This window comes from Pseudomonas sp. NY15372 (assembly GCF_048068215.1).
In the GTDB taxonomy this organism is placed as follows: Bacteria; Pseudomonadota; Gammaproteobacteria; order Pseudomonadales; family Pseudomonadaceae; genus Aquipseudomonas; species Aquipseudomonas guariconensis_A.
In genome coordinates this window covers 1-42,123 of record NZ_JBLUPY010000038.1, presented here as the reverse complement: position 1 = coordinate 42,123, position 42,123 = coordinate 1, and the positions used below count along the sequence as shown (strand labels likewise).

39 protein-coding genes are annotated in these 42,123 nt (G+C 65.8%); 29 read left to right on the top strand and 10 right to left on the bottom strand.

Going from position 1 to position 42,123, the window contains the following annotated elements; translation table 11 throughout:
- From ACNFG0_RS19590 to ACNFG0_RS19570, 5 genes are all read left to right on the top strand, one after another.
- The coding region (locus ACNFG0_RS19590) for an RHS repeat-associated core domain-containing protein (protein WP_416766078.1) at window positions 1–943 on the top strand (943 nt) is incomplete at its 5' end.
- Window positions 944–1,046: 103 nt separating this feature from the next.
- A complete protein-coding gene (locus tag ACNFG0_RS19585) occupies window positions 1,047–2,156 on the top strand; it encodes a DUF1214 domain-containing protein (RefSeq protein WP_416766077.1) in 1,110 nt (369 codons plus the stop codon).
- Window positions 2,156–3,328, top strand: a complete 1,173-nt coding sequence (locus ACNFG0_RS19580) for a sulfotransferase family protein (protein WP_416766076.1) — start codon at window positions 2,156–2,158, stop codon at window positions 3,326–3,328. Before ACNFG0_RS19585 ends, ACNFG0_RS19580 begins: the two co-directional genes overlap by 1 nt.
- Before the next feature lie 28 nt (window positions 3,329–3,356).
- Window positions 3,357–4,145, top strand: a complete 789-nt coding sequence (locus ACNFG0_RS19575) for an SDR family oxidoreductase (RefSeq protein ID WP_196143516.1) — start codon at window positions 3,357–3,359, stop codon at window positions 4,143–4,145.
- Window positions 4,146–4,155: 10 nt separating this feature from the next.
- The gene (locus ACNFG0_RS19570) at window positions 4,156–5,121 is read left to right on the top strand and encodes an acetyltransferase (RefSeq protein ID WP_196143517.1); all 966 of its coding nucleotides are present in this window, start codon (window positions 4,156–4,158) and stop codon (window positions 5,119–5,121) included.
- 205 nt (window positions 5,122–5,326) lie between these two features.
- Here the strand turns inward: ACNFG0_RS19570 and ACNFG0_RS19565 are convergent, their stop codons facing one another.
- Complete coding sequence (locus ACNFG0_RS19565) at window positions 5,327–6,709, bottom strand: DUF1329 domain-containing protein (protein WP_416766074.1); 1,383 nt, start codon at window positions 6,707–6,709, stop codon at window positions 5,327–5,329.
- A 24-nt stretch (window positions 6,710–6,733) separates the two neighbouring features.
- Window positions 6,734–8,269: a DUF1302 domain-containing protein gene (locus ACNFG0_RS19560; RefSeq protein ID WP_328305035.1), complete on the bottom strand. Its 1,536-nt coding sequence runs from the start codon at window positions 8,267–8,269 to the stop codon at window positions 6,734–6,736.
- Window positions 8,270–8,555: 286 nt separating this feature from the next.
- Here ACNFG0_RS19560 and ACNFG0_RS19555 point away from each other — a divergent pair, with 286 nt between their 5' ends.
- Both ACNFG0_RS19555 and ACNFG0_RS19550 read left to right on the top strand, forming a co-directional pair.
- Window positions 8,556–10,289, top strand: a complete 1,734-nt coding sequence (locus ACNFG0_RS19555; RefSeq protein ID WP_416766073.1) for an FAD-binding protein — start codon at window positions 8,556–8,558, stop codon at window positions 10,287–10,289.
- Window positions 10,290–10,291: 2 nt separating this feature from the next.
- Window positions 10,292–11,170, top strand: coding sequence for an SDR family NAD(P)-dependent oxidoreductase (locus ACNFG0_RS19550; RefSeq protein WP_196154223.1), 879 nt, complete (start codon window positions 10,292–10,294; stop codon window positions 11,168–11,170).
- 135 nt (window positions 11,171–11,305) lie between these two features.
- On the opposite strand, the gene ACNFG0_RS19545 is transcribed toward ACNFG0_RS19550, so the two are convergent.
- The 6 genes from ACNFG0_RS19545 to ACNFG0_RS19520 all read right to left on the bottom strand — a co-directional run bounded on the left by ACNFG0_RS19545 (window position 11,306) and on the right by ACNFG0_RS19520 (window position 17,941).
- On the bottom strand, window positions 11,306–12,877 hold the full coding sequence (locus ACNFG0_RS19545; RefSeq protein ID WP_416766072.1) for a FadD3 family acyl-CoA ligase: 1,572 nt from the start codon (window positions 12,875–12,877) through the stop codon (window positions 11,306–11,308).
- Between the two features lie 67 nt (window positions 12,878–12,944).
- Window positions 12,945–13,691, bottom strand: coding sequence for an SDR family NAD(P)-dependent oxidoreductase (locus ACNFG0_RS19540; protein WP_416766071.1), 747 nt, complete (start codon window positions 13,689–13,691; stop codon window positions 12,945–12,947).
- A 212-nt stretch (window positions 13,692–13,903) separates the two neighbouring features.
- On the bottom strand, window positions 13,904–14,989 hold the full coding sequence (locus ACNFG0_RS19535; RefSeq protein WP_416766069.1) for a 2Fe-2S iron-sulfur cluster-binding protein: 1,086 nt from the start codon (window positions 14,987–14,989) through the stop codon (window positions 13,904–13,906).
- Window position 14,990: 1 nt separating this feature from the next.
- Entirely contained in the window at window positions 14,991–15,746 is a 756-nt protein-coding gene (locus tag ACNFG0_RS19530) for a glucose 1-dehydrogenase (RefSeq protein WP_196143525.1), read from the bottom strand.
- Entirely contained in the window at window positions 15,734–17,413 is a 1,680-nt protein-coding gene (locus ACNFG0_RS19525) for an FAD-binding protein (protein WP_416766068.1), read from the bottom strand. The genes ACNFG0_RS19530 and ACNFG0_RS19525 overlap by 13 nt, the downstream gene beginning before the upstream one ends.
- Before the next feature lie 9 nt (window positions 17,414–17,422).
- Window positions 17,423–17,941 carry a flavin reductase family protein gene (locus ACNFG0_RS19520; RefSeq protein ID WP_196143527.1) on the bottom strand — a complete coding sequence of 173 codons (519 nt, stop codon included), beginning with the start codon at window positions 17,939–17,941 and terminating at the stop codon, window positions 17,423–17,425.
- A 211-nt stretch (window positions 17,942–18,152) separates the two neighbouring features.
- Here ACNFG0_RS19520 and ACNFG0_RS19515 point away from each other — a divergent pair, with 211 nt between their 5' ends.
- The 18 genes from ACNFG0_RS19515 (at window position 18,153) to ACNFG0_RS19430 (ending at window position 36,032) form a co-directional block, all read left to right on the top strand.
- Window positions 18,153–19,334: an acyl-CoA dehydrogenase family protein gene (locus ACNFG0_RS19515; RefSeq protein WP_196143528.1), complete on the top strand. Its 1,182-nt coding sequence runs from the start codon at window positions 18,153–18,155 to the stop codon at window positions 19,332–19,334.
- 124 nt (window positions 19,335–19,458) lie between these two features.
- Window positions 19,459–20,583 carry an LLM class flavin-dependent oxidoreductase gene (locus ACNFG0_RS19510; protein WP_196143529.1) on the top strand — a complete coding sequence of 375 codons (1,125 nt, stop codon included), beginning with the start codon at window positions 19,459–19,461 and terminating at the stop codon, window positions 20,581–20,583.
- Window positions 20,584–20,819: 236 nt separating this feature from the next.
- Window positions 20,820–21,716, top strand: coding sequence for a VOC family protein (locus ACNFG0_RS19505; protein ID WP_416766066.1), 897 nt, complete (start codon window positions 20,820–20,822; stop codon window positions 21,714–21,716).
- Between the two features lie 11 nt (window positions 21,717–21,727).
- Window positions 21,728–22,609, top strand: a complete 882-nt coding sequence (locus tag ACNFG0_RS19500; protein ID WP_196143531.1) for a CoA transferase subunit A — start codon at window positions 21,728–21,730, stop codon at window positions 22,607–22,609.
- 12 nt (window positions 22,610–22,621) lie between these two features.
- Entirely contained in the window at window positions 22,622–23,425 is an 804-nt protein-coding gene (locus tag ACNFG0_RS19495; protein WP_196143532.1) for a CoA-transferase subunit beta, read from the top strand.
- A 38-nt stretch (window positions 23,426–23,463) separates the two neighbouring features.
- The gene (locus tag ACNFG0_RS19490) at window positions 23,464–24,336 is read left to right on the top strand and encodes an enoyl-CoA hydratase (RefSeq protein ID WP_196143533.1); all 873 of its coding nucleotides are present in this window, start codon (window positions 23,464–23,466) and stop codon (window positions 24,334–24,336) included.
- A 2-nt stretch (window positions 24,337–24,338) separates the two neighbouring features.
- Window positions 24,339–25,406 carry an NAD(P)H-dependent flavin oxidoreductase gene (locus ACNFG0_RS19485; RefSeq protein ID WP_416766064.1) on the top strand — a complete coding sequence of 356 codons (1,068 nt, stop codon included), beginning with the start codon at window positions 24,339–24,341 and terminating at the stop codon, window positions 25,404–25,406.
- 12 nt (window positions 25,407–25,418) lie between these two features.
- Window positions 25,419–26,174: an enoyl-CoA hydratase family protein gene (locus ACNFG0_RS19480; protein ID WP_196154217.1), complete on the top strand. Its 756-nt coding sequence runs from the start codon at window positions 25,419–25,421 to the stop codon at window positions 26,172–26,174.
- 11 nt (window positions 26,175–26,185) lie between these two features.
- A complete protein-coding gene (locus ACNFG0_RS19475; RefSeq protein WP_416766062.1) occupies window positions 26,186–27,352 on the top strand; it encodes an acyl-CoA dehydrogenase family protein in 1,167 nt (388 codons plus the stop codon).
- Between the two features lie 10 nt (window positions 27,353–27,362).
- Window positions 27,363–28,418: an acyl-CoA dehydrogenase family protein gene (locus tag ACNFG0_RS19470; RefSeq protein WP_196143537.1), complete on the top strand. Its 1,056-nt coding sequence runs from the start codon at window positions 27,363–27,365 to the stop codon at window positions 28,416–28,418.
- A 140-nt stretch (window positions 28,419–28,558) separates the two neighbouring features.
- Window positions 28,559–29,707, top strand: a complete 1,149-nt coding sequence (locus ACNFG0_RS19465; RefSeq protein ID WP_196143538.1) for an acetyl-CoA C-acetyltransferase — start codon at window positions 28,559–28,561, stop codon at window positions 29,705–29,707.
- 16 nt (window positions 29,708–29,723) lie between these two features.
- A complete protein-coding gene (locus ACNFG0_RS19460; RefSeq protein WP_416766061.1) occupies window positions 29,724–30,599 on the top strand; it encodes an SDR family oxidoreductase in 876 nt (291 codons plus the stop codon).
- Window positions 30,600–30,803: 204 nt separating this feature from the next.
- A complete protein-coding gene (locus tag ACNFG0_RS19455; protein ID WP_416766060.1) occupies window positions 30,804–31,976 on the top strand; it encodes an acyl-CoA dehydrogenase family protein in 1,173 nt (390 codons plus the stop codon).
- Window positions 31,973–33,163 (top strand): acyl-CoA dehydrogenase family protein, encoded by a 1,191-nt coding sequence (locus tag ACNFG0_RS19450; protein WP_416766059.1) that lies wholly within the window; start codon window positions 31,973–31,975, stop codon window positions 33,161–33,163. Before ACNFG0_RS19455 ends, ACNFG0_RS19450 begins: the two co-directional genes overlap by 4 nt.
- A gap of 15 nt (window positions 33,164–33,178) precedes the next feature.
- Window positions 33,179–33,961: an SDR family oxidoreductase gene (locus tag ACNFG0_RS19445; RefSeq protein ID WP_416766058.1), complete on the top strand. Its 783-nt coding sequence runs from the start codon at window positions 33,179–33,181 to the stop codon at window positions 33,959–33,961.
- Between the two features lie 2 nt (window positions 33,962–33,963).
- Entirely contained in the window at window positions 33,964–34,422 is a 459-nt protein-coding gene (locus ACNFG0_RS19440; RefSeq protein ID WP_196143543.1) for a MaoC family dehydratase, read from the top strand.
- A gap of 19 nt (window positions 34,423–34,441) precedes the next feature.
- A complete protein-coding gene (locus ACNFG0_RS19435) occupies window positions 34,442–35,644 on the top strand; it encodes an acetyl-CoA C-acyltransferase (RefSeq protein ID WP_416766057.1) in 1,203 nt (400 codons plus the stop codon).
- A 1-nt stretch (window position 35,645) separates the two neighbouring features.
- On the top strand, window positions 35,646–36,032 hold the full coding sequence (locus ACNFG0_RS19430; protein ID WP_416766056.1) for a steroid Delta-isomerase: 387 nt from the start codon (window positions 35,646–35,648) through the stop codon (window positions 36,030–36,032).
- 77 nt (window positions 36,033–36,109) lie between these two features.
- Here ACNFG0_RS19430 and ACNFG0_RS19425 read toward each other — a convergent pair whose 3' ends face one another.
- Window positions 36,110–37,177 carry a hypothetical protein gene (locus ACNFG0_RS19425; protein ID WP_416766055.1) on the bottom strand — a complete coding sequence of 356 codons (1,068 nt, stop codon included), beginning with the start codon at window positions 37,175–37,177 and terminating at the stop codon, window positions 36,110–36,112.
- A gap of 165 nt (window positions 37,178–37,342) precedes the next feature.
- Entirely contained in the window at window positions 37,343–38,131 is a 789-nt protein-coding gene (locus tag ACNFG0_RS19420) for an SDR family oxidoreductase (protein WP_416766054.1), read from the bottom strand.
- 163 nt (window positions 38,132–38,294) lie between these two features.
- Between ACNFG0_RS19420 and ACNFG0_RS19415 the strand changes: the two genes are divergently transcribed.
- The 4 genes from ACNFG0_RS19415 to dmpG are packed head-to-tail and all read left to right on the top strand — an operon-like array spanning window position 38,295 to window position 41,875.
- On the top strand, window positions 38,295–39,122 hold the full coding sequence (locus tag ACNFG0_RS19415) for an alpha/beta fold hydrolase (protein ID WP_196154209.1): 828 nt from the start codon (window positions 38,295–38,297) through the stop codon (window positions 39,120–39,122).
- A complete protein-coding gene (locus tag ACNFG0_RS19410; RefSeq protein ID WP_196154208.1) occupies window positions 39,119–39,910 on the top strand; it encodes a fumarylacetoacetate hydrolase family protein in 792 nt (263 codons plus the stop codon). Before ACNFG0_RS19415 ends, ACNFG0_RS19410 begins: the two co-directional genes overlap by 4 nt.
- Before the next feature lie 16 nt (window positions 39,911–39,926).
- The gene (locus tag ACNFG0_RS19405) at window positions 39,927–40,835 is read left to right on the top strand and encodes an acetaldehyde dehydrogenase (acetylating) (protein ID WP_196143549.1); all 909 of its coding nucleotides are present in this window, start codon (window positions 39,927–39,929) and stop codon (window positions 40,833–40,835) included.
- A gap of 11 nt (window positions 40,836–40,846) precedes the next feature.
- Window positions 40,847–41,875 (top strand): 4-hydroxy-2-oxovalerate aldolase, encoded by a 1,029-nt coding sequence (dmpG, locus tag ACNFG0_RS19400; protein WP_196154207.1) that lies wholly within the window; start codon window positions 40,847–40,849, stop codon window positions 41,873–41,875.
- Window positions 41,876–42,123 lie beyond the last annotated feature (248 nt).

Genomic DNA, 42,123 nt, shown 5'->3' with positions numbered 1-42,123 from the left:
CAGCCAGGAAGAGTATTACCCCTTTGGCGGCACCGCAGTATGGGCTGCGCGCAATGAGGTCGAGGCCCGCTTCAAGACCGTGCGCTATTCCGGCAAAGAGCGCGATGCCACGGGGCTGTATTACTACGGGTATCGATACTACCAACCCTGGATAGGTCGATGGCTGAGCACGGATCCGGCCGGTACAGTGGACGGGCTGAATCTGTACAGAATGGTAAAAAACAATCCGGTAACGCGCCTCGACGAACAAGGGTTGATGGAAAGCAATGCCAATGAAGACGTAGGTAGTGTCGGATATAACACAGTCACGAGGAAACGACAGAAAAACAAGCAGCCCGTTGCAGAGCGCTTAATAGAGAGGCCAAGTTATGCACTGAAAGACGATGCCTCAGAGAGTCTGAAACGCTGGGTCAAGTCCAGAAATGCCCTTGCTGAAGACGCGAACACCGAGGCATATGGTAAAAGGCAGGTAAAAAAACCTGGAAGTAAAACGGAGTGGAAACCTGTATTCTTGCTCACCGGTTGGGCCGGTAAGGCAGGGGACAAATCGAAAGGCGAAGGATGGAAGCATATTAGAGAAAACCATAGTGACGATTTTAAAGAGGTGGGTGTTAGATCAGATAGAGATATGAAGGAACTCGTTATCAAAGCGGTTACCCTAGGCGAGTTGGTCGGCGAGCAAGGCAAGGCACACGGGCGTGATTCCGCCCGCCCGATCTATAAGGTCGGCTTCAAGACTCGGACACATTATATTGCCGTCAGTACCAGCCCGGATGGGAGCATCATTGGTGCCAACCCGAATGATGAAAAATACATAGAGGCAGGCCTGCTAGAGGATGTGCTTCCTTCTACGCGCCGCTTTTATAACCGAATGGGGAAGGATGGCCCACAGCGGATGGCCAATTTCATCAGCGCCGCCAAGCAAAAAAGAACATCATATTGATTCTTCCGGCCGTGCATTTTAGTCCGCTCGGACGTAGTGCCCGATGGCCGCTGTTCCTATGGTCTCCCCACTGGCGGCACCCCGCCCCCCCACGGAGACCATCATGGCCAACGACCCCACCGAGCAGGTATGCAGCGGCGAAACCTGGACCCAGTTCTGCGAGCAGTTAAGACGCAGCGGCGAGCAAATAATGCGCGCCGAGGCGCCTGCCGATGCGCAAACCCGCGCCGAAGGCTTTCGCTACCTCACGCGCCTGCTGCGCATCGCCCTGGAGATGCACTTGGAGTTCGCCGACCCGGACTTCCCAGGCTTCATCACCCCCTCCCATGAAACCGCCAAGATCGGCGCCGACAACCCCGATAACCTGTACCGCTATGCCCGCCTGAACGGTGCCCAGCGCTACCGGGTCAGCGGCCAGCGCGGCAGCGTCGCCTATTTGAGTTTCGGCACCCAGAAAGGCGGCTACGAAACCAACGGCAAGATGATCCAGACCGGCTTCATCGATGCCAACCAGTTGCAGCTGGACGCAGGCGGCAACTTCGAGATCATCCTCAGCCAACACCCACAGGCCACCGGCAATTGGTTGCGCCTGGAGCCGGAAAGCAACGCCCTGATCGTGCGCCAGACGTTCCTGAACCGCGCCACCGAGCAACCGGCTCAGCTGCGTATCGAGCGCCTGGATGGCGACCAGGTTCCCCCGCCACTTGACCCGGCCTTCCTGCAGCAAGGCCTGCAACGTGCCGCCTCGTTCGTCGAGAACACCGCGCGCCTGTTCGCCGACTGGGCCCAGGGCTACCAAGCCCATGCCAACCAGCTGCCGCCGGCCGACCAGCCGCTGTGCCAGTCGGTAGGGGGCGACCCGAACATCTTCTACTACCACTCCTACTGGGCCCTGGCCGACGACGAAGCCTTGCTGATCGAGGTGGAGCAAGTGCCTGAGTGCGATTTCTGGAACCTGCAGATCAATAACTATTGGATGGAGTCGCTGGACTACCGCTACCACCGCATCTGCCTGAACAAGCATTCGGCGCAACTGGACGCCAACGGCGGCCTGCGCATGGTGCTCAGCGCCCGGGACCCGGGCCTTGCGAATTGGCTGCAAACCGCCGACCACCCCCACGGCACCCTGTGCCTGCGCTGGGTTGGCGCGAAAACCCCGGTACACCCCACTACCCGCGTCGTGAGGCTGCACGCGCTGAAGGAGCTTGCCTGATGATCAATGAATTCGCCCCCGAACGGCTGATGGCCGAAGCCAGTGCCCGTGCCGCAGGCCTGCAGGACTTCGGCCCGGGCAACTTCCGCGAAGGCCTGGCGGTGCTGGCCGAGGCGCTGGAGCATGAGGCTCGGTTGTCCGTGGCCGGGCGCGCGATGCTGCGCGAAAAGCTGCTGGCGCAACTGGTCAACCGCCTGGTGGTGGAGGACCATTGCACGCGCTACCCGCAGATCCTCGAACAGCCCATCGACGACCCATTGGTGATCGTCGGCCTGCCGCGTACCGGCACCACCTTGTTGCAACGTACCCTGGCGGTCGACCCGCAGTTCAGCAAAGCCTTGTGGTGGGAGACACGCTACCCGGCGCCCCTTCCCGGCGAGGACCCCGCCTGCCCCGAGGCACGCATCCTGAAGGCGCGTGCCGAAGTCGCATCGATGGTCGAGTTCCTGCCGCAATTGCTGGCCATCCACCCGCTGGACGCCGAGCAGGCCGATGAAGAGTTCATGCTGATGGAGCACAGCTTCCTTTGTGCCATGGACTCCTATGTCAACGTGCCCAGCTACACCGCCTGGCTCGACCGCCAGGACCAGACCCAGGTCTACCAGTACCTCAAGCGCTGCCTGCAGTTCCTGCAGTGGCAGCAGGGGCTGCGGGGTGTCGCCCCAGGCCGGCGCTGGCTGCTCAAGAGCCCGCAGCATCTGCATACCCTGGAGCTCCTGTTCAAGGTATTCCCGGGCGCCCAGGTCATCCTCACCCACCGCGAGCCGGCCAGCACCATCCCATCGCTGGCCAGCTTCATCCATACCCTGTGGCAACTGTACAGCGATCATGCCGACGCCGAGGCCGTGGGTGAGCAGTGGAACCGCCGCATGGCGCGCGCCATGCGCCATGCCATGGCCGTGCGGGAAACCCTGCCCGAAGGGCGGGTACTGGATATCCATTTCGAGGACACCGTGGGCCAGCCGTTGGCTGTGGTCGAGCGCATCTACCAGTTCGCCGGCCTGCAGCTGAGCGCCACGGCACGTGACGCGATCGTTCGCTGGCTGGCCGACAATGGCCGCGAGAAGCGCGCCAGCCACCAGTACAGCCCCGAACGCTTTGGCCTGAGCGAGGCCATCCTGCAGCGCGACTATGCCGAGTACCGTTCCCGTCACCTGCGGGCCAACGCCTGACACCACAACAACAAGAAGGAAAACCACCATGCTATTGAAAGACAAGGTCGTGATGATCTCCGGGATAGGCCCGGGCCTGGGTATCAAGCTGGCCCTGGAGGCTGCGCACCAAGGCGCTCGCGCCCTGGCCATCTGCGCCCGCAGCGCCGAGCGGCTGGAGCAGGCGCGTACCCGCATTCTCGCCCTGGGCCATGAATGCCAGGTGCTGTGCGTGCCGACCGATATCACCGACACCACTGCCTGTGCGCATTTCGCCAAGGCCACCTTGGAGGCATTCGGACGCATCGACGCGCTGGTCAACAGTGCGTTCTCCCACGGCGGCTTCCAGGCCGTGGACGAGGCCGACAACGCGCCACTGCGCGAGGCCCTGGAGGTCAACCTGCTGGGGTCGCTGAACATGTCGCGGGCGGTGTTGCCGGCCATGCGCGAACAGGGCGAGGGCGCCATTGTCATGATCAACACCCTGGGCGTGCGCAAGCCCTACCAGGGCGGCGCGGCCTATTCGGCGTCCAAGGCTGCGCTCACCGCCAGCGTGCGCTACCTGGCCAGCGAACAGGCGGTGCACGGCATCCGCGTCAATGCCCTGGCGTGTGGCTGGATGTGGGGCGAGCCGGTGCAGGCAGTGGTACGCCAGAGCGCCGAAGCCCGGGGCATCAGCGAGGCGCAGGCCAAGGCCGAATTCAGCGCCAGCATCCCTGGCGGGCGCATGCGCACCGACGACGAGTGTGCCCGTGCAGCGCTGTTCCTGGCATCGGATTACGCCAGCGCGATCAACGGTGCGCAGCTCGATGCCAATGGCGGCGAACTGATGAGCTGAGGGCACCGCCATGATCGATCATTGTGCTTTCAATGGCGACGCCGATGGCCTGTGCGCCCTGCAGCAACTGCGCCTGGCCGGCGAGCTCGACCCGGCGGTGCGCCTGGTCAGCGGGGTCAAGCGCGACATCACGCTGCTGCGACGGGTGCAGGCAGGGCCCGGCGAACGGGTGACCGTGCTCGACATCGCCCACGAACAAAATCGCGAAGACGTCCAGCGCCTGCTCGCCGATGGCGTCCAGGTGCGCTATTTCGACCATCACTTCCCAGGCGAACTGCCCGAGCACCCGGCCTTCGAGGCGCATATCGATACCGCCGCCCACGTGTGCACCAGCTTGCTGGTCGATGCCTGGTTGCAGGGTAGGGCGCACCGTTGGGCGGTGGTCGCGGCCTTTGGCGATGGCATGCCGGGGCCGGCCAGGGCACTGGCCGAGCGCCATGGGTTGCTCGAGGCGGATGTAGCGGCCCTGGCGGAGTTGGGCCAGTTGCTCAACTACAACGCCTATGGCGACAGTCTGGCCGACCTGCATTTCGAACCGCTGGCCCTGGCCGAGCAACTGCGGCCCTATGCCGACCCGTTGGACTTCATGCGCGATAGCGAGACTTTCGCGGTGCTGCGCGCGGGGTACGCAGCCGACATGGCCGCCGCCGAGGGGTTGACGCCCTGGCGCGAGGGGGCGGGCATGCGCCTGTTCCGTCTGCCGGCGCAGGCGTGGGCCCGTCGGGTCAGCGGCGTGCTGGCCAACAGCCTTGCCGCGGCCGCGCCAGGGCGCGCGCTGGGGTTGTTGAGTGCCAAGCCCGATGGTGACTGGATGTTCAGCCTGCGGGTGCCGGAGGGTGCGGTATGGTCTGCCGATGCATTTTGCAGGCAATTCCCCAGTGGCGGTGGACGCGTTCGTGCGGCTGGCATCAATCGGCTGGGCGTAGAGCAACTGCCTGAGCTTGCGGATCGGTTGGTGGCTTGTTACCCCGGTTGAGCCAAACCCAGGGCATGAAGCCCTCGAGACAAGAACGCCCCGGGCCGGCCAGCCTGGGGCGTTCTTGTTCCAGGTTGGAAATTGCCGGGGGCCCCTTTCGCAGCTGAGCGGCCTTGCGCCGCGAAAGGGCTGCAACGCAGCCCCACGATCCCCAGGCAAAAGAAAACCCCCGGCCTTTCGGGCCGGGGGCTTAGGCTGGAGAGGTTTAGCGCGTACCCAGCTTGCGCAGGTTGCCTGGGGTGAATTCGTCAGGCCCGAAGTTGCTAGCGTTGAGCTTGGCCGGCTTCTGGTCGTCGAGCAAGCGGTCGACCATGTACGACCCAGCGATCAGGTCGTGATACAGCCCCAGGCGCGCATGGAAGCGCTGGATGTCATAGGCATACACCGAAGTCTGCATGTTGGTGCGCCACAGCTGCCCACGGGAATCGTAGTTGTCCGCCAGGGTCGCGGCCCAGCTGTCCTCGTCGATGTAGAACGTACGCTTGGCATAGATATGCCGGGCGCTCGGCTTGAGGGTCGCCTGCAGCACCCAGACACGGTGCTTCTCGTAGCGCATCAGGTCCGGGTTGATGTGGCCGGCGGCATTGATGATGTCGGCCTGGGTCACGTCCGGGCTGTCGATCTTGTAGTTGTTGTAGGGGATGTAGACTTCTTTCTTGCCGACGATCTTCCAGTCGTAGCGGTCGGTCGCACCGTTGAACAGGCGGTCTTCGTCATAGACACGGAAACCACCTGCCCCAGTCGGGGAGTCATAGCCAACCGTCGGTGCACGGCGCACACGGCGCTGGCCAGGGGTGTATTGCCAGGCCTGGCGCGGCTGGGCGGCCGCGCTGATGAACTCATGGCCGACCACGATCTCGCCTTTCTTGCGCACCGGCTCCAGCGTCGTGAGCAGGAAGTCGGTGAATACGCCATTGGTGCTCTGCGCGTTCTGCTTGGGGTCCGACCACAGCGAATAGATCTTGTAGTTGACCTTCTCCAGCACGCGGTTGTTGTCGGCGTATACCACCACCTGGTTGTAGTTGGCCTCCTCGGTGACCGCACGGGCCTGCATGGTGTGGTTGAGGATCAGCTCGTTGCCGTTCTTGGGCACCGGGAACGGCGAGGCGCCGAAGGCATCCAGGGCATCGTTGCCGTCACTGCTGAGCTTGGCGGTCTGGGCGTTGCGGGCGATTGCCGCCTCGGTCTGCGGGTCGACGCGGAAATCCCGGTGGCTGGGGTAGACCGGCATCTTGAAGGAATTCGGGTAGCGCTTGAACAGCGCCTTCTGGCCGTCGGTGAGGTTGGCGGCGTACTGGTCCATGTTCTGCGCGGTGATGACGAACAGCGGTTTTTCGTTGGCGTACGGGTCTGGGTAGGGCGTGCCGGGGCCGGCGAACTTCACTTGGGGCGGCGTGCCGCGCCATTTACCGGTCCAGGCCGGGATGCTGCCGTCGGCGTTGCCAGCGCGCTCGGCGCCCATCGGGGTCAGGTCCGGGCCCAAGGTCGTGGCGTCAGTGCCACTGACATTGGCCTGCAAAGCCAGGCTGCTGCCGAGCAGGGCGATCGCGAGCGTGGTACGCAACCAGGGGTGCTTGAGATCAGACATTTCGGTGATCCTCCGTCAGGGCTTTTAGAAGCGGTACTTGAAGTTGAGCGCGATGTTGTCGCGGTCGGCCCAGGGCGAATTGTTGGCGTTGCCCAGGTACGCGCTGTACAGCGCCTCGACCGTGAAGTTGCCGAGGTAGCGCCAGGTGGTGCCGATGCTGGCACGGTCGTCGCCCTGGCCGTAGTTGATCGAGCCGGTCAAGGCGCTGTCGTGCTGGGCGGCAGTGCTGAAGTTGATCGGCACCGACATGTCCCAGCCACTGAACACGTCGTTGTAGTCAAGGTTGACCTGCACCGTGTAGCCCCAGGCGTCACGGTCGCCCACCAGCGAATCGGTGCCGGGCAGGGAGAAGCCAGGCGCCAGGGTCAGCGGATCGGAGGTGTCGTTGTCGAGCACGGTGTTGTAGATCAGTTCGCCGGTCAGGGTGGTGTTGTCGGCAAAGGCGCTGGGGCCGAACACATGGATCGCCGAAACCTGCGCCTGCAAGGTCTTGGCCCTGACGGCGCTGGAGAAGCCGTTGTCGACCATCACCGGCTGGCCGTCGCGGTAGCTCACTTCACCGGCCAGGCTGGTGTCGCCCAGCACGGTGGCGAAGCTTGCGCCGTACAGGTCGATGTTGTCGAAGTATCGGGCGCGGTAGAAGCCCAGGTCGCTCTGGAAGTCCAGGGTCGGGGTCTTGTCGTGGTAGCGCACGTAGTACAGGCCGAACTCGGTGTTGTTCAGCGAGGCCGCGCTATAGCGCAGCGCCAGGCCATACTGGCCGCTGTCGCTGGGCTCGTCGTCCTTCAGGCGCTTGACGAAGCCGCTGGCATCGCTGTAACCACCGCGGTCGATGTAGTCGGTGGTGGAGAAGTAGCTGCCCACGCCGAACAGGTCGGTCTTCTCCCACTTGTACTGGTAGTAGGCTTCTACATCCAGCTCGTCGGTGAGGCTCAACTGGCCGAAAACCTGGCCCACCGGCAGCAGCACTTCCTTGACCTCGACGCCCGGGGTGGTCGCCTTGGTCGCGTCCACCGGGCTCTGGGCCCCGGAGACGCCGGGGTAGAACAGGCTTTCACCCCAGCTCACCACCTGGTCGCCCACGCGCAGGTTCAGGTTGTGCCCGGCCATGTCCCAGGTGCCGTAGGCATAGGCATCGAGCAGGCGCAGGTCGTCGCGGTGTTGGTCGATGGTGTCCTTGGAGAAGCGGTCGGGGCGGCTGCACACGCCGCTGGCGAAGCAGTTGGAGGTACCGGTGTCGTTGTCGTTGCCACGGTCATAGACGCGGTCATAGAAACCCGATGCCCGCATGAACAGGCCGTAGTTCTCGCGCCAGTGCAGGTTGGCTTCGGTGAGGAAGCCCACCCGGTCGGTGATCAGGCTGCCTCGGTCGAATGCGTTGTCGCCATCGTTGCCGTCGGCGTTGGCCACCAGCTTGTGGTCGCGCTTCTCGGTACGCCAGGCAAGGCTGTAGCTCAGGGTCGTGTCCCAATCAACGCTCAGGTCGTCGCTGGGCTGGAAGGACAAGGCACTGGCCTGCTGGCTGAGGCCGCCGGCCAACAGCAACAGGGAAAGACGCACGTACGTGTTAACAGGGTGGGGGGCGATTGTTGTTTTTATCATTGTCGTCCTCATGCGCGGGCATTGCCTGCCCGACCGACGTTCCGGTTTTGGGAGGTGGAGCAGGGCCGACTATGGGACGCAGCCTTGGCAGCAACATCGTCCAAGTGGACTACGCGTAGCAGCCCGTGACCCGGTAGTCCCATTGGACGATGCCGGGTCACAGGGGGCGCCGGACAATCCTTCAGGCGCCCCGGCCGCCTTCTTCGGCGTGGGCCGTGGTTCTGTCTGCCCCGAGGAGGTCCGCATGATCAGGTGGGACGAATGTTGCGATGTGCTGGTGATCGGGTCGGGGGCCGGCGGCATGACCGCAGCCCTGCGTGCCCATGACCTGGGCCTCGATACGCTGGTGATCGAGAAGAGCGAGCAGTACGGCGGCACCTCGGCCGTGTCCGGCGGCGGTATCTGGATCCCCGACAACCACCGCATTCGCGCGCTGGGAGGCGAAGACAGCCGGGCCGAGGCGGTGGCCTACCTCAAGGCGGTGACCCACGGCGAGGTCGACGATGGGCGTATCGAGGCCTATGTCGAGCATGCCAGGGCCATGGTCGAATACCTCGAACGCGACACCCGCGTGCGCTTCGAAGCCCAGGCCCAGTACACCGACTATTACCCCCATATGCCCGGCGGCAAGCCCGGCTATCGCTCCATGGACCCGCTGCCCTTCGACGCCGCGGCCCTGGGCGAGGAATTCCTGCGCATGCGCGCGCCATCGCCTGGCACCTTGATGATGGGCCGCATGGCCATGACCATGAAGGAAGCCCGGGTGCTGCTGTGCCGCGGCAAGGGCTGGCTGGGCCTGACCGCCAAGGTGCTGTGGCGCTACTGGCGTGACCGCGAGGGGCGCAAGCTGTCGCGGCGTGACCGCTTCCTGACCCTGGGCAATGCCCTGGTCGGTGCGCTGCGTTGCTCCTTGCTCGACCGTGGCGTGCCGCTGTGGCTGAACTGCCAGCTCGAGCGACTGCTGATCGTCGGTGAACGCATCGGCGGTGCCCGCGTGTTGCGTGACGGGCAATGGCTGAACATCAAGGCGCGTCACGGCGTGATCATCGCGGCCGGTGGGTTCGAGCGTAACCAGGCGATGCGTACGCAGCACCACCCGCAACCTTCACAGGCCCAGTGGAGCGCGACCCCGCCGTGCAACACCGGCGATGGCATCCGTGCAGCCCAGGCCGTGGGCGCCAGTACGGCGCTGATGGCACACAGTTGGTGGGCACCCACGGTGCAGGTGCCGGGCGAGGAAAAACAGCGTGCGCTATTCATCGAGCGCAACCTGCCCGGTTGCATCCTGGTCGACTCTGCGGGCGAGCGTTTCGTCAACGAAGGCGCGCCCTACAGCGACATCGTCTACGCCATGTACCGGCACAACCGCGAAGGCGCCACCAGCGTGCCGTGCTGGCTGGTGTTCGATGCCGACTACCGGCGCAAATACCCCTGCGGGCCGTTGCTGCCAGGCTATGCCCAGCCCGACTGGCGCTTGCCCGAACACCTGCGCAAGGTGCTGCACAAGGCCGACGACCTCGGCGCCCTGGCGGCGCTGATCGGGGTCGACGGCGCGGGCCTTGGCCGCACCGTGGCGCGCTTCAACGCCATGGCGGTGTGCGGGCGTGACGATGACTTCGGCAAGGGCGAGTCGCTGTTCGACCGCTACTACGGCGACCCCGGCGTGCAGCCCAACCCGTGCCTGGCCCCGCTGCACAAGGCGCCGTTCTATGCGGTGCGGGTGGATGCCGGCGACATCGGCACCAAGGGCGGCCTGCTCACCACCGCTCATGCCCAGGTGCTGCACCAGGACGGTAAGCCGATCCAGGGCCTGTATGCCATCGGCAACAGCGCCGCCTCGATGATGGGCCGGACCTACCCCGGTGCCGGCGCCACCCTGGGCCCTGCCATGACCTTTGGTTACCTGGCGGCCGAGCATATCCGTGCCGACAGCCAACAACGTCAAGGTCCGTCGACCTTGGCCCTCACCGGGAGGTAAGCATGCAGACAGATATGCCACAGATCGCATTGGTAACCGGCGCCAGCCGAGGGGTCGGGCGCGGTATTGCCTTGGCCCTGGGCGAGGCTGGCATGACCGTGTACGTCACCGGCAGGCAGCAGGGGCAGGGCGGTTCGACGCTCTACGGCCAGGCCTTGGAGGGCGACCTGCAGGGTACGGCGGCGGCCATCGATGCGGCCGGGGGGCGCGGTATCGCCGTGGCCTGCGATCATGGTGACGATGAGCAGATCCGCGCGCTGTTCGAGCGCATCGACCGTGAATGCGGGAAGCTGGACCTGCTGGTGAACAACGTCGCCCATATCCACGACCAGTTGATCGAGCCGGGCCCGTTCTGGGAAAAGCCTCTGTCGCTGGTGCGCATCCTCGATGTCGGCCTGCGCTCGGCGTATGTCGCCAGCTACCATGCAGCGCCTTTGTTGCTGCGCAGCGGGCGCGCGCTGGTGTGCTTCACCTCGTCCTTCGGTGCCGGCTGCTACATGCACGGCCCGGCCTATGGGGCGCAGAAGGCCGGTAGCGACAAGCTGGCGGCGGACATGGCCATCGATTTCGAAGGGCGAGGGGTCGCCGCGGTGTCGTTGTGGCTGGGCCCGCAATTGACCGAACGTACACGCATCGCCGGGGAGCAGCATGGCGAGCAGTACCGGGCGTTCCTGGAAAATGCCGAGACGCCGCAGTTCAACGGGCGCTTGATCCATGCCTTACTCAATGACCCGCAGTTGGCCGACTACAGTGGGCAGACGCTGATCAGCGCCGAAATCGCGCCGCGTTATGGCATCACCGAGGCGGGCGGGCGCCAGCCGCCGTCACACCGCGCCATGCTGGGTGAGCCACGCCAGCAGCATCCGGCTCGAGTCATCTGACCGGGCCTTGCGGCCCTATCGCCGGCAAGCCGGCTCCCACAGTCTGAAACAGCGCAGGACAGGTGGGAGCCGGCTTGCCGGCGATAGGGCCAGTACAGACAACACCAGATCGGGGCGCCATAGCGCCCCCGTCATTCACGCCCACTCGCGCAATACCTGCTTGGCCACCTTCCCGGTGGCATTGAGCGGCATGCTGTCGAGCACCCGAACCCGCCGCGGCACCTTGTAGTTGGCCATTTGCTCGCGGCACCAGGCCAGGAAAACCGCCTCGTCGATACGCTGCCCCGGTACCGGCAACAGGAACGCCATGGCCACCTCGCCCAGGCGCTCGTCGGCAATACCGATCACCGCCGCCTGAGCGACACCTGGGTAACGCACCAGTGTCTGCTCGATCTCCGCCGGGTAGACGTTGAACCCGCCGGTGATGAACATGTCCTTCAACCGATCGGTGATGCGCAGGTAGCCGTGTTCATCGAGCACGCCCACGTCCCCGGTATGCAACCACCCCCGGGCGTCGATCGCCTCGGCGGTGGCCTTCGGGTCGTCCAGGTAGCCGCGCATCAGGTTGTAGCCGCGCACCAGCACCTCGCCCGGTTGGTTGGCCGGCACCGGCTGCCCCTGCGGGTCGACGCAGCGCACTTCCACGTCCGGCATTGCTCGCCCGCAGGTGGTGGCGACCCGTTCGGCGCTGTCGCCGGCACGGCAGATGGTGACGAAGCCGCAGGCCTCGGTCAGGCCGTAGGCGGTGACGATGGTGGCAAAGCCCAACTCGCTGCCCATGCGCCGGATCATCTCCACCGGGATCGACGCCGCGCCGGTCACGGCGATGCGCAACGAGCCCAGGTCGTACTCGGCCCGTTGCGGGTGGGCCAGCAGTGACTGGTACAAGGTAGGCGGGCCGGGCAACACGTTGATGCCCTCGCGCTGGATGCAGTCGAGCAGGGCCTGGGTGTCGAACACCTGCTGCGGCAACAGGGTGCAACCGCGCATCAGGGCCGCCACCCAGCCGGCCTTGTAGCCAAAGGAGTGGAAGAACGGGTTGACGATCAGGTAGCGGTCCCCCGCCTGCAGCCCGACGATCGCGCTCCAGTCGCGCACCACCCGCAGGTTCTGGCCATGGCTGCTCATCACGCCCTTGGGTTTGCCCGAGGTGCCGGAGGTGAACAGCAGGTCCGACAGGGTGTCGCCGTTCACCCGCTGTTCACGTTCAGCCAGCTGAGCCTCGCTCACCTGGCCCGCCAGGGCGAGGAAGTCGTCCCAGGCCAGGCCGTCGGCCACCTCGCCCTGGGGGCGCAGGTGAATGACCTGGCGCAGCGCGGGCAGCGTCTGGTCGGCGAGCATGGCTGGGTAGTCGGTGTCGAGGAAGCGGCTGATGCAGAACAGTACGCAGGTGTCGCTGTCGCGCAGCACTTGGGCCGCTTCGGCACCTTTCATGCGGGTATTGAGCGGCACCAGGGTGGCGCCGACGCTGTGCAGGGCACCGGCGGCGACGATCCATTCCCAGAGGTTGGGCGCCCACACCGCCACCCGCGCCGCCACCGGCACATCCAGGGCCAGCAGGGCGCGCGCCGCCTGGCGGCGCAACTGGTCCAGGCGCTGGTAGCTGATGGGTTGGCCGGTGTCTTCGATGGCTGGGCGTTCGCCATAGGTCTGGGCGGCCAGGGCGAACAGTTGCGGGAAGGTCTGGGCGTTTTCCACGGACGGCATGTGGCCTCCTCAGGCAGAGGATCGATGAACGAAGGGGAGGGCCGGGCACCGGGCCCGGCCGAATGGATCAGACGCTGGGCGGGGCGAAGCGGCGGCCGGCGGAGAAGCCGCCATCCACAGCGATCATCTGCCCGCTGACGAAGGACGCTTCGTCCGAGGCGAGGAACAGCGCGACATTGGCCACTTCCTCCGGCTGGCCGGAGCGGCTGAGCATGTGCTGCGAAGCGAAGAAGTCATGGAACGCCTGCTGTTCGCGGACCATGCTGGTCATCGGCGTTTCGATCAGGCCTGGGCACAGGCCGTTGACGCGGATGTTGGCGTGGCCGTAGTCGATGGCCATGCTGCGGGTCAGCTGGTTGATCCCGCCCTTGGAGACGTTGTAGGCGACGTTGCCGTCGCAGCCCTGCAGGCCGAAGATCGAGCCGATGTTGATGATCGAGCCGCTGCGCTGGGCCTGCATCTGCCCCAGCACGTATTTGCTGGTGAGCATGCTGCCGGTCAGGTTGATGTCCAAGACCCGCTGCCAGTCGGCGGTGCTGGCGCTGGTGACGCTGCCTTGGCTGGCGACGCCGGCGGCGTTGACCAGCACGTCGAGGCGGCCGAAGCGCTGGATGACTTCGGCCATCACCTGTTGCACCTGCTGTTCGTTGCGTACATCCAGATTCATGAACAGGCCGGGGAAGTCCGCAGGTGCCTGGCCGACATCCAGCCCGACCACCTGGGCGCCTTCGGCGCTGAAACGACGCACGCAGGCCAGGCCGATGCCCGACGCACCGCCGGTGACCACCGCGACCTTGTTTTGCAAACGAGCCATATTCGAACCTCTGTCCTTTTATTGTTGTGGAGCTGCTGCTGTGGCGAGTCTACCTGCAATGGTGGTGGGCTGGATCGTCTGTAGGGACTATGCCAGTCCGCGAGGGCCCAATCGCGGGACAAGCCCGGGACAAGCCCGCTCCAGGTATGTCTGCAAGCCCTGAGGCAGCGGGGTACCTGTAGGCGCGGGCTGCAACGCAACCCCGCTCGATCTCAAACCGGAAACTTCAATCGCACCCGCGCCCCTTGCGGGTGCCCTTGGCATGCCAAAGTCCACCCGGCCTCGAGCTCCGCCTTGCTGAGCACATCGTTGCGCGCCAGCTGCGCCTGGCCTTCCTCCACGGTGCACATGCACGCCCCACAGAACCCTTCCTCGCAGGAAAACGGCACATCCAGCCCGGCCGCCTTGCAGCTTTGCAGCAAGGTATCCCCTGGGCGCGGCACGATCTCGTGGGTCACGCCATCGAGTTCCACCATGAGCAGCTCGCACCCTGCACCTTCGACCTGTACCGGCACGGCCGCTTGGCTGTCCGGGTCGGGTGGCGAGACGAAGCGCTCCACATGGATGGCATCACGTGCTTCGCCCAAGGCCAGCAGGGTTCCTTCCACGGTGTCCATGAACGGCCCCGGCCCGCAGATGAAGTAGTCCGCGCCGCGCCAATGGCGTACCAGCTGACGCACCTGCGCGGCATCGACGAAGCCCTGCACCGAGTCCAGCACATGCACCACCTGCAACTGCTCTGGGTGCGCCTTGGCGAGGGCGCGCAGCTCGTCGCGGAAGATCACCGAGGCTTCGTCGCGGTTGGCATATACCAGCAACACCGGGCGTTGGCCGCTGTGCAACACGGCCTTGAGCAGGGAAAACACCGGCGTGATACCGGAGCCACCGCCGAACAGCACCAGGGGCCGGCTGGCGTCGGCAGCCTGGCGCGGGTCGATGCAGAAATGCCCGGCTGGTGGCAGTACCTCGAGCCAGTCGCCGACCTGCACGTGCTGGTTCATCCAGTTGGATACCCGGCCACCCTCGACCCGCTTGATGGTCACCTTGGGCCGGGCGTCGGTCCAGGGTGAGCTGGACATCGAGTAGCAGCGGGTCAGGCGTTTGCCGTCCACCGTCACCCGAAAGCTCAGGAACTGCCCCGGTTTGTAGGCGAAGCGCCCACGCAGCGCCTCGGGCACGTCGAATACCAGCGAGCGTGCATCGGCGGTCTCGTCGATCACCGCGCACACCTGCAGGCGCAAGTCGCTGGCAGGGGATGCGCTGGCCCGGGCCTGGTCTGCAGCAGCCTGGATGCTCATGTCAGATGCCACTGATCAGTTGCGCATTGTCCACCCGCAGTTCTGCGCCGTTGACGAAGCGGGACTCGTCGCTGGCCAGGAACAGCACCACATTGGCAATGTCGCGCGGGGCGCACATGCGGTTCATCGGGTCCTGGTCGAGCAGCTCCTGGGGAATCGGCTGGCCGCCGGCCAGGGCCTGGGTCATCGGTGTGTTGACGCCATCCGGGTGCACGCTGTTGCAGCGGATGCGGTAGCCCTGCTGCTTGCAGTGCAGGGCGATGGAGCGGGTCATGGCCGCCACCGCGCCCTTGGAGGCGGAGTAGGCGCAGAACATCGGCATGGCGCCGAGGGCTGCGACCGACGACATGTTGATGATCGAGCCGCCGCCGGTCTTCTTCATGGCCTCGATGGCGTACTTACACCCCAGGAAGTAGCCATCGCCGTTGATCTTCTGCACCTTCTGCCACAGCTCAAGGCTGGTGTCCTCGATGGTGCCGGTGGCCAGGATGGCGGCATTGTTGACCAGCACATCGAGGCGGCCGAAGTGTTCCAGGGTGGTGGCGATCACCCGCTGCCAGTCGCTTTCGCTGGCGATGTCGTGGCGGATGAACAGCGCGTTCTCGCCGATCTCGGCAGCGGCCTGGCGGCCGGCTTCCTCGTTCAGGTCGGTGAGCACCACCCGGGCGCCCTCGCGGGCCAGCAGCAGGGCATCTTCGCGGCCGATGCCGCTGGCGGCGCCGGTGACCAGGCAGACCTTGCCTTCTACACGTTGCATGGTTGTTCTCCTTGTGGGGCTCGGTGGCTGGCGGCCACGCCAGCCACATGGGCTGCGGCGCGCCGGCCGGAAAAGACGCAATCGGCCAGGGACAGGCCGGAAACGTAGAGGTTGGAGGCCACGCCCACGGCGCAGCGGCCGGCCGCGTACAAACCATCGATGGTCTGGCCTTGCGGGTCGAGTACCTGGCCGCTTTGTTCGCACACCCGCAGCCCGCCCAGGGTCAGGGTTGGGCAGGGGTACAGGCGGCTGTCGTAGGACAGGTCCAGGCAGTACCAGGGGCCTTGGCCCAGGTCATGGAGCATGGATGCGGACTTGCCGTGCGGGTCGGCGAGCTCGCCGTGAGCGGCGCGGTTGTAGGCGTCGATGCTGCGGCGCAAGGCCTCGACGGGCAGCCGGCAGCGCTGGGCCAGCTGCTCGAGGGTGTTGCCACGGCGGCAGTTGAACAGCAGGTTGAGCAGCACTGGCAGGCGCTGGAACGACCACACCTTGCCCGGCCCGACCTGCTGCAATGCCTGGTTGCGCAAGCTGCGGTCGAGAATCAGCAAGGCGCGACCGTCCTGCTCCTCGACCATGGCATGGCCCAGGGTGGCGCCGTACAGCTCTTCATTGCAGTAGCGCTCGCCCCGGGCGTTGACGATCATGCCTTTGGCCCAGGCCATCGGCGGGTTGATGAAGCGCCAGGCACTGACCTTGTCCATACGCCCCAGGCTGGCGCCTACGCTGCGGCCCAGTTCGATGCCGCTGCCGTCGCAGCCGCTGCTGCCCAGGGGCAGGCCGGCGAGGTAGCGCGGGGCATGCTCGCCGAGCAATCGGCGGTTGAACACGAAGCCGCCGCTGGCCAACAGCACGCCGTGATCGGCACGCACCAGCAGGGGTAGGGCGTGTTGTTGTTCGATGCGGTGCATGCGTGCGCGCAGCCGCGCGGAAACCGCTGGGGCGTACATGTGCACCGCCGCTGCCCAGCGCGTCAGGCGCGCATGTTGGCGCGCGGCGCGGCTGCCTGCGGGCAGTTGCCAGGCTTCGACGCCCAGTACCTGGCCTTCTCGGTCGACCACCAGGCGTCGTACCTGGCACTGGGTACGCACGCGTACGCCGCGGCGCCGGGCGCTGTCGGCCAAGGCACGGAACAGGGCCGAGCCGGACATGCCGGTGCCCTTGGTCCGATGGCCACGAGGGGCCGGAGCGGCATCCACGGCGTAGGCCGGCACCGCCTCGTTGCCTGAGTAGTACAGGTAGTAGCTGTCGCTGGGGTAGGAAGTCTTGTGCGGCGCCATGCTGCCTTCGAACACCGCACCCTGGCGCTCCAGCCAGGCCAACTGCTCCAGGCTGGCATCGCAGAAGGTGCGCAGGGTCTGTTCGCTCACTGCGTCGCCGACCTCCTTGCGCAGGTACTCGAACATCGCCTCGCTGCTGTCCGTATAACCGGCCTGCAGCTGTTGCGGCGTGCCACCGCCGGCATACACCACGCCGCCGCTCAGGGCCGTGGCGCCGCCGCCAGCGAAGCGCTCCAAGGCCAGTACCGAAAGGCCACGGCTGGCGGCCTCGATGGCGGCGCAGGCCCCGGCCCCGCCGAAGCCCACCACCACCAGGTCGGCGCGCTGCTGCCATTGCAATTGCTCGGCACTGTCGACGCGAAGCGGTGCCTGCACCGCTTGCAAGGTCATGGCTGCGCCTCAGCTGACGCTGGCCGCAAGGGGCACAGGTTTGGCAGTGGTGGTGTAGTGCCCGTCCAGGTACACCAGCGGGGTGATGGTCGGGGTAGTGTGAATGCGCAGGATACGGCCGATGAAGACGGTGTGGGTGCCGTAGGCGAACTGGCCGTCCTGGCGACAGAGGATCGACGACTGGGCATCGGCCAGGTAAGGGATGCCTTCGTCGCTGGTCAGCCACTGACCCTGGCCGAAGCGCGCTTCGCCCTTGATGCTGCCGCTGCACAGGTGTGCCAGGTGCTGCTGCTCCAGGCCCAGGATGTTCACGCAGAAGCTTGCGCCGGCGGCCAGCGCCGCGTGCGGTGAAGCGCTCTGGTTGACGCAGATCAGCAGCGATGGCGGCTCGGTGCTCAGCGAGTCCACCGCGGTGGCGGCCATGGCGAAACGCTGGCTGCCGTCGCTGGTGCTGATGATGGTCACCGACTTGGCCAGGCGGCGCATGGCCTGGAGCATGTCGGCTTTCAAATTATTGTTGTCGTTCATCGCACGCCCTCGGTTTGGCTGTTTCAGTGCGATGGATTCTTGCAACGCTGACAAGCCCCAACATCGTCCAACGGGACTAGTCAATGCGCACCCGACATGGTCCGTTTGAGGGATGCCGCGCCCGATTCACCTTGTTGCAATGCCTACGGTGGAGGCATGGCGCCTCTCTCGCACGCCCCGGGGAACGGGGCGACCAGAGGAGAACAACAAGATGAATCAAGACCTCATGCGTCAACAGTTGCGCCAGCGCGCCCGTGAGCTGGTGCCCGTGCTGCGCGAGCGCGCAGAACAAGCCGCGCAGATGGGCCGCCTGCCGGAGCAGACCATCGCCGACTTCCACGAGGCGGGCTTCTTCCGCATCCTCCAGCCGGCCCGTTGGCAGGGGCTGGAGCTCGAGCCGAAGGACTTCTTCGAGGTGCAGATGATCCTCGCCGAAGGCTGCATGTCCTCGGCCTGGGTGCTGGGTGTGGTGGCCATCCACAACTGGCAGCTGGCGCTGTTCGACGATCGCGCCGCGCAGGACGTGTGGGGCCAGGACAGCAGCGTGCTGATCTCCTCTTCCTACATGCCGGTGGGGAAAGTCGAGCGGGTCGAGGGCGGTTTCCGCCTGAGCGGGCGCTGGGGCTTCTCCTCGGGCAGCAAGCATTGCCAGTGGGCCTTCCTCGGCGCCATGGTGCCGCCGGCCGAGCCGGGCGGTGCACCGGACTACCGCACCTTCCTGGTGCCGCGCGCCGACTATCAGATCATCGACAACTGGAACGTGATGGGCCTGGAGGGCACCGGCTCCCACGATGTGCTGGTCGAAGGCGCCTTCGTTCCGGAATACCGCACTCACCGCGCCGCCGATGGCTTCATGCAGCAGAGCCCGGGCAACGCGGTCAACACCTCGGCGCTGTACCGCCTGCCGTTCGGGCAGATCTTCGTGCGCGCGGTGTCGTCCTCGGCCATCGGCGCCCTGCAGGGGGCGGTGGACCACTTCATCGCCCACAACAAGGCGCGGGTGGCAGTCAACGATGGCCGCAAGATGCTCCAGGACCCGGCCGCGCAAAGCGCCCTGGCCAACGCCATGGTCTGTGTCGACGAATGCCGCACCGTGCTGCTGCGCAACTTCGAGCTGATGCTCGACAACGCCCGCAGCGGCACGCCGCTGGACATGCAGCTGCGGGTGAAGATGCGCTACGACTCGGCGCTGGTGGCAGACCGCTGCGCCAAGGCGGTAGCCGAACTGATGTTCAACAGCGGTGCCTCGACCATCTTCCGTGACCACCCGATCAACCGGGCGTTCCGCGATATCCATACCGGCCGTGCCCATGTGGCCAACAGCCCGGCCAAGTACGCCTGGAACCTCGGTGGCGTGAGCATGGGGCAGGACACCACGGACTTCTTCCTCTAGGCCATGGCGTGCTCACCGAAACCGGCTAGTCCGTTTTAGGGATTCGAGCCCGTCGCCGATGCCAGAGGATGTGACCAAGGCCGGCACCTGCCGGCCAACGTCCACAGAACAACAAGGAACGCACATGAAATTCTCGCTGATTTACGAAGCCCAGACGATCGATGCCAGCCGCGAGGGTGACCGCAAGATCTTCGATGACACCGTGGAGCAGGCGGTACTGGCCGACAAGTTGGGCTTCGACACCTTCTGGTGCGTCGAGCACACCGCGTTGACCAACTATTCGCACATGTCCGCGCCGGAGACCATGCTGGCCTTCGTCGCCGGCAAGACCGAGCGCATCGGCATCGGCCATGGCGTGGTGTGCCTGCCGCCGGCGATGAACCACCCGGTCAAGGTGGCCGAGCGCATCGCTACCCTCGACCTGTTGTCCAAGGGCCGTGTGCACTTCGGCGTCGGCAAGGGCGGTACCCAGCAGGAAGCCGGTACTTTCGGCTACGACCTGGCGACCCTGCAGCCGCAGATCGACGAGGCCATGTACCTGATTCCGAAGATGTTCGTGCAGGACGAGATCGAGCACCACGGCGACTTCGTCAAGATCCCTAAGCGGCCGATCCATCCCAAGCCGTACCAGGACCCACACCCGCCGATGTACCTGGCTTGTACCAACACCGAGTCGTTGAAGAACGCCGGTGGCCGTGGCATGGGCGCGCTGGTGCTGGGCTTCGGTGGCCCGGAGGAGATCGCCAAGAAGGTCGAGGTGTACCACCAGGCCTTCGACAACCGCGAGGCACGCAACCAGGTGGGCTTCCGTCCGAACCGCCACATCGCCGCACTGTGCCCGGCCATCGTGCTGGACGACAACGAGACCGCGCGCCGCATCGGCATTCGTGGCCAGCGTTACTTCATGGAGTCATTGGGTTACTGGTACGGCGGTGGCGAGCGCCCGGACCCGGAGAAGTGGAAAGACGACACCTACGTCGATGGTAACGGCCAGGCGGTGATCAAGTCGCGCTTCGCCTCCGAGGAAGTGCAGGTCGACTTCTCTGACCCGACCATGGCGATGATGAACCCCAACCACGCCTACGGTACCGTCGAGGACTGCATCGGCTACGTACAGCGGCTGATCGATGCCGGCGCCGACGAAATCCTGTTCATCTGCCAGATGGGGACCGTGCCGCAGTGGGCCCAGCTGGAGACCTTGCGCAACATCGGCGAGAAAGTCATTCCGCATTTCCGCAACAAGCAGTAAATCCACCAGGGGGCGCTTTGCGCCCCAATCGCGGGACAAGCCCGCTCCCACAGGTACGGTGTCGCCAATGGCTTGCACGGAACCTGTGGGAGCGGGCTTGTCCCGCGATTGGGCTGCGCAGCAGCCCCTCCGTCGGTAGTCCTATTGGACGATGACGCTCCACCGCCAACTGGCTTGAATACGACCATCCAAGAGCCCAAGCGGCTCGTGACAAGAACAACATGAGGAGATCGTGCATGGATATCCGCGGCCTGGGTTACGTCACCGTACGTTCCACCGACCTCGCGCAATGGCGCCACTACGCAAGCCAAGTGCTGGGCATGATGGTGGTCGAGGACGAAAGCGGCGAGCGCCTGTTCCTGAAGATGGACGAACGCCCATACCGCATCCTGGTGCAGCACAGCGCCCAGGACGGTTTTGGCGCCTGCGGCTGGGAAGTGGCCGGCCAGGCCGCCTTCGACCAGGCCGTGGCCGAACTGCACGCCGCCGGTGTGGCCGTGGAGCAGGGCAGTGCCGAGCAGGCAGCGCTGCGCCAGGTCCAGGCGCTGGCCCTGTTCGCCGACCCCGACGGCAACCGCCACGAGCTGTACTGGGGCCCACGCCAGGACTTCGCCCGCTTCGTCTCGCCAGTGGGCGTGCGCGGTTTCGTCAGCGATGCCCTGGGCATGGGCCATGTGGTGCTGCCGGCACCGACCTTCGAACGCTGCCGCGACTTCTACGAACAGGTGATGGGCTTCGGCCTGTCGGACCTCATGAAGATCCGCTTCACCCCCGACCCGGCCGAGCCGGAAAAGCGTATCCACTTCATGCACTGCAACAATGGCCGCCACCACTCCCTGGCGATCTTCGAATGCCCGGTGCCCAGCGGCTGCGTGCACATGATGGTCGAGGTCGATGGCCTGGACGAAGTCGGCCGCGCCCTGGACCGCATGCACGCCAACGGCGTGAAGCTCTCGGCCACCTTGGGTCAGCACACCAACGACCAGATGATTTCCTTCTACATGAAGACCCCTTCCGGGTTCGACCTGGAGTACGGCTGCGACGGCCTGGTGGTGGACTGGAGCCGCCACACCCCGTTCGAAAGCACGGTGGTCAGCCAGTGGGGCCATGACTTCAGCGTCGGCCGCCAATGAGGACAGCACCCATGGATAAACAAATGACCACGGCCCAGATGGTCGCCCAGCTGCGCGACGGCATGACCATCGGTATCGGTGGCTGGGGCCCACGTCGCAAGCCCATGGCGCTGGTACGCGAGATCCTGCGCTCGGACCTCAAGGACCTGACCGTCGTCGCCTACGGCGGCGCCGACGTCGGCCTGCTGTGCGCCGCTGGCAAGGTGAAGAAACTGATCTTCGCTTTCGTCTCCCTCGACTTCATCCCCCTCGAACCATACTTTCGCAAGGCGCGCCAGGAAGGCGCCATCGAGGTGATGGAGATCGACGAAGGCATGCTGCTGCTGGGCCTGCGCGCCGCCGCCATGAACGTGCCGTTCATCCCCACAGCGGTAGGCCTGGGCACCGACGTGCTGCGCCACAACCCCGAGATTAAGCTGATCGCCTCGCCCTACGCCGATGGCCGCGACTGGGTCGCGATGCCTGCGCTCAAGCTCGATGCTGCCCTGGTGCACGTCGACCGCGCCGATGCACGCGGCATCTGCCAGATCGCCGGCCCCGACCATTACATGGACGACCTGTTCGTGCGCGCTGCGGCACGCACCTTCGTCACCTGCGACGAGCTGGTCGACAGCGCGTGGTTCCATGCCGACCCGGCCCGGGCCCACCAGGTGTTCTGGGAGCGCAACCTGACCACCGCCGTGGCCAACGTGCCTGGGGGCGCGCACCCGTCTTCCTGCGCGCCGCTGTACGGCTTCGACGTACCGCACTTCAAGGCCTACGTGGCCTCGGCGCAGAGCGAAGAGGGCTGGCAGGCCTATGTCGAGCAGTACGTGGCCTGTTCCCACTCCCAGTACCTGGAACGTTGCGGGGGCCTTGAGGCCATCCGTCGACTGCCCCTGCCGGTTTTCTAAGCGAGGAACGCCATGACCCCTGCAACCTCCTACAGCCTCGCCGAACTGATGATCTGCGCCGCCGCCCAGGCCTGGCGCGACGACGGCGAAGTCCTGGCCACCGGTATTGGCGTGATCCCACGCCTGGCTGCCTCCTTGAGCATGCTCGACAACAACCCGCAGCTGATGATGACCGACTCGGAAGCCTACATGGTCGCCGAGCCGGTGCCGGTCGGCCCACGCAATGGCTATGAGCCCAAGCGTGACAGCTGGATGGGCTTCTCGCGCATCTTCGACAACGTCTGGAGCGGCAAGCGCCACGCCATGATCGGCCCGATCCAGGTCGACCGCTTCGGCCAGGCCAACATTTCCTGCATCGGCGGCGACTACCACAAGCCCAAGGCGCAGATGCTCGGCGTGCGTGGCCTGCCGGGTAACTCCATCAGCCATGCCAACTCGTTCTACGTGCCCAGCCACAACCGCCGGGTGTTCGTCGAAGGCGAGTGCGACGTGGTCGCCTCGGTGGGCTACAACCCCGAGCGGCTGGCCCGCGGCTGGTCGCTGGAGGATATCGATATCCGCCTGATCGTCACCGACCTGTGCGTACTCGACTTCCTCGGGCCGCAGCACCAGGTGCGAGTGCGTTCCTTGCACCCGGGCGTGAGCCTGGACGAGGTGCGCGACAACACAGGCTTCGCCCTGCACGTACCCGAGCATTGCCCGGTGACCACCGCGCCCACCGAGGCGCAGCTGCAGCTGATCCAGCAGTTGGACCCGCACAACCTGCGCGCCAGCCAGCTCAAGGACAACCCTCCGGGCCAGCGCCAGGCGCGCTGACAGCCCGTACCCGCCAACCGCCTTGCCGGAGTGCAGTAATGAGCGAGCAAAACAACAAAGAGGCCGATGAGGTGGTGCTGTACGAAGTGCGTGGCGCGGTGGCCTTGGTCACCATGAACCGCCCGCAGTACCACAACGCCCAGAACTCGCGGATGACCTATGCCCTGGACGCCGCCTTCGCCCGCGCCTGCGCCGATGACGAGGTCAAGGTCATCGTCCTGCGCGGCGCTGGCAAACACTTTTCCGCCGGGCACGACATCGGTACGCCGGGGCGTGACGTGGACCAGAGCTTCGAGCGCGTGAGCCTGTGGTACGACCATGTCGGCAAGCCGGGCGGCGAGTTCCTCTACGCCCGCGAGCAGGAGGTGTACCTGGGCATGTGCCGGCGCTGGCGGGATATCCCCAAGCCGACCATCGCCATGGTCCAGGGCGCCTGCATTGCCGGCGGGCTGATGCTGGCCTGGGTGTGCGACCTGATCGTGGCCAGCGACGATGCCTACTTCCGCGACCCGGTGGTGCGCATGGGCATTCCGGGGGTGGAGTACTTCGCCCACGTGCATGAGCTCAACCCACGCATTGCCAAGGAGTTCCTGTTCCTCGGCGCGCCGATGCCGGCGGCGCGTGCCTATCAGATGGGCATGCTCAACCGCGTGGTGCCGCGCGAGCAGCTGGAGGCGCACACCCTGGAGCTGGCCGCGCAGGTCGCCCAGATGCCGCGCCTGGGCCTGCAACTGAGCAAGCAGGCAGTCAACAACGCCGAAGACCTGATGGGTAAGCGCGCGACCATGGACATGGTGTTCGGCCTGCATCACTTCGCCCATGCCCACAACGAGTTGGTGTCGGGCGACCGCCTGGGCGGCTACGACGCCAAGGCCATGGCCAGTTCCCAGCGCGACCCGGGGAGGGCATGAGCATGGCCGTATCGCTCGATACCCGCCTGACCGCCTTGCTCGGGTGCCGCTACCCGATCGTCCAGACCGCCATGGGCTGGGTCGCCGACCCGCGCCTGGTGGCGGCTACCTGCAATGCCGGCGGCTTTGGCTTTCTCGCTGGGGCGACCATCGAACCGCAGCAGATGGAAGCCGCGATTCTCGAGACCAAGCGCCTGACCGACCGCCCGTTCGGGGTCAACTTCCACATGTACCAGGCCAACGCCGAACAGATCGTCGAACTGGTGGTGCGCCACCAGGTGCGCGCCGTCAGCTACAGCCGCTCGCCGGGCAAGCAGATGATCGCCCGGCTCAAGGATGCCGGTGTGGTCTGCATGCCCACCGTGGGCGCCCTCAAGCATGCGCAGAAGGCCGTGCAGATGGGCGCCGACGTGGTGACCGTGCAGGGCGGCGAGGGCGGCGGCCACACCGGCGCCGTGCCCACCGCCATGCTGCTGGGCCAGGTGCTCGATGCGGTGGAGGTGCCGGTGGTGGCTGCCGGTGGTTTCAAGGATGGTCGCGGGCTGGTATCGGCCTTGGCCCAGGGCGCCGATGGCATCGCCATGGGCACGCGCTTTCTGATGACCGCCGACAGCCCGGTGCCCCGGGCCACCCTGGCGCGCTACCTGGCGGTCAAGGACCCGGCGGCGGTGATCGTCAGCCGGGCCATCGACGGTTTGCCGCAACGCATGATCCGCAACGAGCTGCTCGATGAGCTCGAGTCCGGCAGCGGCCTGCGCCGCTGGTTGCTGGCTGTGCGCAGCGGCCTGGCCTACCGCCGCCACACAGGCCTTGGCCTGGGCCAATTGCTCGGCAGCGCCCTGAAGATGCGCCGCGACGGCGGGCTCAGCGCCGCCCAGAGCCTGATGGCCGCCAACGCGCCGATGGTCATCCAGAAGGCCATGGTCGAAGGCCGCCCCGCCGAAGGCGTGCTGCCGGCCGGGCAGGTGGCAGCAGGCATCGACAGCCTGCCGAGCTGCGCCGAACTGATCGCGCAGATCGTCCAGGACGCCGAGCAGCGCCTGGGCGCACTGTGCCGCCGAATTTCGTAAGGGGGAATCCGAATGCAACCATTCAGTGTCAGCATTGACAACGGCATCGCCGAGATGGTCTTCGACCATCCCCCGGTCAATGCCTTCAACAGCCGGGGCTGGGCCGACATCGCCAGTACGCTCCGAGCGCTGGGCGAAGACGAGCAGGTGCGGGTCATCGTCATCCGTGCCGAAGGCCGTGGCTTCTGCGCCGGGGTCGACATCAAGGAACTGGCCGCCGACGGCAACCTGATCGTCGCGGTCAACAAGGGCAACTACGACACCTTCAAGGCCGTGCACCGCAACCCGGTGCCGGTGATCGTCGCCGTGCATGGCTTCGTCCTGGGCGGCGGCATCGGTATCTGCGGCGCCGCCGATATCGTCGTCGCTGCCGAATGCGCCCGCTTCGGCGTGCCTGAGGTGGACCGTGGCGCCATGGGCGGCGGCGCTCACCTGCAGCGCCTGTTCCCGGTGCAGAAGGTGCGTCACATGTACTTCACTGGCGAGATGATCGACGCCGCCGAGGCCTTCCGCCTGGGCGCAGTCGAGCGTGTGGTGCCACGCGAGCAACTGCGCGAGGCGGCGCTTGGCATCGCTGCATCCATCGCCGCCAAGAGCTCGGCGATGATCCGCCTGGCCAAGGAAGCGCTCAACGGCATCGAGGACGGCGATCTGGAAGACAAATACCGCTGGGAGCAGGGCTTCACCCTAGAAGCCTACCGCACCCAGGACTCCCAGGAAGCTCGCGACTCGTTCGTCGAGAAGCGCAACGCCAACTTCAACGGTTGAGGGCAGCGAACATGGACCTTACCTACACACCGGCCCAGCAGGCCTTCCGCGCCGAGGTGCGGGCCTGGCTGCAGGCCAACGTCCCGGCCCAGCCATTGCCCTCGTTCGACACCGAGGAGGGCTTTGCCGCCCACCGCGCCTGGGAAGCGCGCCTGAACGAAGGGCGCTGGGGCATGGTCACCTGGCCGACCCGCCTGGGTGGGCGCGGTTGCGACTTGATCGAGTGGCTGATCTTCGAGGAAGAGTACTACCGCGCCAACGCCCCGGCGCGGGTCAACCAGAACGGTATCTTCCTGCTCGGGCCCACCCTCATGGAGTACGGTACCGAGGAGCAGAAAGCGCGCTTCCTGCCCCGCATGGCCACCGGGCAGGACATCTGGGCCCAAGGTTGGTCCGAGCCGGGCGCCGGCTCCGACATGGCGGCGATCCGCTCGCGGGCCGAGCGTGACGGCGACCATTACGTGATCAACGGCCAGAAGACCTGGTCTACACGCGCGGTCTGGGCCGACTGGGTGTTCGGCATCTTCCGCACCGACCCCGGTTCCCAGCGCCACCATGGCCTGACCTTCATCCTGGTGCCACTGGACAGCCCCGGCATCACCGTGCGGCCGATCCCTCAGCTCAACGGCTTGCCGGGCTTCGCCGAGATCTTCTTCGACGATGTGCGCGTGCCGGTGGAGAACGTGTTGGGCGGCGAGGGCATGGGCTGGCACGTGGCGATGTCCACGGCTGGCTTCGAACGCGGCCTGATGCTGCGCTCGCCGGCGCGCTTCCAGGAGACCGCCCGGCGCTTGGTGCAGTTGTACCAGGCCAACCGCGAGAGCGCCGACCGCGACCCTGCCATCGGCGAAGCGGTGATGCGCGCCTGGTTGGACGCCGAGGCCTACACCCAGCAGACCTACATGACTGCCTCGCAGCTGGTCAAGGGCGGGCGTATCGGGCCTGAATCCTCGACCAACAAGATCTTCTGGTCCGAGCTTGACCTGCGCATGCACGAAACCGCCATGAGCATCCTTGGCTTGCGCGGTGAGCTGCTGCCCGAGGCACCGGCCGCAGGCGATGTCGGCCACTGGCTGGACGGCTTCCTGTTCGCCCAGGCCGGGCCGATCTATGCCGGCACCAACGAGATCCAGCGCAACATCATCGCCGAACGCATGCTCGGCATGCCGCGTGCCTGAGGGAGAGACCATGGACTTCAGTTTCAATAGCGACCAGTTGCTCTTCCAGGACAACGTACGCAGTTTCTTGATCAACGAAGTGACCCCTGAACGCATCCGCGAGTTGTGGCTGACCGACAGCGGCCGCTGCGACCAGCTCTGGGCGCAGCTGGTGGAGCTGGGCCTGACCGGCCTGACCGTGCCGGAGCAGTATGGCGGCATGGGCCTGGGGGCCCTGGACTTCGTCCTGCTGGCCCAGGAATGCGGTTACGCCGGGCTGCCCGAGCCGCTGGTGGAAACCATGCTGGTGGCGGTGCCGCTGCTGGCCGAACTGGGCGAGGCCCATGAGGGGCTCAAGCACGACTGGCTGGGGCGCGTGGCCGAAGGGCAGGCGCGCCTGGCGGTGTGCGAGCCGGGCAACCCGCTGGTCAGCGATGCCCACGTCGCCGACCTGCTACTGCTCAGCCACGGCGATGAGTTGCACGCGGTGCCGCGTGAGGACGTCGAGCTGGTGCGCAACCCATCGGTCGACCCCAGCCGTCAGCTGTTCCAGGTGCGCTGGACGCCGGGTGCGGCCACCTGCGTGGCCCGTGGCGAGGAGGCGGCGCGGCTGCTGGCGCGGGCCTTCGAGCGCGGCGCGCTGGGCTGTGCGGCGCAGTTGCTGGGCCTGGCCAAGCGCATGGTGGACCTGGCGGTGGACTACAGCTTCGAGCGCAAGCAGTTCGGCAAGCCGATCGGCTCGTTCCAGGCGGTCAAGCACCTGATGGCCAACGTCGCGGTGCGCATCGAGTTCGCCAAGGGCCCGCTGTACCGCGCCGCCCATGCGGTGGCCCACGGTGAGGCAGAGCAGGCGCTGGCCGTGTCCCATGCTCGGTTGGCCGCCTCGGAGGCTGCGCTGCTGGCTGCGCGCAACGCCATTCAGACCCACGGTGCGATGGGCTACACCTGGGAAGTCGACCTGCAGCTGTTCATGAAGCGCGCCTGGGCGCTGGACAAGGCCTGGGGCGACCATGCCCTGCACAAGGCGCGAATCCGCGAGGCGCTGTTCGACCGCGAGTTGGCCATTGGCGCCGGCACCACCTTCTGATGCTTCGGCGGTGGATGGCAAGGGCCTTGCCCTTGATCCCTGGCCCCCTCTGTGGGAGCGGGCTTGCCCCGCGATCACCGGCGCAGCCGGTGGCATTCACCGATGGCGCAACCAACCGTTTTTGTCTTGTGAGGTAGAACATGCCCGAAGCTTATATCGTCGATGCCCTGCGCACGCCCACCGGGCGGCGCAAGGGCGGCCTGGCGCACATTCATGCAGCGGACCTGGGCGGCCATGTGCTACGCGCCCTGGTCGAGCGCAACCCGATCCCCGACAACGACTACGACGACGTGATCTTCGGCTGCGTCGACACCATCGGCCCGCTGGCCGGCGACATCGCCCGTACCGCCTGGCTGGCCGCCGGGCTCAGCCAGGCGGTGCCGGGCACCACCATCGACCGTCAGTGCGGTTCTTCGCAGCAGGCGGTGCATTTCGCCGCTCAGGCAGTGATGAGCGGCACCCAGGACGTGGTGGTCGCCGGTGGCGTGCAGACCATGACCCAGATCCCCATCTCGTCGGCCATGACGGCTGCCGAACCCCTGGGTTTCGGCGACCCGTTCACCGGCTCCGAGGGCTGGGTGCGGCGTTACGGCGCGACGCCTCCGACCCAGTTCCGCGCCGCGCAGATGATCGCCGAGCGCTGGCAGCTCAGCCGCCAGGCGCTCGAAGCCTACTCGCTGGAATCGCATCGGCGGGCCTTGCGCGCCATTGAGCAAGGGTATTTCAAGCGCGAAATCGTACCCTTGGCCGGCGTCGAGCACGACGAAACCCCACGTCACACCAGCCTGGAGAAAATGGCCGAGCTGGAAAGCCTGTTCGGCTGCGACCGGGTCACTGCCGGGGTGTCGAGCCAGACCTGCGACGCCGCCAGTGCCGTGCTGATCGTCTCCGAGGCCGCGCTCAAGCGCTACAACCTCACGCCCCGGGCACGCATCCACCACATGAGCGTGCGTGCCGACGACCCGGTGTGGATGCTCACCGCGCCCATTCCGGCCACCGCCTATGCCCTCAAGCGCGCCGGCATGCGCTTGGAAGACATCGACCGGGTGGAGATCAACGAGGCCTTCGCCTCGGTAGCCATGGCCTGGATCGACGAGACCGGCTATCCCCATGCCCAAACCAACGTCAATGGCGGGGCCATCGCCTTGGGCCACCCGCTGGGCGCCACCGGTACCCGGCTGATGTGCAGCCTGCTCCATGAACTGGAGCGCAGTGGCGGCCGCTATGGCCTACAGACCATGTGCGAAGGCGGCGGCCAGGCCAACGTGACCATCATCGAGCGCCTGTAAGCGCAGGAGAATACCCATGAGCAGTTGCAACGACCGAGTCGTGGTCATCACTGGCGCCGGCGGCGGCCTGGGCCGTGCCTACGCCCTGGCCTTCGCCGCCGAGGGCGCCAAGGTGGTGGTCAATGACATCAACCGTGACGCCGCCGAAGCGGTGGTCGCGCAGATCCGCGAGCAGGATGGCCAGGCCATCGCCAACAGCAATGACATCACCTGTTACGAAGATGCCGGGCGCATCGTCGCGGCGGCGCTGGAAGCCTTCGGCGGCCTCGACGTGGTGGTGAACAACGCCGGCATCTGTCGCGACCGCATGTTCGCCAGCCTCACCGAGGCGGACTGGGACGCGGTGGTGGCGGTGCACCTCAAAGGCCACTTCTGCCTCTCCAGCCACGCCGTGCGCCATTGGCGCGAGCAGGCCAAGAACGGCGTGAAAGTCGATGCGCGCATCATCAACACCAGCTCCGGGGCAGGCCTGCAAGGCTCGATCGGGCAGTCCAACTACGCCGCGGCCAAGGGGGGGATCGCCTCGCTGACCCTGGTCCAGGCGGCCGAGCTTGCGCGCTACGGCATCACCGTCAACGCTTTGGCCCCGGCGGCCCGCACCGGCATGACCGAGGGGGTGTTCGGTGAAGCGATGAAAAAGCCCGAGCAGGGCTTTGACTACTTCGCCCCGGAGAACGTCGCGCCGGTGGTGGTGTGGCTGGGCTCGAGGGAGTCGGCTGGCGTGACCGGGCATATGTTCGAGGTCGAGGGCGGCAAGCTGTCCATCGCCGACGGCTGGCGGCGCGGGCCGCTGGTCGACAACCAGGGCCGCTGGGCCGTGGCCGAAGTGGGGGCGGCGGTGGGTGAACTGCTTGAGCGCGCGGTGCCGGCGCAGAAAGTCTACGGCAGCTGATTCACCTGTTTCGCCACGTGGGCGGGACCGCACCACATGCCAGGGTGGTGCGGTTTTTTTTCGTCTGGAGACCGGGCAGAGATCGATCAGGGCTGCTCCGCAGCCCTTTCGCGGCACAGAGGCCTAGTCCACTTGGCCGATTCCCCCGGCCCGGCATCTGGCCACACTCAAGCCATCCGGGCCAGACGAGTAGAAGACGCCGCGATGGACTTTGCATTCAGCGACGAGCAGGAAATGATTCGCGCATCGGCCGAGGGCTTTCTCGCCGATGTTTCCGACTGTGCCGCCGTGCGGGCAGCGATGGTCAGCGAAAACGGTTACGACACCGACCTCTGGCAACGCTTGTGCAGCGAAATGTACTGGCCTGCCATCCATATTCCCGAAGCCTATGGCGGCTTGGGCCTGGGCTTCGTCGAGCTGGCCATCCTGCTCGAGCAGATGGGCCGGCGTCTACTGTGCTCGCCCTTCTTCGCCACGGCCTGCCTGGCCACGCCGGCACTGCTGCTAGCCGGTAGCGAAGCGCAGAAACAGCGCTGGCTACCCGCCATTGCAGAGGGCCGCGTGCGTGGCACCCTGGCCTTTGGCGACGGCGGTGCCTGGATCTTTCAAGGCATCGGCGTCACGGCCACGCCCGAGGGCGATGGCTATGTGCTCGACGGCGAATACGCGCAAGTGATCGACGGCCACAGCGCCGACCTGCTGGTGGTCGCGGCGCGGCTGGCTGGCAGCACGGGCGAACACGGCATCGGCCTGTTCCTGGTCGAGGCCGGGCAGGCGGGCCTGGCCCGCCAGTGGCAGCCGACCATGGACCAGACCCGGCGCCTGGGCCGTATGTGTTTCACGCGCTTGTACGTGGCTGCGGATGCGGTGCTCGGCGAGGCCGGCCAGGCCTGGCCGCAGTTGCAGAACGTGCTGCGCCTGGCCTGCGTGGGCTTGGCTGCAGAGCAGGTGGGCGGGGCCCAGCAGGCGCTGGATTTGAGCGTGGCCTACCTGCAGGAGCGCCAGCAGTTCGGCCGCCCCTTGGCCAGCTTCCAGGCCCTCAAGCACCGCGCCGCCGACATGATGTTGCAGGTCGAGTGCGCGCGCTCGGCGAGCTATTACGCCGCTTGCGTCGCCCAGGAAGCGCTGGACCCGGCAGGTGATGCGCAGGTGGCCGCCGAACTGCCGCTGGCCGCCGCCCTGGCCAAGTCGCAGTGCTCCCAGGCGTACTTCCACTGCGCCGCGGAGTCGATCCAGCTGCACGGCGGCGTGGGCTTCACCTGGGAATACGACCCGCATCTGTATTTCAAGCGTGCCCGGGCCAGCGAGAGCTACCTCGGCGCACCGGCCTGGCATCTGCAGCAGATCGCCAACGTGATTATCGGGGAGCAGCCATGAAGATCCGTTTCAGTGAGCAGGACGAGCGTTTCCGCCAGGAGATCGCCGACTGGATGGCCGCCAACCTGCAAGGCGAGTTCGAGGCCCTGCGTTTTCGTGGCGGCCCGGGCGATGAACACATGTTTCCCGAGGAACGCAAGGCCTGGGAGCGCAAGCTCGCCGCAGGCGGTTGGACCTGCGTGGGCTGGGCGCCGGAGCATGGCGGGCGAGGGCTTTCGATCAGCCAGCAGGTGATCTTCCACGAAGAGTACGCCCGTGCCGGCGGCCCTGGCCGCATGGGGCATATCGGCGAAGGCCTGGCAGGGCCGACCATCGCCGCCTTCGGCAGTGACGAGCAAAAGCAACGCTTCCTACCGGGCATCGTCCAGGGCACCACGTTCTGGTGCCAGGGCTATTCCGAGCCGGGCGCAGGCTCTGACCTGGCTGCGGTGAAGACCCGCGCCGCCCAGGACGCCAACGGCGACTGGCTGATCAATGGGCAAAAGGTGTGGACCTCGCTGGCCCACGAGTCGGACTGGTGCTTCGTGCTGGCCCGCACCGAGCCGGGCAGCGTTGGTCATCATGGCCTGTCGTTCCTGCTGGTGCCGATGGACCAACCGGGTATCAGCGTGCGGCCGATCGAGCAGATGACCGGCACCTCGGAGTTCAACGAGGTGTTCTTCGACGATGCGCGAACCGACGCTGGCAACATCGTCGGCCAGCCGGGCGAGGGCTGGAAGATCGCCATGGCCCTGCTGGGTTTCGAACGCGGGGTGTCCACCCTCGGCCAGCAGATGCAGTTCCAGAACGAGCTCGACGAAATCATCGCCATCGCCCGGCGCAACGGCGCCGACCGCGACCCACACCTGCGCCAACGCCTGAGCGAGGCGTGGTGCGGTCTGCGCATTCTGCGCTACAACTCGCTGCGCATGCTCTCCGGGCCTCAGGACGGCTCGCTGCGCCGCGAGGCGACCATCTACAAGCTGGGCTGGTCGAGCTGGCACGCCAACCTCGGCAAGCTGGCCATGGACGTGCTCGGCCCGCAGGCCGAGCTGCTCGAGGCCGCCCCCTACCAGCTGAGCCGCCAGCAGTCGCTGTACCTGTTCAGCCGCGCCGACACCCTGTACGGCGGCAGTAACGAGATCCAGCGCAACATCATTGCCGAACGCGCCCTGGGCATGCCCCGGGAGCCGCGGCCACGCCCCTGATCGAGGAGTCTTTGCATGTCCGTTCCACACTATGTTTCCGGCCACGGCCTGCTGCGCGGCAAATCGGTGCTGATCACCGCCGCCGCCGGCTCCGGCATCGGCTTCTCTGCGGCGCTGCGTGCGGCCGAGGAGGGCTGTCGGGCCCTGATGATCAGCGACATCCACGAAGACCGGCTTGGCGAAGCGGTGGCGCGTATCCGCGAAGCCACCGGCCTGCAAGCCGTGCATGGGCAACTGTGCAACGTCACCGACGAAACCCAGGTGCGTGAGTTGGTCAATGCCGCCGAGCGCGAGCTGGACGGTGTCGACGTGCTGATCAACAATGCCGGCCTGGGTGGCTCGCGCGCCCTGGTGGAAATGCCCGACGAAGAATGGCAACGGGTCATCGACGTGACCCTCACCGGCACCATGCGCATGACCCGCGCCATGCTCCCGCACATGATCGAACGCCGTGCCGGAGTCATCGTCAACAACGCCTCGGTGCTCGGCTGGCGCGCGCAGAAGCAGCAAGCCCACTACGCTGCGGCCAAGGCCGGGGTCATGGCCCTGACCCGCTGCGCCGCGGTGGAGGCGGCCGAGCATGGCATCCGCATCAACGCGGTGAGCCCGAGCATCGCCATGCACGACTTCCTCGCCCGCTCCGCGCCCCAGGCGGTGCTCGACCAGCTGGCCGCCAACGAGGCCTTCGGCCGCGCTGCCGAAGTCTGGGAGGTGGCCAATGTGATGATGTTCCTGGCCAGCGACTACAGCTCGTACATGACCGGCGAAGTGCTGTCGGTTTCCAGCCAGAGGGCCTGAGCATGACGCGAATCTTCGAGACGCCCCAGGCGCTGCACGAGGCGGTGGGGCAGGCGCTGGGTCACAGCGACTGGCTGTTGGTGGACCAGGCGCGCATCGACCTGTTCGCCGAAGCCAGTGGCGACCACCAGTGGATTCACGTCGACCCGCAGCGCGCAGCCCAGGGGCCGTTCGGCGCCTGCATCGCCCACGGCTACCTGAGCCTGGCCCTGGTCAACCTGTTCCTGCCGCAGATCATCGAGGTGCGCGGCATCGCCATGGGCGTCAACTACGGCTGCGAACGCGTGCGTTTCCCCTCGGTGGTACGCGTGGGCTCGCGGGTGCGTGGCAGCGCCATGCTGTTGTCGACCGAGGCGGTCGGCAGCGGGGTGCAGGCAGTGATCCGCGTCAGCGTCGAGATCGAAGGCCAGGAACGCCCTGGCTGCGTGGTCGACACCATCAGCCGTTATTACCCGGCGTAAGCCGTCCAAGGAGTTGAGCATGAACGAAGCAGTGATCGTGTCCACGGCGCGCACGCCGATCGGCAAGGCCTTCCGTGGCGCCTTCAACGACACCGAGGCGCCGACCCTGGGTGGCCATGTGGTGGCCGAGGCGGTGCGCCGCGCCGGCATCGCGCCGGAGGAAGTGGACGATGTGATCATCGGCGCCGCCGCCCAGCAGGGCACCCAGGCCTACAACCTCGGGCGCCTCTGTGCCACCGCCGCCGGCTTGCCTGCCCAAGTGTCCGGCATGGCCGTGGAGCGCCAGTGCGCCTCGGGCCTGATGAGCATCGCTATCGCCGCCAAGGGCATCCTCTGCAACGAGCTCGACATTGCCGTGGCCGGTGGCCTGGAGTCGATCTCGCTGGTGCAGAACAAGCACAAGAATACCTACCGCAACCAGTCCGCGCGGGTGCTCGAACGTGACCCCACGGCCTATATCCCGATGATCGAGACCGCCGAGATCGTCGCCCAGCGCTATGGCATCAGCCGCCAGGAGCAGGACGCCTACAGCCTGCAGAGCCAGGTGCGCACGGCTCGCGCTCAGCAGGCCGGGCTATTCGACCTGGAACTGGCGCCACTGACCACGCACAAGTTGCTGGTGGACAAGGCCACTGGCGAGAGCCGCCATGAAGCCGTGACCTTGCGCCAGGACGAATGCAACCGCGCCGATACCAGTGCTGCCAGCCTGGCGGCCCTGGAGCCGGTGTGGGCGGGTGGCCAGTGGACCGGGGCTGGGCAATTCATCACCGCCGGCAACGCCTCGCAACTGTCCGATGGCGCCTCGGCTTCGGTGCTGATGAGCGCCCGCCTGGCCGAGCAGCGTGGCCTGCAACCGCTGGGCATCTACCGTGGATTGGCGGTGGCCGGTTGCAATGCCGACGAGATGGGTATCGGGCCGGTATATGCGATCCCGAAGCTGCTCAAGCGCCATGGCCTGAAGGTCGATGACATCGGTCTGTGGGAACTCAACGAGGCATTCGCCTGCCAGGTGCTGTACTGCCGCGACACCTTGGGTATCGACAACGAACGCCTCAACGTCAACGGCGGCGCCATCGCCATCGGCCACCCGTTTGGCATGTCAGGGGCGCGGATGGTCGGGCATGCGCTGATCGAGGGCAAGCGCCGGGGCGTGCGTCATGTGGTGGTGAGCATGTGCATCGGTGGCGGCATGGGCGCCGCAGCGCTGTTCGAGGTGGCCTGATATGGGGTTGCCTACGCCACAGCAGGTGCAAGCCATCATGCAGCGCTATGTCGAACTGGTGGATGCCGGGGATATCGATGGCATCCTGCGGCTGTATGCCGAGGACGCCATCGTCGAAGACCCGGTCGGCCAGGCGCCGTTGCAGGGCCTTGACCGGATCGCCGAGTTCTACCGCCAGGGTTTGGGGCAGATGAAGGTATCCGCGTGCCTCACTGGCCCTGTACGGGCCACCCATAACGGCTGCGGCGCCATGCCGTTTCGTGTCGATATGCAGTGGGACGGGCGGGACTGCTCATTGGACGTGATCGATGTGATGACGTTCGATGAGCGCGGGCTCATCAGCAGCATGAAGGCGTACTGGAGCGAGGTGAACCTGTCCACCCGATGACCTGTTCCGGTTTTGCCGGTGTTCCGGATGAAATCTGCCCAACAGACCACAGGGCGCTGCAGCGCGAAGAGTGAATATCACTTTGGGATGAGCTTCAACGCCCTGCCAGTTTCGTCTTCGTTCTCATTGGCATACCTGAACGTCAAAGCGTATACATTCCCGTAGATATCGGTGATGTCTCCATCCCGCTCTTTGCACTCAGCGGCGAGCTCACTCCCATGGTGGAAGTGAATATTATGTGAATCGAGACACATCAATACGATGACCTGATCCTTGACCGGACTGACGATTGGCGGATCATAATTTATCATCGGGTACGACTCCAATGGTGCAACACCATACCGGCCTAGATTGGGCAGATCGTGTCGGGTGGGGTAGGTTTCTCCTGCATGGGCTGCCACACAGTAGGAGTATTCGGTTTTGTATTGCTTGCCCTGATCCCACCAGAGACCCCGCATGTCGATGAACTTGAGTGGCAGTACCTGTCCGTAAATCCGAGCGCTCACATAGTTGTGGTACACACGCCACCACCAAAAGTCACGCTCGCCACCAAGATCGTAGGCGAGCTTTTCTTCGTTGAAGAAGGTGACGGCCGTCTGGTTCAATGTCTTGGGAATCAGCGTGATTTTACCTTGTATCGCGTCGACCTCGGCGGAGATGTGATCGCCGAACACTGCCCCGAAGTGCCTCTGGACCTTATCGCTGGTCGCTACCCAGATGGAAATCTTCTGGGTGTTCAACTGCAGATCTTCGGCCGTTTCGTTTTGCACGGCAGGCTCGGTTGTGGTTCTGGTCGCGTAGTGGCGAATGAACGTTTCGTCGTATTCGAATAAACCTTCGTCGTGGTAGCTACTCCAGCCATTCAGATCGTCATACCCTACGTCGTGAGGGATGGGGTCGCCAACTGGGCGATTGTTCGCACCGATCTGTATCAGTCGTATCGCAGCCAGATCGGCCTCGCTCAGGAGCACCTGTTGTCCGACGTCGTTACGGGCCAGCACTTCGACGACCAGGGGGATTCGCTGGCGGCTGTTGTTGAACAGCAGATGGGAGCCGGACAGCACCGCTGGGTCATGGTAGATCCGGAAGAACTGGAAATAGGCAATCTTTGACTCGGTATGAGCAAGAGACGGTTGCATGGTCATGTGATGTCCTTTGGATAGGTTCAACAGAGCCATGACTATGCGGATTTTCCGAGCGGGTTATCACTCGTCCTTCTTGCAGGTTATATACGGGCTATCGACCGAGCGCGCGAGGCACGCCATCGTCCGAGTCGGCATTGTGATAGACCGTGAGGTTCGCGCTTCGGCTTATGTGCGGGCACCGTGTTGCTCTCTTGCCGCCTCGAGAAAGGCCGGGCGTTCGCCGCCACCGTGCACCGCCAGGTCGGCACCACTGACGTAGCGGGCCAGGGGGGATGCGAGGTAGAGGCAGGTATCGCCGATGTCATCCGGCTCGGCCAGGCGGCCCAGGGGAATGGTGGCGGCGACCTCGGCCACTTGCTCGGCATCGCCATAATGCAGTTGGGCCTGTTCGGTGAGGATCAGCCCGGCGGTGACCGCATTGACTCGCACCTTGGGCGCCCATTCCACGGCCAGCGAGCGGGTCAGGTTGAGCAGGCCGGCCTTGGCCGCGCCATAGGCGGCGGTGCCGGGGGAGGGGCGGGTAGCGCTGACGCTGCAGATGTTGATGATGCTGCCACCTTCGGCCTGCTCCTGCATCACCCGGTTGGCCAATTGGCACAGGTTCAACGGTGCCAGCAGGTTCAGGCGCACGATCGATTCGGAAAAGCGCGGCGAGGCGCTGGCCGCTTCGGCGAAAGGCGCGCCACCGGCATTGTTGACCAGGACATCGAGGCGACCGAAGTACTTCAGGATGCCGCCTACCAGTTGGTCAAGCTGCTCAAGGTCGCGCACGTCGCATTGCATGAACACAGCCTGGCGGCCCCCTCCGCTGGGCAGCCGTTCCGGTGCCTGGCGGCCACAGATGACCACCTGTGCACCGCACTCGAGAAAGCGCCGGGTAATCCCGCGCCCCACGCCCTTGGCGCCGCCGGTGACCAGGACGACCTTGCCGCGAAAATCCAGTGGGTCTTGCATGGGGATGCCTTTCGTTCGTCAGGAGAATCCCTCGATGCTAGGCGCCCGCTGCCGTCGGGCCTACGTCCAAAGGGACTAGGGGTGTTGTAGTCCTGTCGGACGATGCCGTCTGCCCTGGCGGCTCTGAATAATCCCGGTACAACAACAAGCCGGGAGGTTCCCCATGGGCGCAGCAGCGCAAGGGCACAAGGTCAGGTTGGCGGATGGCCTGCAATTGCACTATCAGGATGTCGGCTCGGGCGAGGCGGTGGTGTTCATCCATGGCAGCGGCCCGGGTGCCAGCGGGCACAGCAATTTCAAGCACAACTACCCGGTATTCGCCGAGGCCGGCTATCGCGCCATCGTGCCTGACCTGCCGGGTTACGGCGCCTCGGACAAGCCCGAAACCGCCTATACCCTGGATTTCTTCGTCCAGGCCTTGCTGGGCCTGCTCGATGCCCTGGATATCCAGCGCTGCACGCTGGTCGGCAACTCCCTGGGCGGTGCCATCGCCATTGCCATCGCCCTGCGCCAGCCGCAACGGGTGGCGCGCCTGGTGCTGATGGCCCCGGGCGGCCTGATGGACAAGGCGCAGTACTACCTGCAGATGGAAGGCATCCAGCGCATGGCCGCCGCGTTCGCCAGCGGCGAGCTGCGTGACGCTGCCGGTATGAAACGCCTGCTCGGCTTGCAACTGTTCGACCCCTCGCTGATCGACGACGACACCGTGGCCGAGCGGGTCGCGGTGGTGGCCGAGCAGCCACCGTGCGTGCTCTCCACCATGGAAGTGCCGAACATGGCCGAGCGCCTGCCGGAACTGGCCTGCCCGATCCTGGGCTTCTGGGGCATCAACGACAAGTTCTGCCCCGTTTCCGGTGTCGACACCTTGATGCAGGCCTGCCGACACATCCGCTTCGTACTGCTCAGCGAATGCGGCCATTGGGTGATGGTCGAGCACCGGGACCTGTTCAACCGTGACTGCCTGGCATTTTTGAAGGAGGGCCGCCCATGAGCGCGCAACTGCGTCGCCAGCACGGCGACGAACTGTACCAGGCCCTGTGCGATGGCCAGACCTTGGCGCCGCTGACCGAGCGCTGGCCACAGATCAGCATCGAGGATGCCTACCACATCTCGTTGCATTGCATCGAGCGGCGGGTGGCGGCCGGCGATCGTATCGTCGGCAAGAAGATCGGCGTCACCTCGGCAGCCGTGCAACGCATGCTCGATGTGCACCAGCCGGACTTCGGCTTCATCACCCGTGCCATGGCTTTCGACAACGGCGCCGACATCTCGCTGGCCGAGAACCGCCTGATCCAGCCGCGTGCCGAGGGCGAGATCGCCTTCGTGCTCAAGCATGACCTGGTCGGCCCGGGCGTCACCGAGGCCGATGTACTGGCGGCGACCGACTACATCACGCCGTGCTTCGAGATCGTCGATTCGCGCATCCATGACTGGCGCATTCGTATCCAGGACACCGTCGCCGACAACGCGTCCTGTGGCGTGTTCGTGCTCGGCCAGGAGCGGGTCGACCCGCGCCAGCTGGACCTGCCGGCGCTGCACATGCGCGTGTTCAAGAACGATGAACCGCTGAGCGAAGGGTTGGGCTCGGCGGTGCAGGGCAACCCGTTGACCGCGGTCGCCTGGCTGGCCAACACCCTCGGCGCCTTCGGCATCCCCTTCAAGGCCGGCGAGGTGATTCTCTCCGGTTCGCTGGTGCCGCTGGAGCCGGTGCGGGCAGGCGACCGCTTTTCCCTGACCATCGACGGCCTGGGCAGTGCCCAGGTGTCCTTCCGAGCCTGATCGAGGAGCAAGGCCCATGAGCCAAAAACTGAAAGCGGCCATTATCGGCCCGGGGAACATCGGTACCGACCTGCTGATGAAAATGTGCCGCTCGGCGTGGATCGAGCCGGTGTGGATGGTGGGTGTGGACCCTGAGTCCGAGGGCCTGAAGCGGGCCCGGGCAATGGGCGTGAAGACCACCGCCGAGGGCCTCGACGGCCTGCTGCCCCATGTGTTGGACGATGACATCCGCATCGCCTTCGACGCCACCTCCGCCTACGTGCATGCGCACAACAGCCGCAAGCTCAACGAGCTGGGCGTGATCATGGTCGACCTGACCCCGGCGGCCATCGGGCCGTTCTGCGTGCCGCCGGTCAACCTCAAGGAACATGCCGCCAAGCTCGCGATGAACGTCAACATGGTCACCTGCGGCGGCCAGGCGACCATCCCCATGGTCGCGGCGGTATCGCGTGTGCAGCCAGTGGCCTATGGCGAGATCGTCGCCACCGTGTCGTCGAGTTCCGTAGGCCCCGGCACGCGGCAGAACATCGACGAGTTCACCCGCACCACCGCAGGTGCCGTGGAAAGCATCGGGGGCGCCCGTCGCGGCAAGGCGATCATCGTCATCAACCCAGCCGAGCCGCCATTGATGATGCGTGACACCATCCACTGCCTGACCGACGACACCCCCGACCAGGACGCCATCCGCGCCTCGGTGCTGGACATGGTCAAGGAAGTGCAGCGCTACGTGCCCGGCTACACGCTGGTCAACGGCCCGGTGTTCGACGGCAACAAGGTGTCGATCTTCATCGAAGTACAAGGGCTGGGCGACTTCCTGCCCAAGTCGGCCGGCAACCTGGACATCATGACCGCTGCCGGCCTGCGCACCGCCGAGATGTTCGCCGAAGAAGCCCACAAGGGCACCCTGCAATTGCCGGCCCGCTGAGGAGAGTGGCGATGAACCTTCAAGGTAAGAATGTGCTGCTGCACGACATGAGCCTGCGCGACGGCATGCACGCCAAGCGTCACCAGATCAGCCTGCAGCAGATGGTGGACGTAGCCACCGGGTTGGACGCCGCGGGCGTGCCGCTGATCGAGATCACCCACGGCGACGGCCTGGGTGGCGCCTCGCTGAACTATGGCTTCCCCGCCCACAGCGACGAGGCGTATTTCAGCGCGGTGATTCCCAAGCTCAAGCAAGCCAAGGTTTCGGCGCTGCTGCTGCCGGGCATCGGAACCCTCGACCACCTGAAGATGGCCCACGAGCATGGCGTCTCGACCATTCGCGTCGCGACCCACTGCACCGAGGCCGACGTGTCCGGCCAGCACATCGGCATGGCCGCCAAGATGGGCCTGGATACCGTGGGCTTCCTGATGATGGCGCACATGGTCAGCGCCGAAAAGCTGCTGGAGCAGGCGCGCCTGATGCAAAGCTATGGCGCCAACTGCATCTATTGCACCGACTCGGCCGGCTATATGCTGCCCGACGAAGTGAGCGAGAAGATCGCCGTGCTGCGCAATGGCCTGGAGACAGGCACCGAGGTCGGTTTCCATGGCCATCACAACCTGGGCATGGCGATCGCCAACTCCCTGGCCGCTATCGATGCCGGCGCGGTGCGTATCGACGGTTCGGTGGCTGGGCTCGGTGCCGGCGCCGGTAATACGCCGTTGGAAGTGTTCGTCGCCGTGCTCAAGCGCATGGGCGTGGAGAGCGGGGTAGACCTGTACCGCATCATGGACGTGGCCGAGGACCTGGTAGTGCCGATGATGGACCAGCCGATCCGCCTGGACCGCGATGCCCTGACCCTGGGTTACGCCGGGGTATACAGCTCGTTCCTGCTGTTCGCCAAGCGTGCCGAGGCCAAGTACGGCATCCCGGCCCGTGACCTGCTGGTGGAGCTGGGCCGTCGCGGTACGGTCGGCGGGCAGGAGGACATGATCGAAGACCTGGCCCTGACCTTGTCCCGCGATCAAGGGCGACGGTGATATCGGGCCCGACCCAATCGCGGGACAAGCCCGCTTGTATGGTGATACTTGAAGGGGTGGTGGGAGCCGGCTTGCCCACAACCATAGAATCTCCCACAGAGGGTCAGCACTGGCCGTTTGTTCTGTGCTCGACAGCACAGCCCAAAGGGCTGGGTGACCTCCCGCAACAAGCGTACACAGGGCCTGTGGGAGCGGGCTTGCCCCGCGATTGGGCCGGGCCCGCTATCACCGCCGCCAAGCAAGGGCTT

Coding starts and splice junctions, on each gene's coding strand:
- ACNFG0_RS19450 (WP_416766059.1), top strand. CDS start 31,973: ATGAAGATCCGTTTCAGTGAGCAGGACGAGCGTTTCCGCCAGGAGATC.
- ACNFG0_RS19530 (WP_196143525.1), bottom strand. CDS start 15,746: ATGCAACGTGTAGAAGGCAAGGTCTGCCTGGTCACCGGCGCCGCCAGC.
- ACNFG0_RS19490 (WP_196143533.1), top strand. CDS start 23,464: ATGAGCGAGCAAAACAACAAAGAGGCCGATGAGGTGGTGCTGTACGAA.
- ACNFG0_RS19435 (WP_416766057.1), top strand. CDS start 34,442: ATGAACGAAGCAGTGATCGTGTCCACGGCGCGCACGCCGATCGGCAAG.
- ACNFG0_RS19485 (WP_416766064.1), top strand. CDS start 24,339: ATGGCCGTATCGCTCGATACCCGCCTGACCGCCTTGCTCGGGTGCCGC.
- ACNFG0_RS19565 (WP_416766074.1), bottom strand. CDS start 6,709: ATGTCTGATCTCAAGCACCCCTGGTTGCGTACCACGCTCGCGATCGCC.
- ACNFG0_RS19460 (WP_416766061.1), top strand. CDS start 29,724: ATGAGCAGTTGCAACGACCGAGTCGTGGTCATCACTGGCGCCGGCGGC.
- ACNFG0_RS19480 (WP_196154217.1), top strand. CDS start 25,419: ATGCAACCATTCAGTGTCAGCATTGACAACGGCATCGCCGAGATGGTC.
- ACNFG0_RS19465 (WP_196143538.1), top strand. CDS start 28,559: ATGCCCGAAGCTTATATCGTCGATGCCCTGCGCACGCCCACCGGGCGG.
- ACNFG0_RS19555 (WP_416766073.1), top strand. CDS start 8,556: ATGATCAGGTGGGACGAATGTTGCGATGTGCTGGTGATCGGGTCGGGG.
- ACNFG0_RS19570 (WP_196143517.1), top strand. CDS start 4,156: ATGATCGATCATTGTGCTTTCAATGGCGACGCCGATGGCCTGTGCGCC.
- ACNFG0_RS19580 (WP_416766076.1), top strand. CDS start 2,156: ATGATCAATGAATTCGCCCCCGAACGGCTGATGGCCGAAGCCAGTGCC.
- ACNFG0_RS19585 (WP_416766077.1), top strand. CDS start 1,047: ATGGCCAACGACCCCACCGAGCAGGTATGCAGCGGCGAAACCTGGACC.
- ACNFG0_RS19540 (WP_416766071.1), bottom strand. CDS start 13,691: ATGGCTCGTTTGCAAAACAAGGTCGCGGTGGTCACCGGCGGTGCGTCG.
- ACNFG0_RS19420 (WP_416766054.1), bottom strand. CDS start 38,131: ATGCAAGACCCACTGGATTTTCGCGGCAAGGTCGTCCTGGTCACCGGC.
- ACNFG0_RS19410 (WP_196154208.1), top strand. CDS start 39,119: ATGAGCGCGCAACTGCGTCGCCAGCACGGCGACGAACTGTACCAGGCC.
- ACNFG0_RS19405 (WP_196143549.1), top strand. CDS start 39,927: ATGAGCCAAAAACTGAAAGCGGCCATTATCGGCCCGGGGAACATCGGT.
- ACNFG0_RS19495 (WP_196143532.1), top strand. CDS start 22,622: ATGACCCCTGCAACCTCCTACAGCCTCGCCGAACTGATGATCTGCGCC.
- ACNFG0_RS19515 (WP_196143528.1), top strand. CDS start 18,153: ATGAATCAAGACCTCATGCGTCAACAGTTGCGCCAGCGCGCCCGTGAG.
- ACNFG0_RS19475 (WP_416766062.1), top strand. CDS start 26,186: ATGGACCTTACCTACACACCGGCCCAGCAGGCCTTCCGCGCCGAGGTG.
- ACNFG0_RS19575 (WP_196143516.1), top strand. CDS start 3,357: ATGCTATTGAAAGACAAGGTCGTGATGATCTCCGGGATAGGCCCGGGC.
- ACNFG0_RS19500 (WP_196143531.1), top strand. CDS start 21,728: ATGGATAAACAAATGACCACGGCCCAGATGGTCGCCCAGCTGCGCGAC.
- ACNFG0_RS19550 (WP_196154223.1), top strand. CDS start 10,292: ATGCAGACAGATATGCCACAGATCGCATTGGTAACCGGCGCCAGCCGA.
- ACNFG0_RS19545 (WP_416766072.1), bottom strand. CDS start 12,877: ATGCCGTCCGTGGAAAACGCCCAGACCTTCCCGCAACTGTTCGCCCTG.
- ACNFG0_RS19415 (WP_196154209.1), top strand. CDS start 38,295: ATGGGCGCAGCAGCGCAAGGGCACAAGGTCAGGTTGGCGGATGGCCTG.
- dmpG (WP_196154207.1), top strand. CDS start 40,847: ATGAACCTTCAAGGTAAGAATGTGCTGCTGCACGACATGAGCCTGCGC.
- ACNFG0_RS19520 (WP_196143527.1), bottom strand. CDS start 17,941: ATGAACGACAACAATAATTTGAAAGCCGACATGCTCCAGGCCATGCGC.
- ACNFG0_RS19430 (WP_416766056.1), top strand. CDS start 35,646: ATGGGGTTGCCTACGCCACAGCAGGTGCAAGCCATCATGCAGCGCTAT.
- ACNFG0_RS19505 (WP_416766066.1), top strand. CDS start 20,820: ATGGATATCCGCGGCCTGGGTTACGTCACCGTACGTTCCACCGACCTC.
- ACNFG0_RS19425 (WP_416766055.1), bottom strand. CDS start 37,177: ATGACCATGCAACCGTCTCTTGCTCATACCGAGTCAAAGATTGCCTAT.
- ACNFG0_RS19445 (WP_416766058.1), top strand. CDS start 33,179: ATGTCCGTTCCACACTATGTTTCCGGCCACGGCCTGCTGCGCGGCAAA.
- ACNFG0_RS19525 (WP_416766068.1), bottom strand. CDS start 17,413: ATGACCTTGCAAGCGGTGCAGGCACCGCTTCGCGTCGACAGTGCCGAG.
- ACNFG0_RS19470 (WP_196143537.1), top strand. CDS start 27,363: ATGGACTTCAGTTTCAATAGCGACCAGTTGCTCTTCCAGGACAACGTA.
- ACNFG0_RS19510 (WP_196143529.1), top strand. CDS start 19,459: ATGAAATTCTCGCTGATTTACGAAGCCCAGACGATCGATGCCAGCCGC.
- ACNFG0_RS19440 (WP_196143543.1), top strand. CDS start 33,964: ATGACGCGAATCTTCGAGACGCCCCAGGCGCTGCACGAGGCGGTGGGG.
- ACNFG0_RS19455 (WP_416766060.1), top strand. CDS start 30,804: ATGGACTTTGCATTCAGCGACGAGCAGGAAATGATTCGCGCATCGGCC.
- ACNFG0_RS19535 (WP_416766069.1), bottom strand. CDS start 14,989: ATGAGCATCCAGGCTGCTGCAGACCAGGCCCGGGCCAGCGCATCCCCT.